Origin of the sequence: Paenibacillus sp. LHD-117 (assembly GCF_030929555.1) — a bacterium.
In the GTDB taxonomy this organism is placed as follows: domain Bacteria; phylum Bacillota; class Bacilli; order Paenibacillales; family Paenibacillaceae; genus Pristimantibacillus.
Genome location: NZ_JAVFVT010000006.1, coordinates 57,672 through 115,342, shown reverse-complemented (window position 1 = coordinate 115,342; position 57,671 = coordinate 57,672). Strand labels below are relative to the sequence as shown.

The window sequence follows — 57,671 nt, the reverse complement described above, 5'->3', positions numbered from 1 at the left end:
AGCCCTGCATGTCCACCGAGAAGAGCTTGCGTCAGCGCTCGCGAGTACCGAGGAGGAGCTCGCGAAGCTAGCTTCTTCGATACGAGCCGTCATGGCCGAAGCGGATGTCGGCGACGAGCCTCGGTACGAGGCCGTTCTGCGCGATCGCGGCCGGCTGTCGGAGCTGGAAGCGGAACTCGCCCGGACGGAAATCGAGCTGACCGCGGGTCAGACGGAAGAGCGGCTGTCGGCGCTGGAGCGGCTGTGGGAGACAAACGACGAGCAGGATACGGAGAGAGCTCTGGAGGCTGAGGAGCGAGAAGCCGCGCGACTCGCCGAAGCGCAGCGGGATTGGTTGGAGCGGAGAGGCCGCGTGAAGCAGGCGACTGAACATCTCATGAACGAGGAGAAAAGGGGGCAGTTGCTCGCTGAGCGGGAGATGGCCGTCTCCTCGTTGGACGCCGACACGGATAGATATGCGGTACTGGCGGTTGGCCGGGCGCTCATCCGCCAGACGCGGAAGCGGTTCGAGGAGGAACGGCAGCCGGTCGTGCTGCGCAATGCCTCTTCCTATATGAGCCTGCTGACTGATGGGCGGTATACGCGCGTTCACGCAAGCGACAACCAAGCCGGAGTTACGGTGGAGCGGTCGGATCAAACGAGACTGGACGGAGGAAGGCTTAGCAGGGGCACCGCGGAGCAACTCTACCTGTCCATGCGGCTGGCGCTCGCCCAGGAGGCGGCGGGTTCGGCTAGACTGCCTATGCTGCTCGACGATTTGTTCGTCAACTTCGACCGCGTCCGGCTGCGGGCCGCAGCGGGGTTGATAAACAGCCTGTCCGAGGAACGGCAGCTATTGTTGTTTACCTGCCACGAACATGTGAGGGACGAGCTGCTTGCCGCATGCGAGGGCGCCCGGTTGGTGGACATGACGACGCAGCGAGCCTAAAGCCCGGACCTAAAGCCCGGACGGCACGAGGTGCCCGCGATGGATCAACCGTCGCGGGCGCCTCGTTTTCTATTCGTTAGGCATGAATCACATTTGATTTAAGAATTACGAAACGCGACTCGCTTCCGGATAATAAGGATGAGCCAGCCGAGGCTGATGAGCCCGAAGAGCGGATACAGCGTGGAGAGAAGCGGCCCGAAGCCGATTTGGCTGGCGACGTAGCAGATGAGCAGGACGCCGAATGTCAGCATTTCGCGAGACCAGTTCATCCTCTCTCTCAGTTGAAGCGTGAGGCCGTAAATGTCGGCGATCAGCGTCGTGAAAATTTCCGCGAAAATCAAGAATATATAGATCAACTGCACGTAATGGCCGAGTTGTCTCGCGATGCCGCCCATCGGAATGGCGAATTGCTGGATTCCTGGCATATGGACCGACAAGGCGATATGGCCGGCCAGCAGCATGAACCCGATTCCGATGCCGCCGATCCACGATCCCGTAATGATCGTCTTCCGATCCCGAATATCGGATCCGAGCGGCACGAGTACGGCCTGGGCGAGCGAAAGGTTGAAAGCGGTATAAAGGAACGGCGAAGCCCAAGCGGCCCATGGCGAATAGTCGGTCGTAAGCGTCACGAACTTGGTCGAGCCCGGCGTCTGGAACGTATCGATCATGACGAACACGGTGAACAGCAGCATGACGGGCACGACGACCGCATTGACGGCGAGAATGGCGTTCATGCCTTTGCGAAGCAACAGGAAGCTGCCCGCGATCGTGATGAGCAACCCGGCTTGGTAGGAGATGTTCCAATGTTCGTAGAAGATGGTGCCGGCTCCCGCCAGCATCACCGCCGTGACGCCTAGCAGAATGACAAGCATGAAGTGGCTGATCAATCGCCCGTATTTGTCGCCGAATAGAGCCTTGTTCAAATCCTCGTAAGATTTGGCCCGGATTTCACTGGCGATCAGCATCATCTTGGTGCCGAGCCATATGAACAGCGCGGTCGCGAGCGCGATCGTAAATGTGCCCCAATACCCGAACCTCGTAAAAAATTGTAAAATTTCCTGTCCCGTCGCGAAGCCCGCCCCGACGATCGTTCCCATGTACGTTGAAGCGATTTGAAGCACCTTGCCTGTCCGTTTCCGCATCGACGGTCCCCCGATTCTTCTTCCTTCTCTCTTTAGAAGTTATGATAAAAGGGGGACGGGCATGCCATCTTTCTGGAACTTTTGCCCAAAAAAAGAGCCGATCGCTCAACTCCGAGCAATCAGCTTCATAGACACGATTTCGTTAACGCCTGGATCGATATCCAGCTTCAGCAAGGCACCCTCAGCGGCGTAAGTAAGCAGGTAATCCGTTTGGGACTCCGGCTTGCCGAGCTTTTGGAGCGCTTGATCCGGCTTGTCGCCGATCTTCAGGCCGTTCAGACCGGCGGAAGTCTGATGACCGTACACCTCGACGAAATGGACGGCGCCCTTCTGATTGAACCCGACCGATAACCCTTCGTATTCATTCACTTTGATGCGGTCTACTTCTTCCTCCAATTCGTAGCTGTCCAGCTCCTTCCCTAGCAGCTTGGAGACGGCCGCCGTCTTGTCGCCGATCGCGATGCCGTGAAGGGAAGGGACATCCTCGCTCCAAGAACCGTCCTTGCTTTTTTTGCCGTCGTTCGATTTGCCGCTTTCGCCTTTCTTCACGGAAGATGCTTCGGCGGAGGAGTCGCCGTCCAGCGCGCCGCCGCCTTCACCGGCAACCGTTTCGTTTCCGGCTGTCAACACATCGTCGTCGTCCAGGTACGACTTCTGAGGTCCTTCGGAGGTGACTTCTTCCGTTACGATCACTGAATCGTCGTGATCCACGTAACCAGGCGCCGCGTTCTGGCAACCCGCGATCAACAGGGCAAGCGCCGATGCGCTCAACCATATTCCCAAACGCCCCCGCATGTTTGCCTGTTTGTTTCTCTTCACTGCCGTTCACCGCCGTTCCGTGTTCTGTACTACATTAAACGCGGCAAGTCCCATGAAAGTTGCTGATCACGCCTAAATAAATTGTAAAATTTTCCTCGGACCGCGAATCCGTCGCCGGGTCGGATTCGAATCGCGCCATGTGAGGTTGCGCGATTCGCTCCTCCTATGGTACGTTATCGAAAAGGGATTTTTGGCGGAGGTTATGGACGATGGAGAAACTAAAACAACGCATTCTGCAAGAATCGTCGGTACTGTCGAACGACGTGCTGCGGATGGACGCGATCATTAACCATATGGTTGATCCCGCTTTGACGATGGAGATGGGGCAGGAATTCTCGGACCGATTCGCCGAAGAAACCATCACGAAGGTTATTACCGTGGAATCATCCGGCATTCCGGCCGCATTCGCGACGGCTTACGTACTGGGCGTGCCGCTCATCTTCGCTAGACGGAAGAAGACGCTTATCGCCGATCCGGACGCCTATTGCGAACGGGTCCCGTCATTCACCAAGGGGATGGTGACCGACATCATGGTCTCGAAGCAGTTTCTTACGAGCGAGGACAGAGTTCTATTCATAGACGACATCATCGCGAACGGCGACGCGGCGCGCGGCTTGATCAAAATCATCGAACGTTCCGGCGCATCCCTCGTAGGGATGGGCGTCGTGGTCGAGAAATCGTTCCAGGCCGGGGGAAGAACGCTTAGGGAGAGCGGAGTTCGAGTCGAATCTCTTGTTCGGATCTCGTCGCTGGAGGGCGGAGAGATTACGTTCGAGTAAGATGTACCAGCTCGTTGACTCTTTTCCAACAGGATGATTTGGCTTATAATGAACGTAAGTGATCGAGGGGAGGCACACAAGCATGGGGAATCTATCCGCTGAATTTATGAATGTGAAACTGAATGACGCCAAGATCCATTTCGAGAGAGCGCTCGATTGCAAGCATACCGAATTCGATGATTTATACCCTTACATGATCGAGCATCCGCAATTTTTCTGGTACAAACGATATGTTGCTTGGTCGGAGCTGCTTACGATCGTGAAGCTGTGCGACGAGCTGTCCATCGAGTGGAAAGAGCAATTCACGGAGAAACAGTCTGAATACATCGGCAAACGCGTTATGTCTTCGCGCGTGCTGGACGAATGGTACGAAACAAACGATTCGAAGGAACACGTAGGTTAAACGGGCGAGCCCTAATAACGAACAACGGATGAAACGGACCTCAATGATTCGCGTATGCTATCATTGGGGTCTTTCTTTCCGGCAGGGTTCGTTGCATGGACATACGTACATAATAGGAGGGAATAGCACCCATGATATCGGAAGAACAACTGGATCTGTTCCGCCTTTCGGGAGAGAACGTGAGAGTGGTGAGGGACGAGTTGGAAAGCAATGACGTCCTCGGCATCGTCGTCGCCTGGGACGACAGCTCCGTCATGATCCGCAAGCCAAGCAGACGGGTTGTCAAGCTGAGCCGAAGCCATCTCTACCAGTCGGCATCGGAAGCGCGCAGATCGCCCTTATCCGGATTGACCGAACCACAGTAACCCAATAATGATGCGAGGAGTGTTCCCATGAATTGTCCGGTATGCGATGACGTTAGAATGAAGGAAGTGCAGAAGGATGACGTGCTGATCGACGTTTGCCCGGCGTGCAAGGGCGTATGGCTGGATCGCGGCGAGCTGGAGAAGCTGTTGCAGGGCGTGCGCGAGGTTCGCGCGGATTACGAGCGGATGGAGCAGCATATACAGGATCCTGCCTACGGAAAGCCGAACCAACCCTCTTCGCCTCCAGGCGCGGCACCTAACTCTCAGAGCCCGTCCGGCGGTTTCGGCGGCAGCCCAAGCCAAGGCCAACAAGGTTTCGGCAGTTCGGCACCGGGTCAAGCGCAGCCTGGATACGGCGTGCCAGGACAAGGCTACGGAGGAACTCCGGGGACAGGCTATGGGCAGCCGCAGCAAGGCGCATATCCGCCGCCGCCGGCTGGTGGGCCTGGTTATCAGCAAGCGCCCGGCAGCTACGGGCAGCCGGGATACGGTCAGTCGTCCGGTCATGGCCACGGACACAGCCCTTATGGTTACGACAAGTACGGACGCCCGTATAAGAAAAAGAAGACGGTACTCGACGTCTTCGGAGATTTATTCGAATAGGTTGAGAGAACACAATCGGAGATAAAGAAAAGCTTGTCCGGTGGGCGAAAATAGCCTGCCGGCAAGCTTTTTTTTGGCAGCATTCATGCGACGAATACCGGCACAACGAAAAAAGGTTCAAGCTCACGAGCTTGAACCTCTTACGTATGGTGCGGTCGAGAGGACTCGAACCTCCACGGCTGTTACACCACTAGAACCTGAATCTAGCGCGTCTGCCAATTCCGCCACGACCGCATTTGTTGTGTCAACAGAAAATAATATATCACATTCATTAAGATTTGGTCAAGCCTTTTGTTTAATTTTTTTTCGCCAACGGATGGCTTAACCGGGTCTTATCAAAAATTTAGGACTTTACGGACGAAGCGGGCAAAAAACCCAAAAGATTGAAGTGGCGAAAGCCTATTAATGAAAGAAGAGACGTAGCCCAGGCGGGTTCCGTTTCTTTATTATGCGGTCGGTTAGGTTACCGGTTTTTTATTTGTTACAAGCTAGCTAAATATATGTTCCTATACTTTTTTTCGTAACAGTCTTTTCATTAGCCCGAAGATGGTTTATAATGTGCTCATGTAGGTTGCAGTTGTAGTTCGCCTATTTTTTTCAATTAATTGTGCCTTGCACAGGCACGGATAAGGAGGGATGCCGCGTATTGCCGGCAGTATCTAGTTAAACCAATCCCACATTCAAAGGAGCTAACAATATTATGGCAAACATTTTATTCGTGAAAGCAAACGACAGACCGGCTGAACAAGCCGTTAGCGTTCAAATGTACGACGCGTTCCTGAACGCGTACAAAGAATCGAATCCGAACGATACGGTGACGGAACTCGATCTCTACGAGGACCAAATCCCGCATTTCGGCAACGACGCGATGACGGGCAATTTCAAGCTGGCGAACGGCATGGAGCTCACCGCCGATGAACAAAACGCTGCGGCTACGGCGGCGCGTTACCTGGATCAATTCCTGGCGGCGGACAAAGTCGTGCTCGCGTTCCCGCTTTGGAACTTCACGGCTCCTTCGCCGATGATCAGCTATATTTCGCATCTGGCCCAAGCAGGCAAAACGTTCAAATACACGGCGGAAGGCCCTGTCGGCCTGGTCGGCGACAAAAAAGTCGCGTTGCTGAGCGCGCGCGGCGGCGTCTATTCCGTCGAGCCGATGTCAACGATCGAATCGGCCATCACACCGATCAAAGCAACGCTGGGACTGTTCGGCATCCAGGTCGAAGAAGTCATTATCGAAGGCCACAACCAATTCAAGGACCGCTCGGCGGAAATCGTCGCCGAAGGGTTGAAGGAAGCGGCGGCTACGGCAGCAGGCTTCTAAACACGAACGCACAGCAACACGACGAAGATGATTCCCGCTCGGGCGGGAATCGTCTTTTTTTGTCGAGCGGCCGCTTTCATTCGCGACGATCGGGATGGTAGTATGAAGTTATACATACAAGCGATAGGGGGCATGCGAATGGGATATTGCATGGTTAATCCTCGCAAGGCACGATGCATCGGCTAATCAATTCTGCCCCATAAAGTTTAAGATTGCCCCCGTCCAATTCGAAACCGCATCGAGTAGTATGGGAGTACGAGACGATCGCTTGCTCGGATAGACAACGGATAAGGAAGGTGAACATATGCTTCGCGTGCTGATAGCGGACGACGAATACGAAATTCGCGAAGGATTGCGCAACCGCTTTCCATGGGATAGCTTCGGGGTAGAGGAGGTGCTGGCGGCCGACGACGGAGATTCGGCGCTGATGCTTGCGCTCGACAAACGGCCGGAGCTGATCGTTACCGATATCAAAATGAACCGGATGTCGGGATTGGAGTTTCTGAGAGCGCTTGCGCTTGTGGAGGATTACGCGCCCGAATCGGTGGTGGTAAGCGGCTATGACGACTTCGAGCTGGTGAAGCAAGCGATGCAGATCGGCGTGATGGATTATGTGCTGAAGCCCGTCAATCTCGAGGAGCTGGAGGCGATCGTCCGCAAGTCGATGGATCGGATTCTGAAGAAGAAGCAGGATGAACATAACGAAAAGCTGATGAAAAGCCAGCTCCAGTTCGCCATCCCAAAGATGAGGGAGGAGCTGCTCCGCGAGATGCTGACGCAGCCGTTCGATCCGTACCGCGAATCGAGGCGCCGTCACCGGCTGCAATCGCTGCAGCTCGATTGGATGGCGGAACGTCCGATGCTGCTCATGATGATGGAAGCCGACGATCTGAAGGCGATCGAAAAACGGAGCCCCAAGGAAAAGGAGCTCGTCCTGTTCGGCATCGGCAACGTCATGAATCAGACGCTGGAGGAGGAATATCCCGCTCCGTTCGCGCTTTGCATGGACCGCAGCGACCGTTGGATCGCGATGCTGGCCTGTTCGAAGCCCGGACAAGCCGAGCTCGGGCGCGGCGTCGCGCAGCTGTGCATCCAGCGCGTCAACGACTACGTCAAAGTAAAGGCAAGCGTCGGGCTGCGCACGACGCCCTGCACGCTGGAGAAGCTTCACGACGCGTTCGGCGAAGCGTCCGAATTTTTGGAGCAGAAGGCCGTCTACGGCGGCAATCGGCTGTTTACCGAACATGGGCTGTATCAAGAGCATGAGGAGACGGATCTCGCCTTGTCGAACCCCGACGAGGTGATGGACCTGATGAAATACGGCTCCGACGCGGACATTGAAGCAGCTATGGACCGTTTTGTCGAAATGGTCAAAACATGGAAGCTGGGGCAGCTCCGGGACATTCAGCAGCGCATCTTCGAGTGGCTGTTCGATATATACCGCAAAGCCGCCGCGGCGGGGGTGCAAAGCAAAGGCTGGGGAAGCAATCCGATCGCAGTGTGGGAGCAGCTGGAGCAATACGATACGCTGCAGTCGCTTCGCGTGCAAGCGGAGCGATTTTTGCTCAGCCTGGCTGAGGATTACCGGAAGCAAGCGGCGGGTCCAAGCCAAATCGTCGTCGAAGCCGAGCGGATCCTGCGCCGGGATTATGCCGAAGCTTTATCGCTTCAGAGCGTGGCATCGGCCGTGCACGTGACGCCGGTGTGGCTCAGCAAGCTGTTCAAAAAGGAGAAACAGAAGACGTTTCTGGAGTATTTGACGGATATTCGGATCGAGAAAGCGAAGGAAATGCTCGGCGATATCAAATACAAGGTGTACCAGGTGTCATACGAGGTCGGCTACAAGGATCCCGTTCATTTCTCGAAGCTGTTCAAGAAGCAGGTAGGCTGCACGCCGAAGGAGTATCGCAGGCAGCGGGGCATCGCGGACGAGGCGGATGCATAAGCGGTGTGGCGCAGAAAACGAGCGGAAGAAGGGGCGGACGACCGTCTCAACCGATCGCGAAAAAGGAAAGGCAGCCTCGACAGCCATCGGCCATGACTTTCGAGGACAGCCCCAATACAACCGTTACAGGGAACGGCTCCAAACGTTGCCGCCCTTAAGCCCGAGCGTGACGATCTCGCAGCCGCAGACCGGAAGGACGCCGCTTGCTTTCTCGCCGCCGGCGGATTCCAAAATGTCGCTCTTGTAAAGAACAGCAGCCGCGTCGGGATGTACGGCAAGCGTCACGGGTTCGCCTGTCAGATTGTACCACCTGGCGACCCGGTCGCCAGTCGCTTCGGCGACTTTCAGGTTGGAGAACGCAAGTCCTTCGCCGCTCCAAGGCAGGAAGTCGGCTTCACCCGGCAGCGTGCCGCCGTGAACGCCCGTCCCCGCCGCGGTTGCCGGAACGGTGTACCGGTAAGCTTCCCGATAGGCTTCCGTCCGGTCTTCAAGCCCGGCATGCGGGATAATCATCCATTCCGCTTCTTGTTCCCCGAGGCACTGCGCTTCCGGTGTCGGGAATACCCCCCAATCGCCCAGCTCGCCGACGGACCGAAGCAGCGTCACCGCGATCGTGTTGCGCCCGTCCTGCAGCACCTCGTATTCGTTCAGCCCTTTGGTCGCGACCGTCAATCCGCGGCCCTCGGCGTGGACGCCCACGAACGCCGACATATGCTGGCAGTTGCTCGGGTTTTGCCATTCCGCCTCCGGCTGGTTCGCACGTTCGGCCACTTCGAACACGGAGTCGGCATAATGGACCTCACTGTTCACTCCCGTCGGGAGCAGCACGCGCAGACGATGATCTTTGGATCGGTTGTCGATCCGCGCGCGCACCTGAACGCCAAGGCCGGAACGATCCAAGCTGACGCGGGTCACGATCCGGAGTGGGACGAACTTCTCAGACCGCTTGGCTTTGCGCTGGCGGAATTCGATCATCGCGGCGACTTCCTCCGCGAGCCGCTCGTCCGCGCTCGCCGGCACGAGCAGCTCGTTCGAGATTTCGATGGCCGCTTGAAACGGCGTATCCAGGACGACGCGAATGTCGGCGCTTCGCCAAGCCGTTGAATAAGGCGTGTCGCCTTCCGGCTGTTTGAAGATGTATTCATTGCCGATATCGCCGACGTCCTCGTATTCGCCCAGATTGTCGTATTGTTGGCCGGTCCGATGATCGAGCAGGCTGAACCGCCCGTCTTCGCCGACGGTCACCCGCAAGCGTCCGTTGTCCAGCGCGCGGTCGCCGATCACGAGGCTTCCGTCCGCGCCATGGCCGGGCGCCGCTTCCGGCGGTTCGCCGACTGCGCCGGAAATCCAAGCATACGAGGCGTACCCCATGGCCGGCAGCGCTTCCGTTTCGAACGTCAACCGAACGGCTCTTGCCATATAAGGCTGACGGAAACGATCCTTGGGCAGGTCGTAGCCGAATCGGACGCCGAGGTCGACGGCTTCGCAGTCGATCCGCTCGCCGCGTGCGTTAACCAGATATCCGCCAGGCAGCGTGCGATCCCGCACTTCCTTCATGACGGCGGCAGGGTTCTCGCTTTGATCGAAATATCGGCGGGACCACTCGACTTCGACCGTAACGACGGACGAACCTTCGTAGCCGCTCGTGTTGAACGCGGCGAACGGCGCCGCGCCGTCCCCGAATGACGCGAACGCGCTTGTGTCGATGCCGGAGGCGATGTACGAAGCGGACTCCGCGGCGACGGCCTTCGCCACTTCCATGCTTTTGGCGAAGCGGGTGGCCATCTCGTGGTACACTTCGTCGACGCTGCAGCCGCAGATACTGTCATGCGGATGGTTCTGCATGAGCGTCTTCCACGCGTATTGCAGCTGGGCATGCGGATACGGCTTGCCTAACGAGTGGGCGATGGCCGCCAGCGGCTCGGCTATTCGTTCCAGCAGCGTCTGGTTGCGCGCGTTCATCTGTTTGACGTAGACTCTCGCCGAAGCCGTATTCACCAGCGTGTACCAGCCGTCGGTGCGCTGTCCTCTCAGTTCGCCCGCGGTTACGCTCAGGTCGGCCGGCAGCTCGGGCCGCAACGCTTCAAGATACTCCTCGAAGCTGGAATGGACGAACGTATACTCTGGATAGAGCTCCCTCGCGACCCGAAGCGCTTCGGACAGATTCGTCTGCACGGGCTGATGGTCGCAGCCGTTCATGAACAGAAGATGCGAGGTGGAGGCGTATTGCTCGGCGCGCTTCAGTCGGACGTCCCAGTACGCTTTTGCCCGCTCGGGATCCGTCGGAATTTCCATGCCGTTGTTGTACCAATTGGCGAACAGGATGCCGAGCACGGCCGATCCGTCGGGAGACTGCCAGATCAACTCCGAATACGGCGAGGTCAAGCCCGACGAGTCCTCGACGCGATTGTTGAAGCCGGTCGCCTTGACCCCGCGGCCGAAGACGGCGGTGCCGATGCCGGCTTGGCGGAGCAGCTGGGCCGCTTGGCCCATGTTGCCGAACGAATCCGGGAAGTAACCCAGCTTCGAGATCCGGCCGAAAGCCGCCGCTTCGCGGTGGCCGATCTGCAGGTTGCGAACGTTGGCTTCGCCGCTGGTCAGAAATTCGTCCTGGAGAATGTACCAAGGTCCGAGGAACAGCTTGCCTTCGTCGCACAGGCGCTGAATCCGCTCGCGTTTCTCGGGGTAAATTTGCAAATAATCGTCGACGACAATCGTTTGGCCGTCCAGGTAAAAGCTGCGGAAATCGGGATCCGCTTCGAACGTGTCCAGCAGCGTATCCATCGTCTCGATCAGCTTGACGTGATGCGCTTCGTACGGCATGTACCATTCCCGGTCCCAGTGGGTGTGGGAGATGACGTGTACGGTTTTGCTCGTTGCGGTCATGGGCATATCCTCGTTTCTGTTTCGAAATAGGGTCACTACGGCTTTAAGTGTAGGGAAGCGGGGAGCGGCGGACAATGAGGCGATCGCAAACTTTCGGGTCCGGGATTGGCCGGGCCGCCAAAGGCGCGCCTTGCCCTCGCGAGCGGGGCTTCGAACTTGTACTTCATATAGAGGAAAAGGGGGGCGCGTCTTGAACCGATTAAGCTTTCGGCTCGCCACGTCGTTTCGCAACCGGGTCATTCTGATTTTTTTCATCATCATCATGGTGCCGTTCTTGCTGTTCGCGTATTACGCCCATATCAAATCGATCGAGGGCATCTCGAGCACGAATACGAAAATGACCATGAGCTACCTGCTCCAGACGCGAAAAAGCTTCGAGATGTACCTCGACGCGCTTAACGATCAGGTCAACGACCTGATCGGAAACAAGCAGCTGCAGGATCTGCTTGACGCCGAACCCGCGAATGCGGGGGAGGAGCAGGATTTCGTCGTGAACATGCTTACCTTGCTTAGCCAAAAAGCGCCGTCAATCGACGCCTTCCGAACCCGGGTCATTCCGATCAAGCCGCACAAGTATCCGGAATACATGAACACGATCGGCGAATCGGCGTACATCGTGAACCAGGACTGGTATCAGCGCTCCAGCGTCACGGTCAGTCCCAATTGGTATCTGTGGATGCCGAAGCGGGGCGAATATTCGAAGCCGCTGCTCGCCTACGTCAAGCGGTTCACGGGACTGTACGACCAAGGCGTGAGGGGACTCCTCGTGACGGAGCTGACGGAGGATTACTTGAGCCGTTATTTCGCGTCGTCGGAGGAGCTGCGGGACCAGAAGCTGCTGCTTGTCAACAAACAAGGCGTGGTCCATTACGATTCCGCCGCCAACGAGTGGACGGGGCAGCCGCTGCCGTCCGAATCGCTGATCGAAGCGATGCGCGGCGGAACACAAGGCTCCAGCTCCGTGACGATCGGCGGTATCGAATATTTGGCCGATTACGTAAGCATGCCGGGCCGACCCTGGTCGATCGTCAGCTTGACGCCGCTCCGGGAGCTGGCGGGCACGATAAAGGAAATCAACCGCATGCTGGTCATTTTCATCATTATTTACGCGATGTGCTGCATCGGGGTATTGTTCTATATCACGGCGCGCTTCACGCAGCCGATCGCGCATCTAGTCCGCATCATGCGGCGGCTGGAATCGGACAATCTGCACTATCTTGTGCCGTGGTCGCAGCGCAACGACGAGGTCGGCTGGCTGTACCGCGGGGTTGGCAGCCTGGTGAAGCGGATCGAGAAGCTGATCGCGGACGCTTCGTTGTCCGAGAGGCGGAAGAAGGCGCTGGAGTTCCAGGTGCTCAGCCACCAGATCAATCCGCATTTCCTGTACAACACGCTGGAGTCGATCCGGTGGAAAGCCGAAAATCACGGGCGAAGCGACATTAGCGAGATGGTGTCGGCGCTCGGCAACCTGCTTAGGCTCAGTCTGAACCAGGGAAAAGAAATTACGACGCTCCGCCGCGAGATCGAGCAGGTGAAGGCGTACGTGTCGATCGAGCAGGCGCGCATGGGCAAGCCGATCCGGATGCTGTATGCCGTCGATCCGGCGATCATGGATATGCCGTTCCTCCGCCTGCTCCTGCAGCCGCTGGTCGAGAACGCGATCCAGCACAGCGTCAGGGGGGATTTCGAGCGGGGCAAAATAATGATCGCCGCCAGACGGGAAGGCGAGGATATCGTCATCGACATCGCCGACAACGGCAAGGGGATACCGGAGGAGGTGCTGGCGAAGCTGGAAAGTCCCGAGGACGAACGCGTGACCGCCTCGAGAGGAGGCGTAGGCCTTCGCAACGTGAACGACCGGCTGAAGCTGTATTTCGGCGAAGCTTGTAAGCTGTCGATCGCGACGGGACCCGAGATCGGGACGACTATCACGCTGCGCCATCCGGTCCTGCAGGATGGTGAGAGCAGGGAGCCGGAGGGAACGATGTTGTTCGGAGGAAAAAACGAAAACGACTAACCGCAGCGAATCAACCGTCCGAAGAGGACGGTTTTTTTGCGTTTTCGGAGAAAAACCGGGCGTATTTTTCCTTATCGTCTCCGCAAGCCAAACTTGCCCCACAAAGGATAAGATTCGCTCATGGCTGCCGGTCGCCCCGATCTTGTACGATGAAGACATCACATTCGGGAGAGGGTCATCGAGATGAAACGACATGGCGTTTTGCGCGAACTGCTTCGCAACCGCACGTTGCTGCTCATGTTTTTGCCCGTGGCGACGCTGCTCTTCTTATTCAACTACTTGCCGCTTGCCGGTCTGGTTATCGCGTTCAAGGATTTCGACTTTCAGGAGGGCATCTTCGGAAGCGATTGGATGGACCCGCTGCTCAGCAACTTCGATTACCTGTTTTCGTCCGACGTGGCGTACCGCGCCATCCGCAACACCATTCTGCTGAACGCGCTGTTCATCGCCGTCGGCCTCGTGTTCGAGGTCGGGCTCGCGCTCATGCTGAACGAGATCCGGAGCAAATATTTCAAACGGGTCACCCAGTCGCTGACGTTCCTGCCGTTCTTCATCTCGTGGATCGTCGTCGGCGTGTTCGCCTACAATCTGATGAACTACGAGAGCGGCGCGATCAACCGGCTGCTGGAGACGATCGGCATGCAGCCGATCGACTTCTACAGCGAAGCGGGGCTTTGGCCGCTCATTCTGACGATCGCCATAAGGTGGAAGGTGACGGGGTACGGCACGATCATCTACCTGGCGGCGCTAACGTCGATCGACAACTCGTATTATGAAGCCGCGTCCATCGACGGCGCGAGCCGGTGGCAGCAAATCCGGTACATCAGCATCCCGATGCTGAAGCCGACGATCATCATTCTGACGCTTCTGGCCGTCGGACGCATCATGAACGCGGACTTCGGCATGTTCTACGCGATGGTGGGCGACGCATCGCTGCTGTTCCCGACGACGGACGTCATCGATACGTTCGTGTACCGCAGCCTGCGCAAATCCGGCGACATCGGCATGGCTTCGGCGGCCGGCTTCCTGCAATCTGTCATCGCGTTCGTGCTCGTCATCGGCAGCAATTACATGGCCCGCAAAATCGACAAAGATTCCGCCATCTTCTAGATGTAGTTCAAAAAGTCCGCTTTTGATCACGAAGTACTTCAGGGAGCTTACTCGACATCGAATATTGAATTCAGCCGAAATTAAGCGAATGCTTTCGAAGTATGTTTCCTACGGAAACATTTCAGGTGCTCACGTAGCTTACACTACGCTCCGCTCCTCAATTTCTAGCTTCTTTCAATCTTCTCGGTGCTGAAAACCGAACTTTTTGAACTTTTATTTTAGTTAAACCTTAACGAAAAAGGAGGAAAAACATCATGTCTACAGCCACGGCTCGCAAAACGTCCATCGGCCAGCTCGTCATCCTGATCGCCATCGCATTGTTCAGCGTCTCGTGCCTGCTTCCGTTCGTCATGGTCATCTCGGGCTCACTCAGCACGGAGAAGGACATCATGGATCATGGCTATGCGTTATTGCCGAAGACGATCACCTTCGATTCGTACCGCATCCTGCTGCTTGGCTCGAACCGGATCTTCGACGCGTACGGCATCAGCATTCTGGTGACGGCAGCCGGCACCGTCTTGTCGCTCTTCGTGACCAGTATGGGCGCATACGTCATGGCGAGGCGCTCGTTCAAATACCGCAACATCTTTTCGATCTACGTCATCATCACGATGTTGTTCAACGGCGGCCTCGTTCCATGGTACATCATCTGCGTCCGCTACCTTGATTTGAAGGACACGTTATGGGCGCTTATTCTGCCGATGCTCGCCAACGCCTTCAACATGTTCCTGATCCGCAATTTCATGCTTTCGATACCTGAGGATTTGCACGAGTCGGCCAAAATGGACGGAGCGGGCGAATTCCGGATCTTCTACCAACTCATTCTGCCGTTGTCGCTTCCGGTGCTCGCCACCGTCGGTTTGTTCGTCGCCTTGAGCTACTGGAACGATTGGTTCCTCGGCCTCATGTTCGTCGACAAGCAAGAGCTGCAGCCGCTCCAGCTGCTGCTGAGGACGCTCGTCTCCAACGTGGAGTTTCTGAAGAGCTCCAGCAACGCGGCGGCCATGCAGCGCATCTCGGCGCAAATCCCGTCGGAATCGATCAAGATGGCGCTGACCGTCGTGACGATAGGGCCCATTATTTTCCTGTATCCGTTCGTTCAACGGTTTTTCGTCAAGGGACTGATGGTCGGTGCCGTCAAAGGCTAGTAGGACTGGCTATTCCGGCTTCGGCCGTATAGTATAAATTTATTCGAACAGGGGAGAGGTCAACATGCACACTAGACGCAAACTGCCATTGCTGCTTTCCGTCATCCTGCTGCTCACGCTTTTGATGGCGGCTTGCAGCTCCGGCGGGAACGGCAACAGCGCGGGCAACGACGACCAGAACGGGGCAGAGCCGGGAGCCACGTCCGGCAGCACGGAAGAAGAAGTGACGCTGAAGTTTTATTTCGGCGGGGACAAAAAAGCGGCGACGGACGAGGTATGGAACGAGATCAGCAAATACGTCAAGGCGAAGGGGCTGAACGTCAAGTTCGACATCAACTTCATCCCGTTCGGCGACTTCAAGGACAAGATGCTCGTCATGGCCGCTTCCGGCGACAATTGGGACATGAACTTCGACGGCGATTGGCTGTCGTATAAGCAAATGGCGGCAAAAGGCTCCTACATGGCGCTGAACGATCTGCTGCCGCAACACGCGCCGAACCTGTACAAAAAATATGAGGAGCAAGGCACGCTGCAAGCGGCGACCGTAAACGGCCAGATCGTCGGCCTGCCTTGGACGATGAAGATGAACGAGCGGAAGTTCGCCGGCTGGCGAGCCGATCTCGCGGAGAAAGCGGGAATCGACATCGCGCCGGATTCCATCAAGACGATCGAAGACATCGACAACCTGCTCCGGGAGCTCAAGAAAGCTTATCCGAACGAGAAGCTGAGCCGCACGTCGCCATTGTCGATGTACTATATTCGCGACGAATGGGTAGATCTCAACTTCCATGGCTTAGGTTTCTACCTGAACGATCCGGAGATCAAAGTGCAGCCGGTCGAGCAGCAGCCGTTTTTCCTGGAGGCCGCGAAGCTCGCGAAGGTCTGGTACGACGACAATCTGATCAACCGCGATGCGATGATCGACAAGGAAGACGGTGCCGCGCAATGGCGCAACGGCAAAACGTTGTTCACGGTCACGTCCCACGAATGGGCCAACGCCAATCCGGGATTCGCCGATCCGTCCTACAAGCAAGAGATGTCACTGCTGTACCCGGATAAAAAATTCGTGAACCGTACTGCGCTCGCCAACGTGGTCGCGATCAACCGCAACTCCGAGCATCCGGACCGCGTGCTCCGCTTCCTCGACATGGTCGAGACGGACCGCACGCTGTACGACCTGCTGCAATACGGCATCGAAGGCAAGACGTACGTGTTGAACGGCGAAGGCGCGGAGTATCCGGAAGGCATGTCGACGACGACCTCCAACTACATGGAATGGGGCGGCCAATGGGCGTTCTGGAAGCCGCAATTCATGCGTCCGACGATGACGTACGGACAAGATTTCTGGGTGAAGGAGGCGGAATTCGCCAGCCAGCCGAACAACGTCAACTCGCCGATCGACGGCTTGTTCATCGCCGAGGACGAGATGAAGAACGAGATCGCGAAGCGCGACCAAGCGAGCGACGAGATCGGACGGCCGATCGAGTTCGGGCTCGTGAAGGACGTGGACCAGGCGGTGGCGGACTACATCGCGACGCAGAAGAAGAACGGGCTGGACGTCATCCTTGCGGAAACACAGAAGCAGATCGACGCCTATCTGGCAGCCAAGGAATAGCCGACAGGGTTACAAACAGCCCGGTCCCACGAGGGGCCGGGCTGTCGTATGCCTGGACGCCTCGGGAAGGTTCGATTGCACGAAAGGAGGTGGGGCGCGAATCTAGTAAGCGACGGATTGCGATCGCAAGAGAGAGAGTCAGTAATGTCCGGTTGGATGGGAGGAAGGGAAGAAACCTGCTCGAACGACATTCGGGAGGAGATTCGAATCGTGAACAAGATCAGACTATTGGCAGGAATTGTTATGGTTGCTCTGCTTGGCACCCAGCTGTACGCAAGCCCCGAAGTCGCCCACGCGGCTTCCGCTTTCGTTCAGACGGCCGCATCCTCTTACAGCTCCCAATCCGGCATTCAGCTTGAGCCTTCGAGCGAAGGGGGACAAAACGTCGCGTTCATCGACAACGGCGATCACATCGCGTTTACGAACGTCGACTTCGGCAGCGGGGCGACGTCGGTCAAGCTGCGCGTGGCAAGCAACACGACCGGGGGCAAGATCGAGATTCGGACGGGCAGCGCGAACGGCACGCTTGCGGGCACGTGCGTCGTGCCGCCGACGGGCGGCTGGCAGAGCTGGATCACGAAAACTTGCGCCATCTCCACAATCTCGGGCGTGCATACCCTCTATTTGAAATTTACGGGAGGCGTAGGCAATTTGTTTAACGTCCATTGGTATCAATTCTCGAACGATCCCGCGGGCGGCGACGTCTTCGGCAAAATCATCGCGGGTTACCAAGGCTGGTTCACCGCTGTAGGGGATAGCTCCCCGCTGAACAACTGGACGCACTGGTCCAAGAACGGCAGCGCTCCGGCGCCGACCGGCAACGTCAACTTCGAAATGTATCCGGACATGAGCGAGTACTCGCAGTCGTATCAGACGGGACTCGGCAATCTCGGCAACGGCCAGCCGGCCAAGCTGTTCTCGTCCTACGACCAGTCGACGGTGAGCAAGCACTTCGAGTGGATGAAGACGTACGGCATCTACGCGCGGCGCTTCAGCGGTTCGGCGCGGATGCGAACAACGCGCCGAACAATTGGAAGTCGAACCGGGACAGCGTGGCGGTCAAAGCGAAAAACGCGGCGGAAGCGAACGACCGCAAGTTTTACGTCATGTATGATATTACGGGGATGGATCCGTCCAACTGGGTACAGGCGGTCAAGACCGACTTCACGAACCAGGTGTTGGGAGCCATGGCGCTGCCCTCGTCGTTCGCGTACGCGAAACAGAACGGCAAGCCGGTCATCAGCATTTGGGGCATCGGCTTTAATGATCGTCCCGGAACGGCGGCGGAGGCGGCGGATCTGATCGCTTGGTTCAAAAATCAAGGGTATTACGTCATTGGAGGCGTGCCGACTCATTGGCGGAACGGCATAGAAGATTCAAAGCCCGGCTTCCTTGACGTCTATAAGTCGCTCGACATGCTGTCGCCGTGGTTTGTGGGCCGCTTCAGCCAGCTGGCGGGGGCCGACCACTACAAGACGAATCACTATCAGCCGGATTATGCGTTTACCCAGCAATACGGCATCGCGTACCAGCCGGTCATCTGGCCGGGCTTCTCGTGGAAAAACCTGCACAATGGCCCGATCAACGAAATTCCCCGCCTGCACGGCGATTTCATGTGGCGGCAAGCGTACAATATGAAAAGTGTCGGCATCTCGACCGGCTACGTCGCAATGTTCGACGAATACGACGAAGCGACGGCCATCGCCAAAGCGGCGAGGAACAGCTCGGAAATTCCGACGAACCAGTATTTCCTGACGCTCGACGCGGACGGGGTCGCCGTCTCGTCGGACTTCTATCTTCGTCTGACGGGTGATATCGCCCGGATGTTCAGGAACGAGATCGCGTTGACGGCGAATCATCCGACGAGCCATCAATAACGGACTCGCCAATAACGGGATAGAAAGTTTCGGATTGCCCCATAGGGTTCGGCCTGCGATTCTTCTACACTAGAGGGGACTCTTGCGCGAAGGAAGGTGCGTCACATGGCGAAAATAATGTCCGTCGAATGTATCCGGACACGAAAAAACGGTACGTGGACGATCGTGAAGGTTACGACCGACCAAGACGGATTATACGGGATCGGTTCCGCGTCCGACATCTACAATCCCGAAGCCGTCGTCATGATCGTCGAACAGCTGCTAGCTCCCGTGATCATCGGGCGGGACGCGGCGAATATCGAGGACTTGTGGCAGACGATGTACATGAGCGGCTATTGGCGGAACGGCGCCTTGCTGCAGACGGCGATCGGCGGCATCGACATGGCGCTTTGGGACATTAAAGGCAAGGAAGCCGGCCTACCGGTCTATCAGCTGCTCGGAGGTGCTTGCCGTGCCGCCGTTCCGTGTTACGGACATGCGGGCGGCCGGGACATCGCCGAATTGAAGGAGGACGTTTACCGGTTCAAGGAGGAAGGCTACACCGTGATCAGGGCGCAGCTCGGCGGCTACGGCGGCGGCGGCTTCGTCGAGCTGGGCAAAGCGAATGTGCCGTCGCCGTCCTGGGCATCGGGATCCGTGTTCGACGAGCATGCCTACCTGCAGGCGATTCCCGCCATGTTCGAGCAGCTTCGCGAGGAATTCGGATTTGGCGTCCAGTTCACGCACGACGTGCACGAGCATGTGTCGCCGATCGGAGCGATCCAGCTGTCGAAACGGGTGGAGCCGTACGATTTGTTCTACCTGGAGGACGCGATCGCGCCGGAGCAGCTCGGCTGGTATAGGCAGCTGAGGACGCAAAGCGCCACGCCGCAGGCGGTGGGCGAGCTGTTCGCGAATCCGCAGGAGTGGACGCCGCTTATCCAGGAGCGGCTGATCGATTTCATCCGCGTCCGGGTGTCCAAAGCGGGAGGCATCAGCGCCTGCCGCAAAATCGCCGCGCTGGCGGAAGCGTTCGGCATTCGCACCGCCTGGCAGGAAGGCGGCGAGAACGATCCCGTCAACCAGGCGGCCGCGGTTCATCTGGATATGGCGATCTGGAATTTCGGTATTCAGGAAATCAATCATTTTCGCCCGGAGGAATTGGAAGCGTTCGAAGGGCATATCGTTCGAAGAGGCGGCTATTTGTACCCGTCGGATAAACCGGGGCTCGGCATCGAGCTGGACGAGCTGAAGGCGTTGGAACTGGTCGGCGGCGACTGGAAACGTTCGGTCTATTTTAATCCGTACAAACTGGATCGCAAGGCGGATGGCACGCTTGTTCGTCCTTAAGGGAGGAGTGGAAGCAGCATGAAAACGGTAGCGGTAACGGGCGGCAGCGGCAAGCTGGGCACGCGCGTCGTCAAGGAGCTACAGAAGGAAGGGTATGAGGTCGTCGTTTTGGATCAGCAGCGTTCGCCCGAACTGAGGTGCAGGCAGATCAAGGTCGATTTGAACGATTTCGGGCAGGTCGTATCGGCGCTTCACGGAGCGGACGCGGTCATCCATTTGGCGGCGATTCCGGCTCCGCTCGGCCATCCGTATCCTGTCATCTTCGCCAACAATGTCATGTCGACGTACCATTTGCTGGAGGCGGCGTCGGTGCTGGGCATTCGCAAGGCCGTCCTGGGATCCAGCGAATCGTCGTATGGCTTCGCATGGGCGCCGTCCCGGTTCTCGCCGGATTACCTGCCTGTCGACGAGGACCATCCCCAGCAGCCGCAGGAATGTTACGGCCTGTCCAAAATCGTGGGAGAGGAAATCGCGGCGATGTTCGACCGGCGTTGCGGCATGCAGGCGATTTCGCTCCGATTCTCGATGATTACGGCGCCTGAGGAGTACGAGCGTCTGCCGATCGGCGAACCGGAGCGGTTCAAGCACATCATGTGGAGCTACGTCGATATCCGGGATGCCGTTAGTGCTTGCTTGGCCGCGCTTCGCGTCGAAGACCGGGGAGCGATCAGTCTGAACGTGACAAGCGACGACACGCTGAGCGATTGGGAGACGCCGAAGCTCATCGCGACGTTTTATCCCGACGTGCAAGATTTGCGGCGGTTGTTCCGGGGAAATGAAGCAATCGTCAGCAATCGTCTGGCGAAGGAAGTTCTCGGCTGGCAGCCTCTCCATTCGTGGAAGGAAACGGGAACGGCGAGAGCGGAGGAGCATCTGCAATCATAAGGTTGGCATTTAAAAAAGCTCTTCGATCGTCCTAGGACGTTCGAAGAGCTTGTTCATGTTTGAGGTAATGCGGTCGAGAGGACTCGAACCTCCACGGCTGTTACACCACTAGAACCTGAATCTAGCGCGTCTGCCAATTCCGCCACGACCGCATGTCTTAAGTGACGATACTTATCGTAACATGCCTGTTAAGGTGAAGTCAATCCGATTCGTGAAGTTTAAATTTTCAGCCTATTCCATCATTTTCCGATCAATTGCGCGCTTATCTGATGGTACATAAATCCAGCCAAATCGTGGAAAGGTAATTGGAGGTAACGCTAGCGACAATTCAAGGGAGGCACCCAGCCATGAGGAAGCAGCAGGTCGATCAGACAAAACAACAAACGCGATGGACAATGCGGGCACGCATAACGATTGCTTGCGCCTTATTCATTAGCGCGATATCGGTTTTGGCGGACAATGGACAAGCATTTGCCCAAGGGGAGGGCCAAGAGAAAACCGCAGCCGAAGCGCGCACGGTTACGATCGTCATCGACGATTTCGGCAATAACATGACGGGGACGGAAGAGATGCTGAAGCTGCCGGTTAAATTCGCGGCTGCCGTCATGCCGTTTATGCCAACGACCAAGCAAGATGCCGAAGCCGCGTACCGGCTGGGTCATGACGTTCTGATTCATATGCCGATGGAACCGAATCACGGCAAAAAAAGCTGGCTTGGGCCAGGCGCGATCACCTCCGACCTTAGCGATGCGGAAATCCGGAAACGGGTGGAGGACGCCATCGCGGATGTCCCGCATGCCATCGGCATGAACAATCACATGGGCTCCAAAATAACGACGAACGAACATATCATGAGAATCGTCCTGACCGTTTGCAAGGAACATCGTTTATTTTTCCTCGACAGCAAAACGGCTTATCGTTCGGTTGTCTCCAAGGTCGCGACGGAGCTGGGCGTGCCGGTTCTGGAGAATGACGTTTTCCTGGACGATGTATATACCGTCGAACATATTTCCAAGCAAGTCGGCGTCCTGCGCAAACATATGGAAACCGACGACCATACCATAACGATCGGCCATGTGGGCCCGCCGGGACTGAAAACCGCATCGGTCTTGCAGCAGTCCATTCCTTCCATGCAATCGCTCGCTACGATCGTGAAGTTATCCGACTTGGTGCGTGCTTCAATGGGCGACCCACTTGTATTGCCAAATTCCTGAAGCGATCGCTTGGGCGATCTCGAGCTGTCGGCGCGAATCGGTTAGCATGGAGCGGTCTTCTTCGTTGCTGATGAAGCCCATCTCCACGATCACTGAAGGCTGCTCGACCCTTCTTAGCAAATAAAACGGCTGTCCTTCGCGAGGAAGCGACCGGGTCTGCTGTTGGCGATTTAAAGCATCCTGCAAGCAGAAGGCCAGCAGGGCGCTCTCACCCGAGCTCTGGTGCAGCACGAGCGGTCCGCGCTTCACGCTGTTGCGGGCCCAGTTGACATGCAGGCTGACCAAAAGCTCGCTGCCGATCTCCTCCGTTAATCCTTTGCGCTGCGACAAATCCCGTCGATGCCTGGATTTTGTTTGATGCCATCGGTTATCGTCGCTTAAAGCGTAATCGCCAGTCCGGTTCATAACCGCGGGAATGCCTTTGCTGCGCAACAGCAAATACAGCTTGCCTGCAATGGCCAGATTAATGTCCTTCTCGAGCAAATCGCCATGCGACGCGCCGCCGTCGATGCCGCCGTGGCCAACGTCGATGATGACCGTCGCCCATGGCAGCGCCCAACGGTCGCGAGGGTCGCCGTTATTTTGCCAATTGACCGAGCCTTGATCGCCGTTATCCTCCTTCTGCGCGCCGGAAGCGGAAGCCAGGCTTGCTTGGAACATGAAAATCAATACGATTATCGACAATAAGGTTCGAATCATGTGGTTGAACAGCCTCCTGCTTGCCAAAGTCGAAGTCGTAGTCGAAGCAAACGCGAATGCGAATGGGGAACATTATATCGAACTTCCGTTAGCGTGGCTTTTCGGAGGGAAAGTCATACATGACTATCGCGGTCAGGATCGGGGCATGCTGAAACCAAGACGATCTAATGAAGGGGAGGTAACGAAATGGCTGGAGGCAACGATCTGGTAAAATTCATGACGCAGCAGCTCGTGACGTATATGGAGACGCCGGCCGAGACGCGCAAGCAGGCGAAAACATCAGCCAGAGCGGCAAGAGAACCCTGGCTGACGCGTTGGTTCGGTTGGGGCCCGATCAGCTTGATGATCTGGTGGCGGGGCCGCTCGGGACGTCAAAGATAGGTAAATTCAACAATTAGAGATAAAATTGCCCGAGCGACCGAAGCAAGGTTGCAGGCACGTAACGGCGGTTGGCGGAATCTTCGTCCGTATCGATCGCGATGAACTGTTCGCCGCTCGACCACTCGGTATATCCTGCGATCGACCAGACGTATAACATGCGGCCTTGGAACGTTTCGCTCACATAACGGATTTCTTGTTTTTGGCGGACGGCATCCCGAATGAAGTCGAATGAGCCCGATGTAATCGAATAAGGACGTTTCGTTAGCCATGGCATTCTTCCGTAAGGGTCGAAGGAAGTCATGCTTGCCGACGAACGGATGGAAGCATGGGTATTCGTCAGCCCATGCTTTGTTGCTTTCTCGGCTTGTCCGGCGAGCTCGTCCCAGCCGGCGCTGTCAACGGGAAGCTCTTCTCCCGAATAAGCGTCCGTATAATGGACTTCATCGACTTGTCCGGATGTAAGCTGCCATGCGGCTTGAAGCGGATGGACGTAGACGCGCCTTGCCTTCATCGACGTTTGGTTTAGACCGAGCTTAGACAAGGCGATCTTCAGCGATTGCGTACTAAAAGGCGGGTATTCGCCGGTGCCGTATTCCCCCAGCATATATTCTCCGTTTTCCTTCGAATGAACGATCATATATCCCACTATCGTTTGATTTTGTTTGAACAACACGATCCAGCTATGCGTGCCGGGTCCGAGCGGCGCCGTGCTGATCCAGGCTCCTTTCCAGTTCAGGAAGATAGAGTCTTGCGCGTTCGAAAGCTCTTCTGCCCATAGTCGCGCTTGTTCCTTAAGCGTTACCGATTGTTCGGTTGATTGCGGCAGCCCAATAGTGGCGGCGGAGAATACTTTTGCGTCGGCGCCGTTCGAGAGACTGATCATGACCGCGAGAATGCCGGCAGCCGTCGCTATTTTCCAGCTTTTTTGCATCGTCATCACCTCTGATGTTCATTGTAACGGACAAGCCTCAAGAAGACTGTTGCAACCTGTCGCATAATATAGGAACGGGAACCGCTTCTTTTGCCGCAATGGAGCGATTCCCGTCAGTTGTTCTTTAATCGATGCCTTCCAGGTGGAAAATGCCGCAGTTAATGGCGGATGCCGTCACGCGCGGCTCGTATTGCCACTTGAGCTCGGCCTGACGCTGGGTGAACTGCTCGCCAATCGCGGCTTTGTTCTCCGGTATCGCATGCTCCAGCAGCGGCTCGTAATACGAGTTCATTCGCGTCAGTTCCTCTTGCAGCCTCGCAGAAGCGCCTTCGGCCCATCCGTAATCGTACGCTTTGAGCTTGCGTTCCAGCGCTTGCTCGATAATCGATAGAGCCTTATTGTACGAAATGCCGTTTTTCGCCAGATGAATGTTCGCGGGAAGCCTCGGCGTCAGCTTCGTCGCTTGCAGCCTGTCATGGAATCCTTCCATGCAATGACCCGTGACGAGAGAGACGCCGAAGCTGTGAATTTCTTCGCGTTTCCGGTCGCAGGTGAGCTCTACCCGCATATTGACGCCAAGCCATGCCGTATACGGCGTCGAGCTGTACGGATTGCCGCTTCGCTTATCCGGTTCTTGGAACAGATAGACGAGGCTCCCTTTATTTTTGGTGGCCCCGAACAGCTGATCGAGCTTGCGAGATCCGAAATAAAGATCTTCGCGCGGAATGCGTGCGGGAGCCGCCAGACTGGTGTTCACGAAACCAAACGATCTGGCCAGCGCGGCATCGGCGGCCGATGCTTGCTGGTCTTCGCCAGATACGTCCGAAGATGGCGCAGCGGGCTTCGCCATCATTGCCTCGTATCGCGGCTTGTCGGTAACGAACAAAAACGTCATCGTTTCCGGATCCGTGCCGACCCGATCGACGAAGCTCCAATAATAGGGACGGTTCGTCAGCTCACGGTCCGCCTCCGGCGAAAGCTTCACCGTGAAGTGCGCATTCGATTTCTCCAGGATGGAGCAGCCCGTCGCGTCCAAAAAACGTCCGACGAATTTATGAATCTGTTTCTCGTTCACGGCTTCACCTCCACGGTCGTGCCCAGCCGGTCCATTTTCACAAGCAGATCCGGACCTTTGGCAAGGGAGGCAATCCCGTCTCCCGATTTCGCTTCGGAGCGGATTTGATTCAGCGAGCTGCCCAATTGGTCGAGCTGGCGCTTCAGCTCCTGCTCGTCTCCTGCTTCGAGGAGCGCTTTGGCAAGACGTTGTTCGATCGATTCGCCGCCGTCCAGCTTCTCCAGAATATGATCCAGCTCGCCGATCACGAGCTCGAACATATTGATTTTCTCATGAAGAAGATTGACGATATGCTCCTCGATGGTGCCGAGCGTGCATAAGTTGTATATCCGGACATCCTCGGTCTGTCCAAGACGGTGGACGCGGCCAATCCGCTGCTCGACGCGCATCGGGTTCCATGGTAGGTCGAAGTTGATCATATTGTGGCAAAACTGCAGGTTGATGCCTTCGCCCCCGGCTTCCGTCGCGATCATGACCTGCGCCCGACCGCGGAAAAGATCCATCATCCAATCCTTTTTGCCGCGGTTCATGCCGCCGCGGTAGGGCACCGCGATCATGTCGTTCGCGCGGAAAAATTGAAGCAAATATTCTTGCGTCGCCCGGTATTCCGTGAAGATGATTACCTTCTCGTCCATCTCCTTCACGAGCTCCATCGTTTTCTCCGCCTTCGTATTCGCTTTGATGCTCTTTATTTTATCGACCAGCTCCCAGATCTTCGGACGCATAGGCGAGTCTTCCGCCGTCTTCTTGAACAAATTGACCAGCGTCAGGAATACGGCGTCGCGGCTGCTGCATACTTCCCGTTGAAGCGTTACGAGGGAGAGCATGCTCGTCAGATCGCCTCCGCTTTCGTCGTACCGCTCCTTGACGAAGCCGGTAACGGCGTCGTAGAGCGCCTTCTCATCTGCCGACAACGAGAGCGGAATGTTCTTGACGAACCGCTTCGTAAAGTGGATGCCGCCGTCGCCTCGCCGGTTTCGGATCATGACGCTGGAGAGGGCTTCCTGAAGCTGATCCTCGTTTTTGGGCAGCCGCTTATCGACGACGAAGTTCGCCGCGAATTCGCTTTGGCCGCCGAGCTGGCCCGGTTTAAGCAGCGTGATGAGATTGTACAGCTCGTCCAGATCATTCTGGATCGGCGTGGCCGTAAGCAGAAGGCAATATTTTTTGCGAAGCAGGTTGGCGAACTGATAGTTCGTCGTTTTTTTGTTTTTGAGCTTATGGGCTTCGTCGATGATGATTAAGTCGTAATCGGTTCCCAGCACTCGTTCCCGGTGCGGATCGCGCTTCGCCGTGTCGATCGATGCGACGACGACGTCGTAGCCCCATGTATGCTCTCTCTTCTGCGCGACGGCGGAAATGCCGAATTTCTGGTTGAGCTCTCGAACCCATTGCAGAACAAGGGAAGCGGGTACTAGGATAAGAGCCCGCTTGACCAGCCCGCGCACCATGTATTCTTTGAGCACGAGACCGGCTTCGATCGTCTTGCCAAGCCCGACCTCGTCGGCGAGTATGGCACGTCCGCCCATCTCGTGCAGCACTTTGCCTGCCGTGCCGATCTGATGGGGGAGCGGCTCGAAGTCCGGCAAGGTGCGAAGGCATTGCAATTCTTCGAAGCTTTCGACGCGCCTCGCCTGCTCGGCTTCCATAGCTAATTGATATAAGGTCCAGTCGTCCCACGGTCCGCCTCGCGACAAACGGTTCTGAAGCTCGTCGAACCAGGAACGGTCGAAATGCAGATCGACCAGCGGATGGAGTCTGCGCGTTGCCGCGGCATCGCCGCTTGCGGAAGCGGGCGTCTTCGCCGCTGACGATAATTGATCGGTCATAAGAAGCTCCTTCCAACAAAAAAAGGGTTAAGTTGTCATTAGTATTGCCTTGTTGATTCATAATAATAAGAGTAGCTGGAAAATGAAGTGAATTACCATATATAGTGTGGTATAATATGAATACACACTATATATTGATGTATACTCCAATATCATAGGACGAGGAGTGAATCGGCATGCGTTTGGAAGGACTGAGCGAGAAAATATTTCTGGATCGGTATGCGAGGAAACATCCCGATGGCAGGGCGTGCAAGGTCGGCGACACGGTACTCGTGCTCGTCAAGGACGATCCCAAGTTTCCGGCCAAGGAGGTCGGAGAAGTAGTCGGCCGGGATAGGGAGGCCGTGCGGGTAAAGCTGCGCGGCAGCGGCGAGATTGCCATGACGACGGTGGATAAGCTGGTTCTTCCGGTCGAGCGGACGCCCGAAGAAATGTGGGACCGGCTGGCGGAATCGATCGCTTCAGCAGAGACGCTTCCCGCGAAGCGAGTCGAGTGGGAAAGGCGGTTCCGCGCCATGCTTGACGACTGGAAGCTTGTACCCGGCGGCAGGATCATGGCGGGCGCGGGAGCGAGCGACGAGTTGACTTTATTTAATTGCTACGTGGTGCCCTCGCCGAAGGACAGCAGGGGCGGCATTATGAAGACGCTCTCCGATATGACGGAAATTATGGCCAGGGGCGGTGGCGTCGGCATGAATTTATCAACGCTTCGTCCCCGGCGCGCGATTGTCGCCGGCGTGAACGGCTCTTCCAGCGGCGCCGTCTCGTGGGGTGGCTTGTTCAGCTACACGACGGGGCTGATTGAGCAGGGTGGAAGCCGCAGGGGCGCTTTAATGATCATGCTGAACGACTGGCATCCCGACCTCATGGAGTTCATTACGGTGAAGCAGTCGATGAGCGAAGTGACGAACGCGAATTTGTCCGTCTGCGTTAGCGACGCCTTCATGGACGCGGTGAAACGAGACGCGGACTGGGAGCTTGTATTCCCGGATACGAAGGAAGTGGGCTACGACGAGTTATGGGGCGGCGATCTGGAAAAATGGCGTGGACTCGGCAAGCGGGTCGTCACGTACCGGAAGCTGCCGGCGCGCGAAATTTGGCATGCCATCATCGAATCGGCCTGGCGATCGGCCGAGCCGGGCGTCGTGTTCATGGAGCGATACAATAAGTTGTCGAACAGTTGGTATTTTAATCCGATTACGAGCACAAACCCTTGTTTCCATCCAGACACAAGAATTACGTCCGAGTTCGGATTAATTAAAATTTCGGAGTTGTACCAACTAACAAAGGGGACATCGTTTGATTTAATCACGGATAATCGAATCATGGAGCAGGCCAAAGTCGTGAACGGAAGATCCTATCCTTCGACGGGAACTTCGATTCGGGAAGGGATCGCCATCTTCAGCGGTTCCAAAAAAACGATTAAAGTCGGATTAAAGAACGGGATGGAATTGCAGGTTACTCCGAATCATCGTTTTTATACGACTGCAGGGTGGAAGGAAGCAAAGGATCTTGAACGGAATGACGAAGTCTGCATTCAATCAGGTGAAGGGTTATTCGCGGAATCAGACGACTTAGGAGAAACTTGGGGTATGTTTTTAGGTTGGCTGATCGGCGATGGATGGCTCTCCAAGCGAGGCGATGTAGGAATGGTTTTCGGTGAAGACGATTCGGAAATTATTCCGAAAATGATCGAAGCCGGCAAAAGGCTAAGCGGTGCGGAAGCTAAACTGTATGAACGGCAAAATGGTACTTTTCAGTTGTTTTGGTGGAGGAAAGCTTTTCGAGAGAAGTTGATTTCCTTAGGCGTAAAAGCAGTAAACGCACCATTCAAAACCGTTCCCGAATGTATATTTAGATCTTCCAAACAGACAGTGACTCCATTTCTGCAAGCCTTGTTCAGTTCAGACGGGACCGTATACGAGAATGATGAAATGCACCGTACGGTTCGTTTAACCTCTGCTTCCAAAGCATTGCTTCAGGATGTCCAACTGCTGCTGCTTAATTATGGCATTCACGCTCCTATCTATTTACGTGTCAAACGCAATCAAACCAAGTTCTCATACACGACCATTGAGGGGGTGGAAAGAGAATACAAAAGCTCTCCATTTTATGAGCTGATCCTCAGCGGAAATAACATAGTCGTATTTAATAATGAAATCGGGTTTAAGTTCATTCGCAGGAAACAAGAAGCGTTGGAGCGAATTTCTCGTCCTTCTAGGAAGAACGAAAAGTTTAAGTCAAAGGTAATTGAACTTACGGAATCCGAGGAAGAAAGCTTGGTATACGATATTCACGAGCCGGTATCGAATTCATTGATCGCGAATGGAATGGTGGTCCATAATTGCGGCGAACAAGGCTTGCCCGGATGGGGCGTTTGCAATCTGTCGGCGGTTAATCTTTCGAGATTCTATGACGCGCAGCGGAACGACGTGGATTGGGAGGAGCTTGGCAAAGTTACCCGCTGGGCCGTACGGTTTTTGGATAACGTCATCGACAAAACGCCGTACCACTTCGAAGAAAACGAACGGAACCAGAAGCGCGAGCGCCGGATCGGACTCGGCACGATGGGGCTTGCGGAGCTGATGATCAAGCTCGGCATCCGTTACGGCGGCGAGGAGTCGGTCGGCTTCCTCGATCGGCTGTTCGGATTCATGGCGAAGGAGGCATACTTGTCATCGGCGCAGCTCGCGGCCGAGAAAGGCGCGTTCCCCGCATTCGAAACGGAGCCGTATTTGCAAAGCGGATTTATGAAAGAACTGACCGCTGCTTATCCGGAAGTTGGCGAGGCGATCAGGCGTCAAGGGATGCGCAACGTCACGGTTCTCACGCAGGCGCCGACGGGAAGCACGGGCACGATGGTTGGCACGTCGACGGGAATCGAACCTTATTTCGCCTTCGATTATTACCGTCAAAGCAGGCTCGGCTACGATAAGCAGCTGGTGCCGATCGCGCAAGAGTGGCTCGACGCGAACCCAGGCCAGGCGCTGCCGGATTATTACGTGACGGCGATGGAGCTCTCGGCGGAAAATCATATCCGGACGCAAGCCGCCATCCAGCGCTGGGTCGACAGCTCGATCTCCAAAACGGCCAACTGCCCCGCGGACTTTACGGTCGAAGAGACCAAACGGCTATACGAGCTTGCCTATGAACTTGGCTGCAAAGGCGTGACGATCTACCGTGACGGAAGCAGGGACGTGCAGGTGCTATCAGCCGGCGTACCGGAGAAGAAAGTAGAGGATCGCGGCGGTTCGTCGATCCTGGAGGAGAATGCCGAGGAAGCCGATTCGGCAATCGTGGGCGCATCCGCCGATCAGCCGATTTCGCTGACGGTGGACAAACAATATAAACGCCGCCCGCAGGTGCTAAGAGGAGCGACCTACAAAATCAACACGCCGTTCGGCATGGCTTACATCACGATCAATGACTTGAACGGTTCGCCCGCGGAAATCTTCTTGAATGTCGGCAAAGCGGGTTCCGATGTATTCGCCATGGCGGAAGCTCTTGGCCGCGTTTGTTCGCTGTTCCTCCGTTACGGCGATCACGGCAACAAAGTGCGGCTGCTCGTCAAACATTTGAAGGGGATCGGCGGCACGGGCGCGATCGGGTTCGGCGTCCATCGGGTGGAATCCATCGCAGACGCGGTGGCGAAGGCGCTGGAGCTGCATGGGGTGGAAGACGAGGCAAACCTCGCCAGCCAACAGGTCGTCGTCGAACGGGCCTATGAAGCCTTGAAGGAAGTCGCAGAGCATTCGGATCGGGAGCATGAATCGGAAGCCCATGCGGATCTGTGTCCTTCCTGCGGCTCCGCGGCGCTCGTCAATTTGGAAGGCTGCAAGCAGTGCAGGATTTGCGGATTCAGCAAATGCAATTAACAACTGATCAGATCCAGCAATGACGCGATCCATTGATTCACGTCCAAGGGGCGGCGCAAAATAAGGCTGCCCCACAGGATCGCGCCTACCGTCCGAACAATACGAACGTTACGATTAACCCGATCATGCCGTTTCGTCACTCCCCGAAAAATTCCGATAATATGATCCTCTGGAAAAGCGATTATTCGCTTCCAATAAGACGCCCCGTAGATATTTCCCCTTCTATCGTAGGATTGTCTCCTTTTCGAAAGATGGTCCGAACCTTCACAATAGAATTACGTTCACAGTCAAATTTTTGAAGCTCCAGCTTTACGCCTGCCTATCGCACAACCCCTCACACTTGATGCTTAACCGTTCGAACGCATCTTCATGCCTTAACCCTTCATCGTAGTCTTAAACAATCTCATTTGCTTTGTTTCTCTGTAAATTTTTTTCAAGGAGGTGAAACATTACCGGTCCGAAGCGCCTTGTAATCGCTTACATGAAAGGCTTTGCAAAACGTTTCATAGACGAAGGGAGAATCTATCATGTTATTGCAGTCTTCAAAATCGGCATCGCTCGCTTGGCGGGTATGTATGGCGGCGCTTGTCGCCGTGCTTGTATTGGCTTTGCTGCCGCTCGGCGCCCAGAGGGCGAACGCGGCATCTGCTAACGGTAAAGTCATCGTTGGATATTGGCATAATTTCGATAACGGTTCTACCAATATTAAGCTGAGAGATATATCGCCCGCGTTCGACATCGTTCAAGTCGCCTTCGCGGAACCGGTCGGCGGCTCCCATAGCGGCAACATGGTATTTACGCCTTACAACGCGACCGTCAGCGAATTCCAGGCGGATGTCGATTTCCTGCAGAGCAGGGGACAGAAGGTGCTTATTTCCATCGGCGGGGCTAACGGCACGCTGGAGCTGACGACGGCGGCGGGCAAACAGACGTTCGTGAGCACGATGAAGTCGATTATCGATACATACGGCTTCGACGGCTTCGATATCGACCTCGAAGGCAGCTCGCTCGCATTAAATGCGGGAGACACGGATTTCAAAAATCCAACGACGCCCAAAATTACGAATCTTATCGCGGCATCCCAAGAAATTCTGGCGAGCTACGGGCCGAACTTCCTGCTGACGATGGCTCCCGAGACGGCATACGTGCAAGGCGGCGCCAGCACATACGGCGGGCCCTGGGGAGCTTATCTCCCTGTCATTTACAACCTGCGCAATCAACTGGACTACCTTCATGTCCAGCATTATAATTCGGGTTCCATGATGGGCCTCGACGGCCGTTCCTACTCGCAAGGAACGCCGGACTTCCACGTTGCAATGGCAGAGATGCTGCTGCAAGGCTTCCCTGTCGGCAACAACCCGAACAACCTGTTCCCCGCGCTGAGGGCGGATCAGATCGTCATCGGCCTGCCGGCATCCCCGCAAGCGGCGGGTGGCGGGTATACGACGCCTGCTAACGTTCACAAGGCGCTCGATTACCTCATCAAAGGCCAATCGTTCGGCGGCAGCTACGTCCTCCGCAATCCTGCGGGTTACCCGGATCTGAGCGGCGTGATGACCTGGTCGATCAACTGGGACAAATACGTCAATTATGAATTTTCGACTAGCCATCGCGCATACTTGGATGCCTTGGGCGGCGGTGGCGGCGGAGATACGACAGCTCCGACCGTGCCGACGGGACTGCAATCCATGGGCGCTACGTCAACGTCCGTCGGACTATCGTGGAATGCTTCGAACGATAACGTAGGCGTGACAGGTTATATCGTGACTTACGGCTCATCCAGCGTAACGGTGCCGGGCACTGCGACATCGACGACGATTAGCGGCCTTGTTCCGAGCACGTCCTATACGTTTACGGTGAAGGCGAGAGACGCGGCGAATAACCAATCGGCGGCAAGCGCTCCGGTTACGGTCGTGACGGGCCCGGCTTTCGTGGATACTTTAGCGCCTAGCGTTCCAAGCGGCCTCCAATCCACCGGCAAAACGTCCACGAGCGTGACGCTTTCCTGGAACGCTTCGACGGACAACGTGGGCGTGGCGGGTTATACGGTCAGCTATGGCTCGACGAGCTTGAACTCGACAGGTACGAGCGTGACGGTAAACGGGCTTACGGCCAATACGGCTTATACGTTTACGGTGAAAGCCTTCGATGCTGCGGGCAACATATCCGAGGCAAGCGCGCCGGTAACCGTGACGACCAACGCGCCGAGCACATGCGCTGCCCCCGCCTGGAACCCGGCGACGGCCTACGGCGGCGGTGCGCGCGTCTCGTATAACGGCACGGAATACGAATCGAAGTGGTGGACCCAAGGCGATCAGCCGGATCTGTCCGGCCAATGGGGAGTGTGGAAGGTGATCGGGCCATGCGGAGGCGGAGGCAATCCGGATACGGCTGCGCCAACCGCGCCGACGAACCTGTCCGCTACAGGCGCCACCACATCGTCCGTCAGCTTGTCCTGGAGCGCATCTACGGATAACGTGGGCGTCATCGGCTATACGGTGTATTACGGTTCCGCCAGCGTCAACGTAACGGGGACAACGGCTACAATCAGCGGATTGTCGGCCGGCACTTCCTACACGTTCACGGTCAAAGCGAGAGATGAGGCGGGCAACCTTTCGGCCGCTAGCAACAGCCTGCAAGCATCGACCCAGCAGGACTCCGGGGGTACTACGACCTGGGCGGCTGGCGTCAGCTACCAAGCCGGCAACGTCGTCACGTACAACGGCGTCACCTACGTATGCCTGCAGCCTCATACTTCGCTCGCCGGCTGGGAACCGCCTAACGTTCCGGCGCTCTGGGACGCGCAGTAACGAACGTAATGAACAATCGCAAGTCATTGGTCATTCTCATAGAGTCGGTTGCGCGGTTTTACTTGCCGCGCGGCCGGCTTTTTCGTTGCGTCTTCCAATCTATCGAATGAACCAGCCGCGCCGGATGATTAGAATAATGAGAAGTAGTCTATCGAATTCGCGCGGGACATAAAGTAGTTATAACTCAGGGCGATGAACAGGGGGTTATGATGAAGTTGTACAAGCTGCGCGAAAAGCTCGTTTCCGGTACTTTTTTTACGCTCGTCTGCCTATCTTCCATGCTCGTCAGCGTAGGGCTGGGACTATCCGACAGTCCGAAACGGGCGACTTACGCCGCTGCCATAACGGAAAATGCGGAAGCGGATGACTCTATGAATCACGCCGCCTCAATAACGGAGATGCCCTTCTTCAAAGGCATGCCGGTCTGGGACGAGGCTTTGATTGCCGAGCTTGGGAAGCCGTCCTCCGGCCCTTCAACTTCGCGGATCGTGGAAGCAGCAACGCCGAGCATGCAGCCTTCTCCGACGCAGACGGCCGTTCCGCCGGACGTATCGCCAACCATGAAGCCATCGGTCAAACCTGCGGTTAAACCAACGGACAAGCCTTCAGCCAAACCAACGGACAAGCCTGCCAAGAAGCCCGTTCAGATCGCCAGCTCGGCGCCCAAAATATTGATCTACCATTCCCATAACCGCGAATCCTATTATCCGGAACTGAAGAAAGGGACTAAAGACGCAAGCTCCAAGACGATTAACGTCACAATGGTAGGCAAACGGCTCTCTGCCAGTCTCGAGAAGCTAGGCATCTCCACCGTGCATGAAACGACGGACTATCCGTCAACCGTCCCCAAGTTCAACTATGCCTATTCCTACAAGTATTCCAAGCAGATCGTGAAAGAAGCGCTTAGCGACCATAAAGAACTGACCTTCCTGTTCGACATCCACCGCGACTCCCAGAAACGCAAAAAAACGACGGCCGAAATAAACGGCAGCAGCTACGCCAAAATATTGTTCGTCATCGGCCAGCGGAATCCGAACTGGGAGGAAAACAAGGCTTTCGCGATGGAACTCCATGAAGCGATCAACGCCAAATACCCGGGCCTCTCGAGAGGCGTGCTCACGAAAGGCGCGGGAACGGGCAACGCGGAATTCAACCAGTCGCTGTCGACGCAAAGCCTGGTCGTCGAGATCGGCGGCATCGAGAATACGCTAGAAGAAAACTACCGTGCCGCCGATGTGCTGGCCGAGGTGATTAACGACTTGTACGGCTATACGATCCTTGCAAGCGCAGCAAAAAAATAACCGCAGAAATGGATCATGCTTCAAGCGGGCCCACGATCATGCTTAAGCATCGGCTTTCAAATGACCCGCATTTTGAATAACGATGTTGAACTGGATATCGACTGCCATTTTCGGAAAGTAGTCCGTTCTCCAGCGCCGAAGCTGGTCCCGATTCAACTTCGTTCGAAAATATTGGCCAGCGGCGAGAATATCCGCTTGTTTCGATTGGATCTTCGCCATCAGCTCGCCGAACCGATTGGTCAGCAGCGTTTCCAGCTCTTGCTTGATTTGATCCATCGTCGGCTGTCCCCTTGTCTCGAGCAAAGAAACTTTCAGATTCACCCTGGTCTTAAGCTCTGGTTTCCCGTTCACCACGGCGCTTTGATGGGCAATCGTATTGCTCACGATTTCGACCGTCGCGTGACTCATCACTTCGATCTTGCCCTGCGTGCTGATTCCGTTAAATGCATTCAGGAGCAGCGTTTCATTCGACGTAATCCGCTCCACGAGACGTCCGCCCCGGATAACGCCGGAGCCGGCGCTTTCGATAACGGTACCCCTTCCGGACTTGATGATCGGGATTGCTGTGTCGTGCGTATAGGAGTGAATGCTTCGATACAGCTGCCAAATATGAGCCTGGGAAACTTGAGGATTCCAACCCGCGTTTTTCTCGAAGAAGCTGATTAGCGCGGTGCCATTGTTTTTGTTGAACGAATTGATGGTTCGGAAGAAGGAGGTTAAGGGCTCGTCGCAAATGACGGCCATCGTCTTCGGCGAAATATCTTGCGCTCTCATAAACGATTCAACGCTGTCGTTAATGCCTTCCTCGGCATATTCCCTTTCGAACAGCACAACTTTAAGGTGCAACAGATCGACCTGGCTCTCCATGTTCGTGCTGATTCTGTCCACGATTTCGTTTAGGGTCCGCCCCGATTCTTCGACAACGCGAAGTTTCGTTGCGCCCAGGCCGGGCTCTGGTATTTGCAGCACGACTTGATACTGATCGTTCCGCTTCGCGATGCCCATGACGATCGGCAAGGAACGGTGGTTGATATCTTTATTGTCCCAGCAGCCGCCGGCCAGTACGGTCATCATAATCAACACCAACGCAAGCAGCGTGCGCTTTCGTATGCTAAGCATGATGACGCAACGCCCCCTTCTTCTTGTGCCGCAGCCCGAGAAGAAGCGTCGCGACCGGAATGACTGTCATGACGTATAGCCGGAGGAACGTATTCAGGCCCAAGAGGCGTTCCACTTGCCACCAATCCGAAATTTGCATGCAGATGACGAATAACGCTCCGGCCATCACCAAGATGGGATATAGCGGTCGAACTGGGAAGAAGCTCGTGATGAGCAGAGTAGATTTCCACATGACCAGCGCCAGGAAAATCATGATGAAAGTGATCATGCTAAGCATAAAAAACATCGTCGTCCGTTCGAACATCAGCCAGTTAATCTCTACTGTATCGGTCGCCATCATAAAAGGGAATTGGAACGTCGAAGCCGTATTCTGACCGAATGTCAGGATGGGAACGTATACCGAGATCAGGAATAACGGCAGCAGAATAAGACTATACCAGCCGATCTTGCGCCGTTCGTACGTGACCGAGGGTTGGACAAATCCGAGGAACAGGAACCCTCCGCCGAACGCAAACAAGCTCTTCAAGAATGATTGGCTGAACACGAACGAAAGCGAAGCCGAATCGCGGTCGATCGCGGGAACAACGTAATGCCAATCGGCGTGCTGGAAGGAAGCGGCAAGGACGAACAGAGCAAAGGGGAGGCATAACGCGAACAGGAGAATGCCCGTGCGCAATAAGGCCTCGATCCCCAGCATCGACATGAACGTAGCGATTGTTAGCATTAAGGCTATCGTTGCCCATAGCGGCGTGTCCGAAAGAAAGATAAGCGTGATGATCTCGGCATAAGCTCTTGTCGTGATGATCAGAACCATCAGCAAATAGAGGAAGACCGGAACGAGCAGGAGGGCGGCCGTCGGTTTGCCTAGTCCTGCGAAGATATCAATGACGCTGCGGCGGTCGAAGCAGCTTAAACCCTTCATGTAGATCCAAATAATCGTGACATGGAGCAGGTAGCCGAAGCAGATGGCAATCCAATGGCCGACGTCTACCGATTCGATAATGTCCGTGGGATACAGGAAGAAGATCATACCCATATGGGTCAGGATGTACATGGTGACGACTTGTCCGGTTTTAACCATTCGATTCACCTTTCGGTTTCGGAAGATTCAAATAAGGGATGCCGAAGGAAGTAATGCTGGCAAGATAGGCGCATACGATAACGAGTCCCGACAGCAGCCCCAGCACGCCGTAAATTGCGGATAAGACGAGCAGCAGATATTTGAACAAACGCACATAACGAATTCTGGAATCCCACGACGGCAGAGCTTGAGATCGTTGTTGCCGCCAGTATGATAATGAGCAGATTGCTCACGAGCTTCGCGCTAACGACGGCCTGGCCTAGAATTATGCCTCCGACCATGGTCAATGTCGGACCGATGCTGTTCGGCAGCCGGATGCTCGCCTCAAGGATCAATTCCAAAATAATTAACAGCAGCAACGTCTCCACCAAGGAGGGGTAGGGAACATCCACGCGGCTCTTGGCGATGGATAAGGCAAGTTCGATCCGCAGCACGTCGGGATTAACCGAAACCAGTGCGACGTACAAGCCGGGTATGATCGTATTCGTGAGGACGCCGATGACGCGCAGGAAGCGGATCAAATACATGAAGATAACCGGAAAGTTGCGGTCGTTCTGGGCGGCGAACATATCCCATAGGAGGCTGGGCAAAATGATGGCGAACGGCATCCTGTCCAGAAGCAGTACCGCTTTGCCGCTACTCAATGCGAATTCTGCCTCTTGCGGCAGCTCCGACGTATTGAATCTGGTGACGATCGACCATTTGGAGAACCCCATAGCCATAGAAAGTTGCTGCAAGTTTTGGACCTCGCGGCCGGCTTGTTCCTCTATTCGGCGAACGATCGCTTCTGTCAAAGACGGATCTACGCAGCCTTCCTTATAAAGGAGCACGACCCGTTTTTGCTGCTCGGTACCCATGTGGAAGTTTCTGGAGCGCAGCTTTTCGGATGCCATATGTTTACGGATTAGCCCGATATTCGTATCGATGTCCTCGACGAACGCACTGATCGATCCTCGAAGCACGTTCTCGGTCGTTGGTGGTTCGATCGAACGAGTTAACGTTCGCGAGACGGGGGAGATAAGCAGGAATCGTCCGGTCTGCTCGAACCAAGCGACCAGATGTCCGCCAAGGATGGAGTCGAACAGATCTTCTACCGTCGGATCATGTACGATCACGCCCAAATTCGCCATGATCGATTCCTCGGGAAGTCCGATGCCGACGTCTTGATGCACCTGCTGCTGGAGGTGGCGAAGCGTGGCGGAATAATCGACGAGCGACGTGAAGCCGATGATCTCGACCTGCATGGTGGATAACGTAACGCGCTGGCAGAGCAGGTCGGCATTCATGCTTGCTCTCGTTTTTAGTGCTTGCAGGATCGTCATGATGCGGCTCCTTGAACAACTTTTTATCCATTATTTCCATCGAGTGATACCCGGCATACCAAGCGGATGAAGGAAGTGAAGAACGGGAGGAGGTCTCCAACGCAAAAAAAGGGCGCCGGAACAGGATCCGGCGCCTTAAATGATGGTTTAATTTAAAAAATGCGATGATTCCACCCGTTCAGCTTCGCGAACGCTTCGGCGAAGTAGTAGTCTCCGTAAATGAGCGACACGTTTATGTTCTGATCGGCCGGTTTATTTCCGGTTCCCTCGAGCAGTATCGCTTCATGCTCCGGCTTAGCCCAGGTCGCGTAATTTTCGCTGAGCGAAAAAAGGATCCGTTCGGCCGCGCCCGCGTAGATGCGGCGTTCGACCGCCGGCACAAGCTCCGCCAGTTCGAGCAGGCCTGATGCGGCGATGGCGCCCGCGGACGTATCGCGGGGTTCGCCGTCGATCGCGTCCGCGCGGAAGTCCCAGTACGGAACATGATCCTCCGGCAGCGCGGCGACGAAATAATGCGCGACGCGTTTCGCCGCTTGCAAATACCGATCCTCGCCGGTGCAGCGGCAGGCGATCGAGAGGCCGTGCAGCGCCCAAGCATTGCCGCGGCTCCAAGCGGAGTCGCCGGATAATCCTTGGCCGCCGATCGGCTCGATGAAGACGCCTGTCTCCGGATCAAACGATAATATATGGCAGACCGAGCCGTCCTCGCGGATTGCGTGCTTCAGGAACGTATCCGCATGGCGGACGGCAATATGTTTGTAGCGGGGATCTCCGGTCACGCGGCTCGCCCAGAACAGCAGCGGGATATTCATTAAGCAGTCCACGATCGCCCATCCTACCGCATTCTCCGTATTCCACGCACGGATGAAACTTCCCTCGATATTAAATCTTCCGGCCAAGTAGTTCGCGGCTTTCAGTCCGATTCTTAATCCTTCCTTGTCGCCCGTCAATTCATGTTTGATGACCGCCGTCGGCAGGAATTGAAATCCGACGTCATGGTGCAGAGCGACCGGATGCTCCGAGAAACATTGCTCCAGCTTGGCATCCCAGTCCCATACCGCATCTTTGAATGTCTCCTTGCCCGTCACGTCATACATAAGCCATAACATTCCCGGCCAGAAGCCGGATGTCCACCAGCTATGGCGCATGTCGTCGTAAACTCCGTCTTCCCTGGCGACATGAGGGGATTTATCTCCGATTTTCCCAATCATGGCTTCAACCTTGTCCGTTAATCGAAGCAATATTTTTTCCTTGTACGCCTGATCCATCATATTCGTTGCAGCCTCCTTGTCGAGCATCGATTGTAAAGGGTTACATGCATTCATTATAGCGTCTGACAAAAGCTGAAAGTTGCGGTACAATGGATAAAAATGTTGTTGGATTGACTTGTGATCCTTGGACGTATCGGAGATGGCTGCATGAAGGATTTGTTTTATAAATCATTGAACCCGCACGGCAAGCCGTTCCTATGGTCGCATCGGACTTTGACGCAGCAGCCGTTCGACGGCTATTATCACTGGCACTGGGGCTTCGAAATGCTGCTGGTTCACCGGGGGAGCGGAGTCGTCATCGTTAATCAGAAGACATATGAGCTGCGGCCGGGCATGCTTTTTTATTTTTTGCCGTATCAGCTGCACAAAGTATACGCGGAAATCGACGAGGACAATCCGTATGAAAGAAGCGTGATTCATTTCGATCCGGCATACATGGAGAGCTATATGGGCCCGTTTCCAACCTTAAAGGATGTCTTCACGCGGATGAGAAAAGGGTTTATGTTTGAGCAAGGGCTTGATTTGGCGGCGATGCAACCGGAGACGGAGAGCGTGGCAGCCGCTTTCCAATCTGGCGTGCAAGAGGCAGGCGTCAGCGGGGAAGGAGAACATGCGGCATTGTTTCTTCTGCAGCTGTTGTCCGTGATTCAACGAGAAACGATGGGGGCGAACCAGGAGAGACGCATGAAGCCGATTCGGCAATCCGAGCAGATTATGGCCTGGATCGAGCGTCATTACCGGGAGCCGTTCCAACTGGACAAGCTCGCCGGCGAGCTGCACATGTCGGGCTCCTATTTGTCTAGGCTGTTCCGGCAAGAGACAGGCAGCAGCATAACGGGTTATTTGGCTGCGAGGCGCATCCAGCAGGCTTGCAGCCTGCTGCAGTCCTCGAATCAGTCGGTCGAGCGGATCGGAGAACAGGTCGGATTGCCGAACGCGTCTTATTTTATCCAGCTGTTCAAGCGAATCATGGGCATATCGCCGCATCAATATCGGCTGAAGCTGTAGCGGTTAACGAATTGCCGGCGCTACCGCTTGATTTTGAAATGAACGACCGCGCTGTATTGCAGCTTCTCCGTTCGGGGATTCGCTGCGACCTGGTGCGACACGGCATGTACGTCAAGCATAAGCGCCTTGTTGATCTCGATCGCGCGCTCGATTTGCGCCTCCAGCGACTTTAGATCGGCGGCTTCAAAAAATTCGACCTTCGTTTCGATAAGATCCAGCTTAAAATCCATAAACGATTCCTCCTTTTTCGGGATAGATGTGAACAGTTGCCGAACTCTATTCTAACCGATCGCCATCCGGTATCCAATACGAAACAAGTTGTGATACTATAGGAAGAATGAGAAGGGAGGGTTGGCTTATGGGCAACGTGCCTGCTTCCGTGTGGATCTTTTCGGCGATCATTATCGCGTTGGTGACGTGGGTTACCCTATGGGTGACCAAAAAAGCGTATTCGAGAAAATGGGATGACGCGGATAAATAGATGCGGTTCACGGTAAAGCCAGGCGAGATGCCTGGTTTTATTGTTTTTTCAACCGTACAATGAAAAAAGACCCTCCGCCTGATTTAAGCGAAGAGTCTCTGTTATTATGTATTTCCTAATGTCTCAAACATGGTCGGGACGACACGATTTGAACATGCGACCCCCTGGTCCCAAACCAGGTGCTCTACCAAGCTGAGCTACGTCCCGGGGTAAAGATGGTGCCGTCGAGAGGACTTGAACCCCCAACCTACTGATTACAAGTCAGTTGCTCTACCAGTTGAGCTACAACGGCACGTTGTGTATTTTGCTTTATTTCCTTGGCACAAGACATATTATTGCACAAATTCGATTTTGAATGCAAGCCATTTTTTGAAGTTCTAATTTTCTGAAAACAAACGAAATTTCCGCGGTTCCGGCTAGGCCGGAAACCACGCTTCGCCCAGTCTTCGAACCCCTTCCCTCAGCGCAGCTTCGTCCATGCCGCCGAAACCAAGTATAACGAATTCCAGCGCATCCGTATTCGATTCATCCCAATGTTTTGCGGCCGAAAAAATCATGCAGCCCGCGCTCTCCGCCAATCGAATCAATTCGGAGCTTTCCCGCCCGGCTACCCGCAAGAGAATGTGCATGCCCGACTTGTCGCCGACGATCTCGGCCCGATTGCCCATTATTTCCGCGATGGATTCGGTTAGCGCCCGGTATCTGGCTTGATATATGCGCCGCATCCGCCTGATGTGCCTGCCGTAATGGCCTTGTTTCATGAACAGCCATACCGCCTGCTGGATCATGGGGGAGACTGAGCCGCTGTAATTGGCTAGCCTCTCCTTCATAAGCGGGACCAGCCTTCTTGGCATAATGACATAGCTGAGCCTGGCGCCCGGCAAAAAAGCTTTCGACAAGGTGCCCATATAGATGACGCGGTCATCCGTATCAAGCGCCTTCAAAGACGGAACGGGGCGGCTTCCGTACCGGAACTCGCTGTCGTAATCGTCTTCGAGAATGAGAGCATCATTGGCCGATGCCCACTTCAGCAAGCGGAGTCGCTTCTCGACGGACATGACCATACCGAGCGGGAATTGATGCGAAGGGGTGACGTATACGATGGAAGCATCCGTCCGGCCCAGCGCCGACACGTCGATCCCGTCGCTCTCGACTGGGATAGGCGCAACGCGGCAATCCATGCCGCGAAGGACGGTTTTGACTCCGTGATAACCGGGCTCCTCCATCGCGAAGACGCCCTCGCGCAGCCGAAGCAACTGCACGAGAAGGCTGACGGCGTATTGCGTTCCAGCGCAGACGAAGATTTGGTTGGCGTCGACGGCCGCTCCTCTGGCTTGGTAAACATAATGCGCAAGTTCTTCTCGAAGCCCGATGTGGCCAAGCCGGTCCCCGTAACCTAAAATGCCGTAGGGAGCGGTCTCGACTGCATCGGAGATCGCTTGCGTCAGGCATGATTTCCAGACTTCTTGAGGGAACCGGTCGAAGGCGATATCGCCATAACGGAATTCGTATGGAAGCGGAATGTGGTGCTCCAGTCGGTCGGCTTCTGACGATGGTTGAATGGACGAGAAAGAATGTCTCATGCTTTCAGGAATGTCTCTCCCCGTCAAGTTCCATAATTGCTCAATGGGTTGAATCACGTATCCGCCGCGTTCCCTGCTTTCGACATAACCTTCGGCGAGGAGCTGGCCGTAGGCGGCTTCCACCGTATTTTTGCTCACGTTCAAATGTTGAGCCAATGGGCGGATGGCGGGCAGCTTTCCGCCGCTCGGCAGCTTGCCGTTTTCGATGTTTTCTCTAATATAACGATATAGTTGATCATAAATAGGTGTGTCGGAATGTTTGTTCAATAGCGGCGTCATGGATAAAATCATTAATTTGTCCCCTTGATATTGATGAAATCTGTCACTTTTGATAATGACAAAACTCGTATATATTGACAGTAACATATGAACAACGTTGTTGAAAAGGGGAGAGGCCGATGTTTACCGTTCGCATGAGCAAACGATTATGTACGGACGAAACCAGAATCGAGACTTTTTTGAAAGAAGCACAAATCGCGTTCCTTGGACTGGCGGATGGGGAGTTTCCTTATGTAGTGCCGCTGAATTTTGTTTGGACGGACGGATCGTTTTACTTCCATGCAGCGGAGGAGGGGCGTAAGATGGAGGTGATCGGACGTAACCCGGAAGCTTGCGTCACGGTCAGCGAAGCTTACGGAACGCTTCCGCATCCCGTTCCGGCTCATACGGACACCGCGTATATGAGCGTCATGGCATTCGGCAGGGTAGAGCCGGTCGGCGATTTGGAAGAGGCGACGGCGGCGATGCAGGCCATGCTGGACAAGTACGCTCCAGGCTTCCATCGTGAGCGGCTAGCGAAGAGCCATGTCGAGAGGTACAGATCGTCCATGGGGAGCAAGACGGCGGTATTCAAGCTGAATGTAAGACAGCTGACCGCGAAGGAGAACGAATCGCCCAGAGGTTAACAACAACATAAAACGGGGCTGTCCCAGGTCGTTTAGACCAACCGGGACAGCCCCGTTATTTCTTATGATTTATTAGGCCGTTTCGCCTTCCAGCTCGGCTTGTTCGATTAACATCTCGACCTTGCGAATTCGGTTTTTGCTTGTTTCGCGGATGATGAACTTCAAATTCTCGTGATGGTATTCCTTGCCGGGCTTCGGATCGTGGAGCTTGCTATACAGCCAGCCGCCGATCGTGTCCACGTCTTCTTCGTCGAAATGTTTGCCGGCGAGCGCTTCCAGTTCGTCCAGAAGCACCTTCCCGTCCAGCAAATAACAATTGTCGGCAAGCTGTTCGATTTCCTTCCGTTCGTCGGCATCGAATTCGTCGCGGATCTCGCCGACGATCTCTTCGAGAATATCCTCGATCGTAATGAGGCCGGAAGTGCCGCCATACTCGTCGACCAAGATCGCGATATGAACGCGTTCCAGCTGCATCCGCTTCAGCAGCATCTTAACCGGAGTGACCTCGGATACGCTAAGCACGGGATGGATCAGCTTTTTGAAATCGAATTCCTTATTTTCTTCGTAGGACAGGAACAGCTGTTTCGTATTGATCATGCCTACGATATTGTCCTTGCTTTCGAGAGCGACGGGGAACCTCGTATATTGTTCCTTGCGGATAATTTCCAGGTTTTCCTTCAGCGAGTTATTCGTATATAGACAAATCATATCGGTACGAGGCACCATAATTTCTTTGGCCAGCAGCTCGTCGAACGCGAAGATACGGCTTACGTACCCGTATTCGGTGTTGTTGATCATGCCGCTTTGGAAGCTCTCGTTCAAGATGATCTGAATCTCTTCTTCGGTATGGGCTTCTTCGTGTTCCTTCATCGGCTTGAGGCCGAACATGCGCACGAGCGCGTTCGCCGAGCCGTTAAGCAGCCAGATGAACGGGAACATCAGCTTGTGGAAAAAAATAATCGGCTTGGCCGTCAGGAACGTGACCGCTTCGGCCTTCTGGATAGCCCACGACTTCGGCGCGAGCTCGCCTACGACGACGTGGATGAACGTAATGACAACAAATGCGATCGCGATGGATAAACCATGGCTAAGGGCGTCGCTTAGCTGCGCGCCTTCGAATAAGGGTAAAAGTATTTCTTCCACTGTCGGTTCCCCCAGGAAACCGAGGCCCAGGGCGGTAATCGTAATCCCCAGCTGACAGGCGGACAAGTAAGCATCCAGATTGCTTGTTACCTTCCGTACGGCAAGTGCGTTCTTCCGTCCTTCCAGCACCAGCTGATCGATCCGGCTCGTGCGCACCTTGACGATGGCGAACTCGGTCGCGACGAAGAAAGCGGTCAAGAAGATAAGCAAAGCGATCATGATTAAATTAAGTCCTATACCACTACCCATTTTCGTGTCTCACTACCCTTTTTTTTATAAATTTGGTGGATTTGAATCTACTGGTTCTATTTACTTATGAATTACTATAACGAATCATGACAGTTGCTGACAACCTGCAAAAGGGACGTAATTCGCCGTGTACGTTCGTTTTGAACGATTTTCGCGCGCTGACGATGCCCTTCTCATTGTTTTTCGAGTCTTTACAAGCTTGATTCGCAGCCGTAAGATGAGTTCATATGAACTCTTAGCGATGAGGGAAGGAGGCGTTGGCATGGATGGATTCACGCTCACGCGCGCCGAAGTAGGCAGCTTGCTCCAGGCGATGGAAGGGATCGGGCCGGACCAGCCGGCCGATATTATGCAGCGGGCATGGGCCGCGCGAAGCATGTCCAAGCGTCCGCATGAGCATCATGTATTGTCCGCGCCGTTACCGCCCATCGCGATGAAGTTAATGAAGAACGGCGAGCGGAAGGGACTTTCGCTTCACGAGATCGCCGAGCTTGGTCAGCTGACTGAATTCGCGAGCCCTTCGGCGACGTCGATGCAGAATTGGGTCAAGCGCGACTTCAAGGCTTATTTCGCATGCCCGCAAGCAGGCAAGAAGTATTCGCCCGGTCAAGCGGCCTTGCTTTATATGATAGACGATTTGAAGGCGAGCCTGGACTTTGAATCGGTTCGCAGCTTGTTCGCGATCTTGTTCGGCAAACCGGAATGCGCCGGCGGCGATCCGCAGAAGCCGTTAATTGCGCCTGTTGCGCTATATTCATGTTATGCGGGCTTATATGAAGAGATCAAAGCGCTCAGTCGGTCGGGTGCGAGAAGCGGAAGCCAGCTTGAAGAGATCGTTCGCAGCCGCGCGGATAAGACAGCAGGCCAGCTTGTCCAGGGGACGGAGCAGGAGCGCGAGGCGCTTCGCAACATTTTGCTCGTCGCCGTCATCTCGGTTCAGTCTGCGTTCTGCCAGGCGCTTGCCCGCAGATATAGCGAAGCGACCTTGTTCTTAGGCGGGACGACAGGCGGGAAATAAAGCTTCATAGTGCAGAGAGAGGATGAAGACATCGATGTTTAAACAATTTATGAAAGCCTCGCGAATCAAAGTGCTTCCCGTTATGCTCATCCCGGTCGCGCTTGGCGCGGTAGGGGCTTTCGTGTGGACGGGACGGTTCGACCTCATCTCGTTCGTTATTACGTTGGCAGGCGCCGGAGCCGCGCACTTATTCTCCAACATGATCAACGACTTGTGGGACTATTACAATGGAACCGACGCCGCCGCGAAGGAGACGGAAGGCGCGATTTCCACGAATTCCGGATTTTTGACGGCAGGGGCTTGGAGCATCGGCGTCTTCCAGACGGTGACGTGGATGCTATTCGCGATTGCTGCGGCATGCGGCGTCGCGCTTAGCTTTATAAGCGGCTGGCCGGTGCTGCTGCTCGGTCTCGCCGGCGCGTTCATCGCTTACTTCTACGTAGCGCCGCCGATCAAATTCGGGTACCGCGGCAAAGGCTACAGCGAAATCGCGATCCTGCTCGCCTTTGGCGTACTTCCGGTGACCGGCGCCTACTATGTCCAAACCTCGCATCTCGATTACCGGGCGCTTCTGTTGTCTCTTCCGATCGGCTTGTTGACGACGCTGATCCTGTTCAACCATCATTTCCTGCATTGGGAAGCGGACAGGCAGGCGGGGAAACGAACGCTCGTCGTCGTCTGGGGCGAGAAGCGGGCGTTGCAATTTTCGAGATTGCTGCTGCTACTCGCTTATTCGGCCCTCGTCTTGTGCGTCGTATTCGGAGCGCTGCCGCCGTACGCTTTGCTTGCCCTGCCGACTGCGATTCCCTTATATTTGGTATACGGAAGTCTGGACGCGCATAATAAATCGACGGCTTATCTGCCGCTGATGGGCGCATCGCTTCAAGCGACGCTGCGCTGCGGGGGCGTTCTCATTCTTGCTTTGATTCTTCAGGGAGCTTTGCAATAACAATAACGACCACACCGAGAAAGAAGGCATATCGATGGGCACTACTAGGACGCTTGGCGATTTTCATACGATTCTGAACGAAGGCGATGTTTGGAAGATTGGCGGATTCCCTCTGCAAGACGGAACGTTCTGGCCCTACCGCGAGCCGGAAGCGGTCGTCATCGTCCGTAACGGCATTCTTTACGTTCGTGCGGCGATCAGCCGCTCCAATGACAGGGTGCAAATTCTCGACAACGCCAAACATATGTATTATTCCGCTGAGCCCGTGAAGGTGCCGGAGAACGGGGAGATCAGCTTCGAGCTGAAGATCCGGGCTCGGACCAAAGACACGGCACCCGGCGACCTGTACGACGGCTACGTCTCGCTTAACCTGCTGGACTTCACGACGGGCGGCGCGCTCGACTTCTTTGTCGGCAACGACCAATACGCAAGCGTCTATGCCGTACTGCCGTTTCCCGGCGTGCAGGTACCGGAGACGGAGGGGACCAAATATTTTTGCATCTTCAAGGAAGAAACGGATTTCGTGCCGCGCGAGTTCAACACGTACCGTATCGCGTATAACCGGAGCTCCGACGAGATCGTTTTCTACGTGAACGGTAAGGAAGTACGCAGAGAGACGCATGCGCCGGTGAAGTTCAACCAGTTCACGGTGGCGCTCGGCATTATGACGGAGAAGGATTTGACGCCGGAGGGCAGCGTGTCCGCGCATGGGCAGACGGTCATCGCGGAATGGTCTCCGATAACGATCGAGGTTACCGAATAAAACATGCCGGTGCTGCGTCGTTCAAGGAATCACTTCAACGGTACTTGGCAAGCCAATCTCGACGAGGCGGTGAAGCGAACTTGTTCCAATTGTTTTCCGCCGCGCATGTCGCGGCATTGCTGGCGGCGATACTCTTATGCGCCGCCGTGCCGATCTATCGCTCGAAGCTGAGAGACGCGAAAGCGGGAAGGATATTCCGGCGCGGGCTGGCAGCTCTGCTTGTCGCTTGCGAGATTTCGCTTCAAGTTTCGTTATACTTGGATGACGGCTGGCAAGTATCGTCGCTTCCGTTCCAGCTATGCAGCCTTACGCTGCTCGTATCGGCCGCGGCGCTCGTATCCCGCTCGAAGCGGCTGTATCCAATCGTCTTCTTTTTGGGCACGCTCGGCGCCCTGCAGGCGCTGCTTACGCCGAATTTGGCGGAGAGCTTCCCGGAATTCCGTTATTTCCACTTCTTCATCGCGCATATCGGCATCGTGATGACGGCGTTTTACATATTCGCCGTGGAGCGATACCGCCCGACGTTCGTTTCCGTGTTGGGGGCGATGGCATGGCTTCACGTGCTGGCGATTCCCGCCGCGATTGTCAATATCGCGACCGGCACGACGAATTTCATGTTTCTGGCGCGCAAGCCATCGACGGCTTCGCTGCTCGACGCGCTCGCGCCCTGGCCCTGGTATTTGCTGCAGCTAGAGGCTGTCGCCCTCCTGATGTGCCTGCTCTTGTTCGGCCTGTCCCGGCTTGCCGCGAAGGCGGGAAGGAAGTCGATGTCCGCGTGACTAGCCGATAAAGCTAAAAACATGTACAATGGGAACCGATATTACTCATGTATACGTTTATTCACGCATATTAGGGGGCAATAACCATGAGTATAGATCCGCGAACGTTAAAATCTTTGCTTCAGGCGCAGCTTGCGCCAAGCCTGAACTTCGGGACGGCAACAAAGAAGGCGGCCAGCCAGAGCGAGGATGTCGCTTCCTTATTCGAGACGATTCTTTCCGGCCAGCTAGGAGGAGACAATGGGGAAATCTCGACCGACGCCGGCAGCGGAGCATTGCCGCCCGTCTGGTCGGATCGACTCTGGGCGCAGGTAATCGCGTACGACCCGCTCGATGGCTCGGCTTTGGCCGATGCACCGGAATTATCGGGGAGTCACACCTTCTCCGGAGCCGCAGCGCCGTTCGCGGGCATTATCGCAAGCGCGTCGGCCAAATACGGCGTAGACAGCGCCCTGATCGAAGCGGTGATCGCGACGGAGTCCGGCTTCAGGCCGCTTGCGGAGTCCCATGCGGGTGCCAAAGGCCTCATGCAGCTGATGGACGGTACAGCAAGAGGGCTCGGCGTATCCGATTCCTTCGATCCGGTCCAGAACATCGAGGGCGGCACTCGTTATCTGTCGCTTCTGCTGCGCAAGTACGGCGGCAACGAAGCGGTGGCGCTTGCGGCGTACAATGCCGGACCGGGCCGCATCGACAGGCTCGGCATCTCGACGGACGAGGAGCTGCTAGCCAGACTGGGCGAGTTGCCGGAGGAGACGCAGCGCTACGTCGCGAAGGTTCAGCAAGCGAAGCAATAGATCGTACCCGGGGATCACGGTTTTTTCCGCACTCGAATGGCGGGGAAACGCGATCCTTTTTTCATATTGGACTGGAGGCTGACGAGAATGAAGGATGTTGTTTATTTCGACCACTGCGCGTCTACGCCGCCTTACGAAGACGTGGCCCGCACTGTCATGGAAGTGATGATGAAGCATTATGCGAACCCGTCCTCCTTGCACGGCATGGGTGTGGAGGCGTCCAAGCTTCTGGATCGTTCCCGAGCGCTGCTGGCAGGCAAGCTCCAGACGAGCAAAGGCGGCTGGCTGTTCACATCCGGCGGGACGGAATCGAATAATTTGGCGATCAAAGGGTCGGTGCGTTATTATCGGAGCAGAGGCAATCACATCGTGACGACCGGCATCGAACACGCATCCGTCCTTGAAGCGACGAAGCAGCTCGAAGCCGAGGGGTTCCGCGTGACCTATTTGCCGGTTAGCCCGTCGGGGCATGTCCGCGTCGAGGACGTGCGGGCTGCGCTGACCAAAGAAACGGTACTCGTCAGCGTCATGCACGTAAACAACGAGATCGGAACCGTTCAGCCGATCGAAGAGATCGGCAGGCTGCTCCGGGATTATCCGAAAACACTGTTCCATGTCGATGCCGTGCAGAGCCTGGGCAAGCTGCCGATCGATATCGAGGGATGGGGCATCGACTTGCTGTCGGGATCCGCGCATAAGCTTAGAGGGACGCGCGGCGTCGGCTTCCTCTACGTGCGCGAGGGCATCGGCCTTCAGCCGCTGGCTTCGGGAGGCACGCACGAGAAGGGCATGCGCGCGGGCACGGAGAACGTGCCGTCCATCGTCGCATCCGCCAAAGCAGTCCGCCTTGCAGTGGAAGGCATCCCGTCAAGAGCGGCGAAGACGAGCACGCTGCGGGACAAGCTGAGGGCATACGTGGAGACCGTTCCGGAGCTTTCGCTGAATGGCAGAGCGCCGCTGGCGCCGCATATTGTCAACTTCTCCTATCCTGGCATGAAGCCGGAGGTCATCGTCCACATGCTGGAGCAGAGGGGGATCATCGCGTCGACGAGGTCCGCCTGTTCGTCGAAGGACAACAAGCCAAGCCGCGTGCTTCTCGAGATCGGAGCAAGCCCTCTTGCAGCGGCGAGCGGAATTAGGATCAGCTTCGGGGACGAGCATACGGAGGAGCATGTGGATCGGCTGATCCAGGCGCTGGATGATGTGATAAAGCAATTGAAGCCGCTTGAGAGGAGCACTTAACGTTGATATTCGACCAAATTGTATTACGTTACGGGGATCTGACGATGAAGGGCAGAAACCGGAACCAGTTCGAGAAAAAAATGCTGCAGCAAGTAAAAAACGCGCTGTCGGGATATGAAGGAGTTACCTATTGGAAGACGTTCGGCAGACTGTACGTCAAGCTGAACGGGCTGCCTTACGAGCCGATCGCTGCACGGCTGAAGGAGCTGTTCGGGCTCGTCTCGCTAAGCCCGGTCAGGAGCTCGGAGACGAAGCTGGAAGCGATCCGTGCGGCCGCCATGACGGTCATGAACGCCCTCGGCAAGCCGCCGAAGACGTTCAAGGTCAGCGTCAAACGCGCGTGGAAAGGGTTTCCCCATAGCTCGCACGAGATGAACCATCTCGTCGGCGCGCACATCCTGAGGGCATTCCCGGAGCTGAGCGTGGACGTTCGCCATCCGGAGGTCGAGCTCAGAGTCGACATCCAAGAAGAAGCGACATACGTTTTCTGCGAAAATATCCAGGCAGCCGGAGGTTTCCCGTTCGGTTCGAACGGAAAAGCGCTGCTGCTGCTCTCAGGAGGCATCGACAGCCCGGTAGCGGGTTGGATGGCGATGCGCAAAGGGCTTGAATTGGAAGCCGTCCATTTCCACAGCTACCCGTATACAAGCGAACAAGCGAAGGACAAGGTGGTTGAGCTGGCGCGACGGCTGACCTATTTCAGCGGGACCTCTATGAAGCTTCATCTGGTCCCGTTCACCGAAATTCAGACGACGCTCGCCCAGTCCGGACAGGAGCATCTGATCATCACGCTGATGAGAAGGGCGATGCTGCGCATCACGGAGCGGCTCGCGGAGCAGAGCGGCGCGAACGGAATCGTGTCGGGCGAAAGTCTTGGTCAAGTCGCCAGCCAGACACTCGCCAGCATGAACGTGATCGGGCGGGCGGCGCAGCTTCCGCTCATCAAACCGCTCATCATGATGGATAAACAGGAGATCATCGATATCGCGAATCGAATCGGCACTTACCAGACATCGATTCTGCCATATGAAGACTGCTGCACGCTGTTCCTGCCGAAGTCACCGAGCACGAATCCGAATCTGCGCGTCGTGGAGCGAATTGAGGGGGGCTTGCCGGGTCTAGACGAGATGATCGAAAAGGCGGTTCGCGACACGGAAGTGCTGAAGCTGTACCCGAACAGCGAGCCCGTCTCGGCGACGGCAATCGAAGAGGATTGGTTCTGAGGAGCGGAAGCGGTTCTTCGAAACCGAAAAAAAAAGCAGCGAGCCCCTTAGTGGGCTCCGCTGCTTTCTTGTTTCTTGGAAGCTTTTGCTTGATTCCGCTTGTTCGTTAAGTATCCCCCGAGAACGGTGAGCACGACGACAACGGCGATGAACGACCAGTAGATCGCCTTGTTATCCTCCAAGAAGCCGTCAAACTTCTTCTCATGGGTAATCATCTTGGCTGCCGTATAAGCGAGTACCGCCGAACCGACGTAGACGATCCAGCCATACTTGTTGATCAGCTTAATGAACAAGGTACTGCCCCAAACGACGACCGGAATGCTGATGAGCAGACCGAGAATGACGAGTACCAATTCATGTTCCCCGTGCGAGGTGCCTTTGGCAGCGCCCGCAACCGCGATGACGTTGTCGATGCCCATAGCCGCGTCCGCGATGATGATCGTCCGGATCGACTGCCAGAGCGTATTGCCCGCCTTGATGTTGTCGTGGCTTTCTTCCTGAACGAGCAGCTTGTACGCGATCCAAACCAGCAGCAAACCGCCGGCAAGATTCAGCCATGGCACGTCGAGCAGGTAGACGACGAGCACCGTTGCGATGACACGGATGCCGACCGCGCCGACGGTGCCCCAAATAACGGCTTGCTTCTGCTGATGCTTCGGCAACTTGGCTGCCGCAAGTCCTATGACAATGGCGTTATCCCCGGCCAATATAAGGTCGATGAATACGATGGTCATCAGAGCGGTGAAAAATTCGACCGAGAAAAAATCCATCATTTGTTTCCTCCTTTCCGAAAGCATTGCATAAAGAAGTCTACATGAAATACGCGCGTTCGTGAAGATGGATGCAAATTTTTTTTGGACATATTCCCCTCGGCTTGGACATACCTCTGTTATGAGAGGGGAGTGTAATCGTGGACAGCGTACTTATTTTTCTACAAATCGTCTTAATTAATGTATTGCTGAGCGGAGACAATGCCATCGTCATCGCGATGGCCAGCCAGCATCTGCCTGCCAGGCAGCGGAAGCGAGCGATCTGGTGGGGAGCGTTTGCAGCCGTTGCGCTTCGATGTTTGCTTACAGTCGTCGCACTGCAGCTGCTGCAAATCCCTTTCCTTCAGGCGGCTGGCGCGTTTATGCTGTTATATATTGCCATCAAGCTGCTCGCGGATGCCGGAGGCGTTCACGGCGACCAGAACGTCAATCGGGCTACGACGCTCGGCGCTGCCGTATGGACGATCGTGACGGCGGATTTCATCATGAGTCTGGATAACGTGCTTGCCATCGCGGCCGTCGCGGACGGCGATCTCGTCCTCGTGCTGCTCGGCATCGCGCTCAGCATTCCGATGATCGTCTGGGGCAGCCAGATGCTCGGCAAGCTGCTGCAGAAGGTACCCGCGATCGGATACATCGGCGCGGCTCTGCTTGCTTATGCCGCTGGCGAAATGTTGATGAAGGATCCCGGCATGAACGCGATGTTGTTCCATCACTCGAAAATGCTCTCCGAGCTTGTACCGTTGTTATGCGTACCGCTTGTCATCGCCCTTGCCGTCATGAAGAAAAAGCCCGTTTAGGGCGTAATTGAGGAGCCGTTTGCGCCGATCCGGGGCGCTGACGGTTTTTTTTCGTGCTGCCAACTCTTCGTACTGGTTTTTTTGCCTGAGTTCCTATACACTAGTAAAGATAAAAACTGCCGTCTTTCGTCTATCTATACGATTGATGTTGTAAGGAGCGGAATGAATATGCCATCTAACAAATATTCCGCTGGAATTATTTTGCTGTTAGCCGGGGTCGTCATCTTATTGGGCAAATTAGGAGTATTCGGCTTCCTGGGAGCCATATTCTGGCCTTTGCTCGTCTTGATCCCGGGCGTGCTTCTGCATGTGCTCTATTTCGGCAGAGTCGTTCCGGCTGTCGCGCTGGTACCCGGCGGAATGCTCGTTGTGTACGCATTGCTGTTTATCATTTGCAACATCGCCGGTTGGGAGAGCTTGAAGTACCTGTGGCCGTTATTCGTGTTCGGGGTCGCCGCGGGCTTGTACGAATATTACATGTTCGGCAGCAACGTGCCGCGCGTCGTATTCACGGCTTCCATCGTCATCGGCATCGCATCCTTGCTGTTCCTCGCTTTGATCCTGCTCTGGAGCTGGGGCATATACCTGGTCGCGGCAGCTTTCATCGCGGCGGGAGCATGGATGATGTTCGGCACGCGCAAGCGTTGGTGAGACTCGCAAGAGAGAAACAAATAAAAAAAGTGGAGTGGATCATTTCTTATGCAAGCAAGAGAGAACTTACGCAATATCGCCATCATCGCGCACGTCGACCATGGCAAAACAACGTTGGTTGACAAGCTGCTTCAGCAATCCGGTACCTTCAGGGAACACGAAGCCGTTCAAGAACGCGCCATGGATTCCAACGATCTGGAGCGCGAACGCGGCATTACGATCCTGGCCAAAAACACGGCGATCAACTACAAAAATTTCTTGATCAACATCGTGGACACGCCGGGTCACGCCGACTTCGGCGGCGAAGTGGAGCGGATCATGAAGATGGTTGACGGCGTATTGCTCGTCGTCGACGCGTTCGAAGGCTGCATGCCGCAGACGAAGTTCGTGTTGCGCAAGGCGCTCGAGCATCAGCTTACGCCGATCGTTGTCGTGAACAAGATCGACCGTCCGAACGCCAGACCGACCGAAGTCATCGACGAAGTGCTTGACCTGTTCATCGAACTCGGCGCGAACGACGATCAGCTTGAATTCCCGGTCGTGTACGCTTCCGCGCTGATGGGAACGTCGAGCCTTGATCCTGAAAAACAAGACGATAACATGCAGGCGCTGTACGAGACGATCGTCAGCCATATTCCGTCACCGACGGAGAGCGTGGTCGATCCGCTTCAATTCCTGGTGACGCTGCTTGACTATAACGAGTACCTGGGCCGTATCGCCATCGGCCGCGTAAACCGCGGAACGATCAGTCAAGGCCAATCGGTTGCCGTCATCGACCACGACGGCAAGACGAAGCAGGCCCGCATCGAGAAGCTGTTCGGCTTCCAAGGCCTTAAGCGCATTGAGATTCCGGAAGCGGGAGCAGGCGACATCGTGGCGATTGCCGGTATCCGGGAGATTAATATCGGCGAGACGATCGCGGATCCTCAGAACCCGGAAGCATTGCCGGTGCTTAAGATCGACGAGCCGACGCTGCAGATGACGTTCCTCGTCAACAACAGCCCGTTCGCGGGCCGCGAAGGCAAGTGGGTTACTTCCCGCAAGCTGCGCGAGCGTCTCTTCAAGGAGCTTGAGACGGATGTGGCGCTTCGCGTCGACGAGACGGAAAGCCCGGACGCGTTCGTCGTATCCGGACGCGGCGAGCTTCATCTCGGCATTCTGATCGAGAACATGCGCCGCGAAGGCTACGAGCTTCAAGTATCGAAGCCGGAAGTTATCGTCAAGGAAATCGACGGCATCAAACAAGAGCCGTACGAACGCCTCCTGATCGACGTGCCGGAAGAAAGCATGGGTTCGGTTATGGAGAGCTTGGGCACTCGCAAAGCCGAGATGGTCAACATGATCAATAACGGCAACGGCCAAGTGCGTCTGGAATTCATCATTCCGGCGCGCGGCTTGATCGGCTACCGTACGTCGTTCCTGACGCTGACCCGCGGTTACGGCATCATGAACCACGCGTTCGACAGCTACGGTCCGCTTGCTGGCTCCGGCGTCGGCGGCCGCCATCAAGGCGTGCTGGTCGCAAGCGAGAACGGAACGTCCACTTTCTACGGCATGATGGGCGTAGAAGATCGCGGCCTGCTCTTCCTGGAGCCGGGCGCGGAAATTTACGAAGGCATGATCGTCGGCGAGCATAACCGCGACAACGACATCATCGTCAACATCTGCAAAGAGAAACAGCTGTCCAACGTTCGTTCCGCAGGCAAGGATGACACCGTGAAGCTGAAAACGCCGGTCATCTTCTCGCTGGAGCAAGCGCTTGAGTATTTGAACGACGACGAATATTGCGAAATTACACCAAAATCGATTCGTCTGCGCAAGAAGATTCTGGTGAAGAGTGAGCGCGAACGCGCCGAGAAACACCGGAAAATGTCGCAAGCGGGCGTCTAATCCATTGCGAAGGAAGGCCTATTCGGGGAGTCCGCCGCCAAGCGGGCTCCTCTTAGGCTTTAGGAGGTGGAATTCATGCAAGAATGGCTAAGCGAACATAAGCTGATTACGTATTTGATCATTTTGGCTTTTACGATTTATATTTTCAACTCCGTCTTCCGTCCGCAAGCTAGGCTTCCGATCTTGAAGGAAGTGCTCGTCTATCTGTTGATGGCGTTCGGCTCGTTCGTCCTCATGATCCTGCAAGTGGACAAGCTGCCCATCATCCAGTGTATGGCGATCGCAGTTGTCATGATGCTTATGCTTAGGGGCAGGCAGCTGTATGACAAGTGGAAGAAAGGCGGCAAGCCTGCCGGACCTCAAGCCGAAGCAAGCAAGCCGGAGTCGGGACGATGAGACTCGAGGACGCTTTGTTTAATTGGCTGCAGATCAAGATCGTGGCCGAAGGACGCCCGGACGACGAAGCGGCGTTCAAGACGCTTGGTTTCTTCGAAGAAATTCTCCGCGAGGACCACGGCCTGCAAGGCCTCGAAGTCGCATCTGTGGACAGCGGATTGATTCAGGTTGCTTACGAGAAGGACGGGCAACGATTCACGCAGCATTATCCGCGCGAGGCCGGCGAGGGATTGCTGCAGGACATTATCTCGAATCCTAAATACAACTGACATGAAGGTGATCCGATGAGCCAAACATCTTTGCCTCCACGTTCGGAGTCACGAGGTCAAACGAAACAGCAGCCAACGAAAGAACATAAACCGAAAAAACCGAAAAAACGTCGCCGTGCGCTCGCCGTCTTCATGGGCGTCGTAGCCGGTTTTCTAATTTTGGTTGCGGCCGTACTTGGTTACTTGGTGCTGAAGACGACGGATGCGATCGATACGATCGGCATTAGCGATAATGAAGCGGAAGAAGTGCCCGTTGCGGAATCGGTGAAGGAGAAGCCGGTAGCCATAGTGCTCATGGGCCTCGACTCCCGGAGTCATGGCGGGGGACTGAATACCGACGTGATGATGGTAGCGGCTTTCGATCCCGTCACCAAAAAAGCAACGGTCGTCTCCATACCTCGCGATACATACATTGACGTCGAAGGGTACCGCGGCCGGAAAGCCAACAGCTTCTACGCCGACTTCTACGTAGACGCCAAGAACAAGGGTTCGGAGACGGAGGAAGCGCAGGCGGAAGGCAAGAAGGCAGTCCGCGACGTAATGGGCAAGCTGTTCGGAATCGATATCAAATATGCCGGCACCATAAACTTCCAAGGGTTCTCCGATGTTGTGAACGCCGTGGGCGGCGTGAAGGTGAACGTCGACATGCGCATGAAATACACGGATTCC

The 57,671-nt window shown here is 55.5% G+C and carries 50 protein-coding genes, 4 tRNA genes and 1 pseudogene (2 of these 55 cut by a window edge); 36 read left to right on the top strand and 19 right to left on the bottom strand.

Going from position 1 to position 57,671, the window contains the following annotated elements; genetic code table 11:
• On the top strand, positions 1-928 hold the 3' portion of the coding sequence (locus tag RB620_RS06260) for an AAA family ATPase (RefSeq protein WP_308092785.1). Its footprint begins 2,327 nt before the window's first position; 928 of the gene's 3,255 nt are visible here — the last part of the coding sequence; its start codon lies off the left edge, out of view; it ends in the stop codon at positions 926-928.
• A gap of 98 nt (positions 929-1,026) precedes the next feature.
• On the opposite strand, the gene RB620_RS06255 is transcribed toward RB620_RS06260, so the two are convergent.
• Complete coding sequence (locus RB620_RS06255) at positions 1,027-2,073, bottom strand: YkvI family membrane protein (protein ID WP_308092784.1); 1,047 nt, start codon at positions 2,071-2,073, stop codon at positions 1,027-1,029.
• A 105-nt stretch (positions 2,074-2,178) separates the two neighbouring features.
• Complete coding sequence (locus tag RB620_RS06250; protein ID WP_308092783.1) at positions 2,179-2,892, bottom strand: hypothetical protein; 714 nt, start codon at positions 2,890-2,892, stop codon at positions 2,179-2,181.
• Positions 2,893-3,101: 209 nt separating this feature from the next.
• Between RB620_RS06250 and RB620_RS06245 the strand changes: the two genes are divergently transcribed.
• From RB620_RS06245 to RB620_RS30295, 4 genes are all read left to right on the top strand, one after another.
• The gene (locus RB620_RS06245) at positions 3,102-3,671 is read left to right on the top strand and encodes a xanthine phosphoribosyltransferase (protein ID WP_308092782.1); all 570 of its coding nucleotides are present in this window, start codon (positions 3,102-3,104) and stop codon (positions 3,669-3,671) included.
• 82 nt (positions 3,672-3,753) lie between these two features.
• Positions 3,754-4,074 (top strand): hypothetical protein, encoded by a 321-nt coding sequence (locus RB620_RS06240; protein ID WP_308092781.1) that lies wholly within the window; start codon positions 3,754-3,756, stop codon positions 4,072-4,074.
• Positions 4,075-4,205: 131 nt separating this feature from the next.
• Entirely contained in the window at positions 4,206-4,439 is a 234-nt protein-coding gene (locus tag RB620_RS06235) for a hypothetical protein (protein ID WP_308092780.1), read from the top strand.
• A 27-nt stretch (positions 4,440-4,466) separates the two neighbouring features.
• Complete coding sequence (locus RB620_RS30295) at positions 4,467-5,042, top strand: TFIIB-type zinc ribbon-containing protein (RefSeq protein ID WP_374121371.1); 576 nt, start codon at positions 4,467-4,469, stop codon at positions 5,040-5,042.
• A 147-nt stretch (positions 5,043-5,189) separates the two neighbouring features.
• Here RB620_RS30295 and RB620_RS06225 read toward each other — a convergent pair.
• Positions 5,190-5,276, bottom strand: a tRNA-Leu gene (locus RB620_RS06225).
• Positions 5,277-5,742: 466 nt separating this feature from the next.
• On the opposite strand from RB620_RS06225, the gene RB620_RS06220 reads away from it, so the two are divergent.
• A complete protein-coding gene (locus tag RB620_RS06220) occupies positions 5,743-6,366 on the top strand; it encodes an FMN-dependent NADH-azoreductase (RefSeq protein WP_308092779.1) in 624 nt (207 codons plus the stop codon).
• A gap of 304 nt (positions 6,367-6,670) precedes the next feature.
• The gene (locus RB620_RS06215; protein WP_308092777.1) at positions 6,671-8,311 is read left to right on the top strand and encodes a response regulator transcription factor; all 1,641 of its coding nucleotides are present in this window, start codon (positions 6,671-6,673) and stop codon (positions 8,309-8,311) included.
• Positions 8,312-8,434: 123 nt separating this feature from the next.
• Here RB620_RS06215 and RB620_RS06210 read toward each other — a convergent pair whose 3' ends face one another.
• The gene (locus RB620_RS06210; protein ID WP_308092775.1) at positions 8,435-11,197 is read right to left on the bottom strand and encodes an alpha-mannosidase; all 2,763 of its coding nucleotides are present in this window, start codon (positions 11,195-11,197) and stop codon (positions 8,435-8,437) included.
• 190 nt (positions 11,198-11,387) lie between these two features.
• On the opposite strand from RB620_RS06210, the gene RB620_RS06205 reads away from it, so the two are divergent.
• From RB620_RS06205 to RB620_RS06170, 8 genes are all read left to right on the top strand, one after another.
• Positions 11,388-13,214, top strand: coding sequence for a sensor histidine kinase (locus RB620_RS06205; protein WP_308092773.1), 1,827 nt, complete (start codon positions 11,388-11,390; stop codon positions 13,212-13,214).
• A 183-nt stretch (positions 13,215-13,397) separates the two neighbouring features.
• Positions 13,398-14,324, top strand: a complete 927-nt coding sequence (locus RB620_RS06200) for an ABC transporter permease (protein ID WP_308092772.1) — start codon at positions 13,398-13,400, stop codon at positions 14,322-14,324.
• Positions 14,325-14,578: 254 nt separating this feature from the next.
• Positions 14,579-15,472, top strand: coding sequence for a carbohydrate ABC transporter permease (locus RB620_RS06195; RefSeq protein WP_308092770.1), 894 nt, complete (start codon positions 14,579-14,581; stop codon positions 15,470-15,472).
• Between the two features lie 64 nt (positions 15,473-15,536).
• Positions 15,537-17,087, top strand: coding sequence for an extracellular solute-binding protein (locus RB620_RS06190; protein ID WP_308092768.1), 1,551 nt, complete (start codon positions 15,537-15,539; stop codon positions 17,085-17,087).
• A gap of 144 nt (positions 17,088-17,231) precedes the next feature.
• Positions 17,232-18,389 (top strand): carbohydrate-binding protein, encoded by a 1,158-nt coding sequence (locus RB620_RS06185; RefSeq protein WP_308092766.1) that lies wholly within the window; start codon positions 17,232-17,234, stop codon positions 18,387-18,389.
• Positions 18,275-18,964, top strand: coding sequence for a glycoside hydrolase family 99 protein (locus RB620_RS06180; RefSeq protein WP_308092765.1), 690 nt, complete (start codon positions 18,275-18,277; stop codon positions 18,962-18,964). The genes RB620_RS06185 and RB620_RS06180 overlap by 115 nt, the downstream gene beginning before the upstream one ends.
• Positions 18,965-19,069: 105 nt before the next feature.
• A complete protein-coding gene (locus RB620_RS06175) occupies positions 19,070-20,293 on the top strand; it encodes an enolase C-terminal domain-like protein (RefSeq protein WP_308092763.1) in 1,224 nt (407 codons plus the stop codon).
• Positions 20,294-20,311: 18 nt separating this feature from the next.
• Positions 20,312-21,178 carry an NAD-dependent epimerase/dehydratase family protein gene (locus RB620_RS06170; RefSeq protein WP_308092762.1) on the top strand — a complete coding sequence of 289 codons (867 nt, stop codon included), beginning with the start codon at positions 20,312-20,314 and terminating at the stop codon, positions 21,176-21,178.
• Positions 21,179-21,246: 68 nt separating this feature from the next.
• On the opposite strand, the gene RB620_RS06165 is transcribed toward RB620_RS06170, so the two are convergent.
• Positions 21,247-21,330, bottom strand: a tRNA-Leu gene (locus tag RB620_RS06165).
• A gap of 195 nt (positions 21,331-21,525) precedes the next feature.
• Here RB620_RS06165 and RB620_RS06160 point away from each other — a divergent pair.
• Complete coding sequence (locus tag RB620_RS06160; protein ID WP_308092760.1) at positions 21,526-22,392, top strand: divergent polysaccharide deacetylase family protein; 867 nt, start codon at positions 21,526-21,528, stop codon at positions 22,390-22,392.
• Here RB620_RS06160 and RB620_RS06155 read toward each other — a convergent pair.
• Entirely contained in the window at positions 22,357-23,091 is a 735-nt protein-coding gene (locus tag RB620_RS06155) for an N-acetylmuramoyl-L-alanine amidase (RefSeq protein ID WP_308092758.1), read from the bottom strand. The genes RB620_RS06160 and RB620_RS06155 overlap by 36 nt on opposite strands.
• A 186-nt stretch (positions 23,092-23,277) precedes the next feature.
• On the opposite strand from RB620_RS06155, the gene RB620_RS06150 reads away from it, so the two are divergent.
• Positions 23,278-23,472 (top strand): YqzE family protein, encoded by a 195-nt coding sequence (locus RB620_RS06150; RefSeq protein ID WP_308092756.1) that lies wholly within the window; start codon positions 23,278-23,280, stop codon positions 23,470-23,472.
• A 13-nt stretch (positions 23,473-23,485) separates the two neighbouring features.
• Here the strand turns inward: RB620_RS06150 and RB620_RS06145 are convergent, their stop codons facing one another.
• The 3 genes from RB620_RS06145 to RB620_RS06135 form a co-directional block, all read right to left on the bottom strand.
• Positions 23,486-24,403, bottom strand: coding sequence for a hypothetical protein (locus tag RB620_RS06145; RefSeq protein ID WP_308092754.1), 918 nt, complete (start codon positions 24,401-24,403; stop codon positions 23,486-23,488).
• 124 nt (positions 24,404-24,527) lie between these two features.
• The gene (locus tag RB620_RS06140) at positions 24,528-25,478 is read right to left on the bottom strand and encodes a YqhG family protein (RefSeq protein WP_308092752.1); all 951 of its coding nucleotides are present in this window, start codon (positions 25,476-25,478) and stop codon (positions 24,528-24,530) included.
• Positions 25,475-27,307 (bottom strand): DEAD/DEAH box helicase, encoded by a 1,833-nt coding sequence (locus tag RB620_RS06135; protein ID WP_308092751.1) that lies wholly within the window; start codon positions 27,305-27,307, stop codon positions 25,475-25,477. The genes RB620_RS06140 and RB620_RS06135 overlap by 4 nt, the downstream gene beginning before the upstream one ends.
• 176 nt (positions 27,308-27,483) lie before the next feature.
• Between RB620_RS06135 and RB620_RS06130 the strand changes: the two genes are divergently transcribed.
• The 3 genes from RB620_RS06130 (at position 27,484) to spoIIP (ending at position 35,293) form a co-directional block, all read left to right on the top strand.
• Complete coding sequence (locus RB620_RS06130; protein ID WP_308092750.1) at positions 27,484-31,182, top strand: LAGLIDADG family homing endonuclease; 3,699 nt, start codon at positions 27,484-27,486, stop codon at positions 31,180-31,182.
• Between the two features lie 527 nt (positions 31,183-31,709).
• Positions 31,710-33,992 (top strand): fibronectin type III domain-containing protein, encoded by a 2,283-nt coding sequence (locus tag RB620_RS06125; RefSeq protein ID WP_308092749.1) that lies wholly within the window; start codon positions 31,710-31,712, stop codon positions 33,990-33,992.
• Between the two features lie 206 nt (positions 33,993-34,198).
• A complete protein-coding gene (spoIIP, locus tag RB620_RS06120; RefSeq protein ID WP_308092747.1) occupies positions 34,199-35,293 on the top strand; it encodes a stage II sporulation protein P in 1,095 nt (364 codons plus the stop codon).
• A gap of 42 nt (positions 35,294-35,335) precedes the next feature.
• On the opposite strand, the gene RB620_RS06115 is transcribed toward spoIIP, so the two are convergent.
• From RB620_RS06115 to RB620_RS06100, 4 genes and pseudogenes are all read right to left on the bottom strand, one after another.
• Positions 35,336-36,412: a Ger(x)C family spore germination protein gene (locus RB620_RS06115; protein ID WP_308092746.1), complete on the bottom strand. Its 1,077-nt coding sequence runs from the start codon at positions 36,410-36,412 to the stop codon at positions 35,336-35,338.
• Positions 36,405-37,493: a GerAB/ArcD/ProY family transporter gene (locus RB620_RS06110; RefSeq protein WP_308092745.1), complete on the bottom strand. Its 1,089-nt coding sequence runs from the start codon at positions 37,491-37,493 to the stop codon at positions 36,405-36,407. Before RB620_RS06110 ends, RB620_RS06115 begins: the two co-directional genes overlap by 8 nt.
• Positions 37,486-38,779 (bottom strand): annotated as a pseudogene (locus RB620_RS06105) (spore germination protein). Before RB620_RS06105 ends, RB620_RS06110 begins: the two are co-directional and overlap by 8 nt.
• Positions 38,780-38,967: 188 nt before the next feature.
• Positions 38,968-40,083 carry a glycoside hydrolase family 88 protein gene (locus RB620_RS06100; RefSeq protein ID WP_308092913.1) on the bottom strand — a complete coding sequence of 372 codons (1,116 nt, stop codon included), beginning with the start codon at positions 40,081-40,083 and terminating at the stop codon, positions 38,968-38,970.
• A gap of 150 nt (positions 40,084-40,233) precedes the next feature.
• Here RB620_RS06100 and RB620_RS06095 point away from each other — a divergent pair, with 150 nt between their 5' ends.
• Entirely contained in the window at positions 40,234-41,094 is an 861-nt protein-coding gene (locus RB620_RS06095; RefSeq protein WP_308092743.1) for an AraC family transcriptional regulator, read from the top strand.
• A gap of 20 nt (positions 41,095-41,114) precedes the next feature.
• Here RB620_RS06095 and RB620_RS06090 read toward each other — a convergent pair whose 3' ends face one another.
• On the bottom strand, positions 41,115-41,324 hold the full coding sequence (locus RB620_RS06090) for a DUF2536 family protein (RefSeq protein ID WP_308092742.1): 210 nt from the start codon (positions 41,322-41,324) through the stop codon (positions 41,115-41,117).
• A 128-nt stretch (positions 41,325-41,452) separates the two neighbouring features.
• Between RB620_RS06090 and RB620_RS06085 the strand changes: the two genes are divergently transcribed.
• Positions 41,453-41,575, top strand: coding sequence for a hypothetical protein (locus RB620_RS06085; protein WP_308092740.1), 123 nt, complete (start codon positions 41,453-41,455; stop codon positions 41,573-41,575).
• A 130-nt stretch (positions 41,576-41,705) separates the two neighbouring features.
• Here RB620_RS06085 and RB620_RS06080 read toward each other — a convergent pair.
• The 3 genes from RB620_RS06080 to pdxR form a co-directional block, all read right to left on the bottom strand.
• A tRNA-Pro gene (locus tag RB620_RS06080) sits at positions 41,706-41,782 on the bottom strand.
• Between the two features lie 9 nt (positions 41,783-41,791).
• Positions 41,792-41,867: transfer RNA gene (locus RB620_RS06075), tRNA-Thr, on the bottom strand.
• A gap of 124 nt (positions 41,868-41,991) precedes the next feature.
• Entirely contained in the window at positions 41,992-43,449 is a 1,458-nt protein-coding gene (gene pdxR, locus RB620_RS06070; protein WP_308092739.1) for a MocR-like pyridoxine biosynthesis transcription factor PdxR, read from the bottom strand.
• 107 nt (positions 43,450-43,556) lie between these two features.
• Between pdxR and RB620_RS06065 the strand changes: the two genes are divergently transcribed.
• Entirely contained in the window at positions 43,557-44,063 is a 507-nt protein-coding gene (locus RB620_RS06065) for a pyridoxamine 5'-phosphate oxidase family protein (protein WP_308092738.1), read from the top strand.
• Positions 44,064-44,135: 72 nt separating this feature from the next.
• Here the strand turns inward: RB620_RS06065 and RB620_RS06060 are convergent, their stop codons facing one another.
• Positions 44,136-45,425: a hemolysin family protein gene (locus RB620_RS06060; RefSeq protein WP_308092737.1), complete on the bottom strand. Its 1,290-nt coding sequence runs from the start codon at positions 45,423-45,425 to the stop codon at positions 44,136-44,138.
• Positions 45,426-45,717: 292 nt separating this feature from the next.
• Here RB620_RS06060 and RB620_RS06055 point away from each other — a divergent pair, with 292 nt between their 5' ends.
• The 7 genes from RB620_RS06055 to thiI all read left to right on the top strand — a co-directional run bounded on the left by RB620_RS06055 (position 45,718) and on the right by thiI (position 52,226).
• A complete protein-coding gene (locus RB620_RS06055; protein ID WP_308092736.1) occupies positions 45,718-46,473 on the top strand; it encodes a DUF1836 domain-containing protein in 756 nt (251 codons plus the stop codon).
• Positions 46,474-46,507: 34 nt separating this feature from the next.
• Positions 46,508-47,422 (top strand): prenyltransferase, encoded by a 915-nt coding sequence (locus RB620_RS06050; RefSeq protein WP_308092735.1) that lies wholly within the window; start codon positions 46,508-46,510, stop codon positions 47,420-47,422.
• A 34-nt stretch (positions 47,423-47,456) separates the two neighbouring features.
• Complete coding sequence (locus RB620_RS06045) at positions 47,457-48,185, top strand: DUF6081 family protein (protein WP_308092733.1); 729 nt, start codon at positions 47,457-47,459, stop codon at positions 48,183-48,185.
• A gap of 80 nt (positions 48,186-48,265) precedes the next feature.
• The gene (locus tag RB620_RS06040) at positions 48,266-48,964 is read left to right on the top strand and encodes a YwaF family protein (protein ID WP_308092732.1); all 699 of its coding nucleotides are present in this window, start codon (positions 48,266-48,268) and stop codon (positions 48,962-48,964) included.
• An 86-nt stretch (positions 48,965-49,050) separates the two neighbouring features.
• Positions 49,051-49,761 (top strand): lytic transglycosylase domain-containing protein, encoded by a 711-nt coding sequence (locus tag RB620_RS06035; protein WP_308092731.1) that lies wholly within the window; start codon positions 49,051-49,053, stop codon positions 49,759-49,761.
• An 87-nt stretch (positions 49,762-49,848) separates the two neighbouring features.
• Complete coding sequence (locus tag RB620_RS06030) at positions 49,849-51,003, top strand: cysteine desulfurase family protein (protein ID WP_308092730.1); 1,155 nt, start codon at positions 49,849-49,851, stop codon at positions 51,001-51,003.
• Between the two features lie 2 nt (positions 51,004-51,005).
• Entirely contained in the window at positions 51,006-52,226 is a 1,221-nt protein-coding gene (gene thiI, locus RB620_RS06025; protein ID WP_308092729.1) for a tRNA uracil 4-sulfurtransferase ThiI, read from the top strand.
• A gap of 47 nt (positions 52,227-52,273) precedes the next feature.
• On the opposite strand, the gene RB620_RS06020 is transcribed toward thiI, so the two are convergent.
• On the bottom strand, positions 52,274-52,996 hold the full coding sequence (locus RB620_RS06020; RefSeq protein ID WP_308092912.1) for a TerC family protein: 723 nt from the start codon (positions 52,994-52,996) through the stop codon (positions 52,274-52,276).
• 140 nt (positions 52,997-53,136) lie between these two features.
• Here RB620_RS06020 and RB620_RS06015 point away from each other — a divergent pair, with 140 nt between their 5' ends.
• From RB620_RS06015 to RB620_RS05990, 6 genes are all read left to right on the top strand, one after another.
• Positions 53,137-53,796: a TerC family protein gene (locus tag RB620_RS06015; protein ID WP_308092727.1), complete on the top strand. Its 660-nt coding sequence runs from the start codon at positions 53,137-53,139 to the stop codon at positions 53,794-53,796.
• A 168-nt stretch (positions 53,797-53,964) separates the two neighbouring features.
• A complete protein-coding gene (locus RB620_RS06010; protein ID WP_308092725.1) occupies positions 53,965-54,447 on the top strand; it encodes a hypothetical protein in 483 nt (160 codons plus the stop codon).
• A 48-nt stretch (positions 54,448-54,495) separates the two neighbouring features.
• Positions 54,496-56,337 carry a translational GTPase TypA gene (gene typA / locus RB620_RS06005; protein ID WP_308092723.1) on the top strand — a complete coding sequence of 614 codons (1,842 nt, stop codon included), beginning with the start codon at positions 54,496-54,498 and terminating at the stop codon, positions 56,335-56,337.
• 75 nt (positions 56,338-56,412) lie between these two features.
• Positions 56,413-56,733 (top strand): YlaH-like family protein, encoded by a 321-nt coding sequence (locus RB620_RS06000; RefSeq protein ID WP_308092721.1) that lies wholly within the window; start codon positions 56,413-56,415, stop codon positions 56,731-56,733.
• Positions 56,730-57,002, top strand: coding sequence for a hypothetical protein (locus tag RB620_RS05995; RefSeq protein ID WP_308092720.1), 273 nt, complete (start codon positions 56,730-56,732; stop codon positions 57,000-57,002). Before RB620_RS06000 ends, RB620_RS05995 begins: the two co-directional genes overlap by 4 nt.
• 15 nt (positions 57,003-57,017) lie before the next feature.
• Positions 57,018-57,671: the 5' portion of an LCP family protein gene (locus RB620_RS05990; RefSeq protein ID WP_308092719.1), read on the top strand. The gene runs 405 nt beyond the window's last position; 654 of the gene's 1,059 nt are visible here — the first part of the coding sequence; the start codon lies at positions 57,018-57,020; its stop codon lies beyond the right edge, outside the window.

Excerpts from the sequence above, each read along its gene's own strand:
- RB620_RS06220 (WP_308092779.1), top strand. The coding sequence starts at position 5,743 with ATGGCAAACATTTTATTCGTGAAAGCAAACGACAGACCGGCTGAACAA.
- typA (WP_308092723.1), top strand. The coding sequence starts at position 54,496 with ATGCAAGCAAGAGAGAACTTACGCAATATCGCCATCATCGCGCACGTC.
- RB620_RS06090 (WP_308092742.1), bottom strand. The coding sequence starts at position 41,324 with ATGGATTTTAAGCTGGATCTTATCGAAACGAAGGTCGAATTTTTTGAA.
- RB620_RS06150 (WP_308092756.1), top strand. The coding sequence starts at position 23,278 with ATGGCTGGAGGCAACGATCTGGTAAAATTCATGACGCAGCAGCTCGTG.
- RB620_RS06240 (WP_308092781.1), top strand. The coding sequence starts at position 3,754 with ATGGGGAATCTATCCGCTGAATTTATGAATGTGAAACTGAATGACGCC.
- RB620_RS30295 (WP_374121371.1), top strand. The coding sequence starts at position 4,467 with ATGAATTGTCCGGTATGCGATGACGTTAGAATGAAGGAAGTGCAGAAG.
- RB620_RS06215 (WP_308092777.1), top strand. The coding sequence starts at position 6,671 with ATGCTTCGCGTGCTGATAGCGGACGACGAATACGAAATTCGCGAAGGA.
- RB620_RS06020 (WP_308092912.1), bottom strand. The coding sequence starts at position 52,996 with ATGGATTTTTTCTCGGTCGAATTTTTCACCGCTCTGATGACCATCGTA.
- RB620_RS06255 (WP_308092784.1), bottom strand. The coding sequence starts at position 2,073 with ATGCGGAAACGGACAGGCAAGGTGCTTCAAATCGCTTCAACGTACATG.
- RB620_RS06050 (WP_308092735.1), top strand. The coding sequence starts at position 46,508 with ATGTTTAAACAATTTATGAAAGCCTCGCGAATCAAAGTGCTTCCCGTT.
- RB620_RS06160 (WP_308092760.1), top strand. The coding sequence starts at position 21,526 with ATGAGGAAGCAGCAGGTCGATCAGACAAAACAACAAACGCGATGGACA.
- RB620_RS06115 (WP_308092746.1), bottom strand. The coding sequence starts at position 36,412 with ATGCTTAGCATACGAAAGCGCACGCTGCTTGCGTTGGTGTTGATTATG.
- RB620_RS06085 (WP_308092740.1), top strand. The coding sequence starts at position 41,453 with ATGGGCAACGTGCCTGCTTCCGTGTGGATCTTTTCGGCGATCATTATC.
- RB620_RS06100 (WP_308092913.1), bottom strand. The coding sequence starts at position 40,083 with ATGGATCAGGCGTACAAGGAAAAAATATTGCTTCGATTAACGGACAAG.
- RB620_RS06035 (WP_308092731.1), top strand. The coding sequence starts at position 49,051 with ATGAGTATAGATCCGCGAACGTTAAAATCTTTGCTTCAGGCGCAGCTT.
- RB620_RS05995 (WP_308092720.1), top strand. The coding sequence starts at position 56,730 with ATGAGACTCGAGGACGCTTTGTTTAATTGGCTGCAGATCAAGATCGTG.
- RB620_RS06045 (WP_308092733.1), top strand. The coding sequence starts at position 47,457 with ATGGGCACTACTAGGACGCTTGGCGATTTTCATACGATTCTGAACGAA.
- RB620_RS06185 (WP_308092766.1), top strand. The coding sequence starts at position 17,232 with ATGTCCGGTTGGATGGGAGGAAGGGAAGAAACCTGCTCGAACGACATT.
- RB620_RS06210 (WP_308092775.1), bottom strand. The coding sequence starts at position 11,197 with ATGACCGCAACGAGCAAAACCGTACACGTCATCTCCCACACCCACTGG.
- RB620_RS06155 (WP_308092758.1), bottom strand. The coding sequence starts at position 23,091 with ATGATTCGAACCTTATTGTCGATAATCGTATTGATTTTCATGTTCCAA.
- RB620_RS06110 (WP_308092745.1), bottom strand. The coding sequence starts at position 37,493 with ATGGTTAAAACCGGACAAGTCGTCACCATGTACATCCTGACCCATATG.
- RB620_RS06200 (WP_308092772.1), top strand. The coding sequence starts at position 13,398 with ATGAAACGACATGGCGTTTTGCGCGAACTGCTTCGCAACCGCACGTTG.
- RB620_RS06245 (WP_308092782.1), top strand. The coding sequence starts at position 3,102 with ATGGAGAAACTAAAACAACGCATTCTGCAAGAATCGTCGGTACTGTCG.
- RB620_RS06095 (WP_308092743.1), top strand. The coding sequence starts at position 40,234 with ATGAAGGATTTGTTTTATAAATCATTGAACCCGCACGGCAAGCCGTTC.
- RB620_RS06000 (WP_308092721.1), top strand. The coding sequence starts at position 56,413 with ATGCAAGAATGGCTAAGCGAACATAAGCTGATTACGTATTTGATCATT.
- RB620_RS06235 (WP_308092780.1), top strand. The coding sequence starts at position 4,206 with ATGATATCGGAAGAACAACTGGATCTGTTCCGCCTTTCGGGAGAGAAC.
- RB620_RS06145 (WP_308092754.1), bottom strand. The coding sequence starts at position 24,403 with ATGCAAAAAAGCTGGAAAATAGCGACGGCTGCCGGCATTCTCGCGGTC.
- RB620_RS06195 (WP_308092770.1), top strand. The coding sequence starts at position 14,579 with ATGTCTACAGCCACGGCTCGCAAAACGTCCATCGGCCAGCTCGTCATC.
- RB620_RS06135 (WP_308092751.1), bottom strand. The coding sequence starts at position 27,307 with ATGACCGATCAATTATCGTCAGCGGCGAAGACGCCCGCTTCCGCAAGC.
- RB620_RS06190 (WP_308092768.1), top strand. The coding sequence starts at position 15,537 with ATGCACACTAGACGCAAACTGCCATTGCTGCTTTCCGTCATCCTGCTG.
- RB620_RS06125 (WP_308092749.1), top strand. The coding sequence starts at position 31,710 with ATGTTATTGCAGTCTTCAAAATCGGCATCGCTCGCTTGGCGGGTATGT.
- RB620_RS06055 (WP_308092736.1), top strand. The coding sequence starts at position 45,718 with ATGGATGGATTCACGCTCACGCGCGCCGAAGTAGGCAGCTTGCTCCAG.
- RB620_RS06175 (WP_308092763.1), top strand. The coding sequence starts at position 19,070 with ATGGCGAAAATAATGTCCGTCGAATGTATCCGGACACGAAAAAACGGT.
- RB620_RS06170 (WP_308092762.1), top strand. The coding sequence starts at position 20,312 with ATGAAAACGGTAGCGGTAACGGGCGGCAGCGGCAAGCTGGGCACGCGC.
- RB620_RS06030 (WP_308092730.1), top strand. The coding sequence starts at position 49,849 with ATGAAGGATGTTGTTTATTTCGACCACTGCGCGTCTACGCCGCCTTAC.
- RB620_RS06060 (WP_308092737.1), bottom strand. The coding sequence starts at position 45,425 with ATGATCGCTTTGCTTATCTTCTTGACCGCTTTCTTCGTCGCGACCGAG.
- RB620_RS06010 (WP_308092725.1), top strand. The coding sequence starts at position 53,965 with ATGCCATCTAACAAATATTCCGCTGGAATTATTTTGCTGTTAGCCGGG.
- spoIIP (WP_308092747.1), top strand. The coding sequence starts at position 34,199 with ATGATGAAGTTGTACAAGCTGCGCGAAAAGCTCGTTTCCGGTACTTTT.
- RB620_RS06065 (WP_308092738.1), top strand. The coding sequence starts at position 43,557 with ATGTTTACCGTTCGCATGAGCAAACGATTATGTACGGACGAAACCAGA.
- RB620_RS06130 (WP_308092750.1), top strand. The coding sequence starts at position 27,484 with ATGCGTTTGGAAGGACTGAGCGAGAAAATATTTCTGGATCGGTATGCG.
- RB620_RS06180 (WP_308092765.1), top strand. The coding sequence starts at position 18,275 with ATGGCGCTGCCCTCGTCGTTCGCGTACGCGAAACAGAACGGCAAGCCG.
- pdxR (WP_308092739.1), bottom strand. The coding sequence starts at position 43,449 with ATGATTTTATCCATGACGCCGCTATTGAACAAACATTCCGACACACCT.